The sequence below is a fragment of the Actinokineospora auranticolor genome (genome assembly GCF_002934265.1).
GTDB classification, from domain to species: domain Bacteria; phylum Actinomycetota; class Actinomycetes; order Mycobacteriales; family Pseudonocardiaceae; genus Actinokineospora; species Actinokineospora auranticolor.
In genome coordinates this window covers 115343-172556 of record NZ_PTIX01000014.1, presented here as the reverse complement: position 1 = coordinate 172556, position 57214 = coordinate 115343, and the positions used below count along the sequence as shown (strand labels likewise).

Sequence of the window (57214 nt, the reverse complement as noted above, 5' to 3'; positions counted from 1 at the left end):
CGGCCAGGCGCAGCGCGGCGCGCACGGCGGCGGCGTGGAACCGGGCCGACGGGTGGGCGTCCGCGCCGAGCGCGGCGAGCAGCGGGAGCGCCGCGTCGACCGGCACCCGCCGCCCGGTCACCTTCCGCAGGCCGACCCGGCCGCCCCGGGGCTCGGTGAGCACGGCCACGGCCCGCTCGCCCCACTCCGGCGGGTCGTCCCCGTGGACCAGGAACGTCCCGGCCCGCGCGGGGTCCCCGGGTTCGAAAACCACCGCGCACCGGCCCAGCACCATCTGCCCCCTTCACCCCGGCTGCCCGGGAACGACCCTGTCCAGCACCGCGTGACCGGCGCTGCCGCCCGCGGCCCACGTGGGTGTCGCCCACCCCCAGCGGGCGACGCGTCCGATAGTGCCGCCTCCGCCGCCTCAGTCGCTCAAGGATCGGTATTGCCTCACTGCAAGCGGCAGGAACACCGCCACCAGCGCGAGCGGCCAGACCACCGCCATCAGCGGCGCGTGCCCGGCGATCCACGACTCGCCGCCCCAGCCCGGGTTGCCGAACAGCTCCCGGGTCGCCTGGACCGTCGACGACAGCGGGTTCCACTCGGCGACCGCGCCGAGCCAGGCGGGCATGGTCGCCGGGGCGACGAAGGCCCCGGAGAGGAAGCCGAGCGGGAACTCCAGGATCTGCACGCCCGCCACCGCCTCCTGCCCCCTCAGCACCAGACCCAGGTAGATCCCCACCCACACCAGGGCGAAGCGCAGCCACAGGATCAGCCCGGCGGCACCCAGCGCCGCACCGGGCGACCCGGTCGCGCGCCAGCCGATCGCCAGGCCCAGCAGCATCATCGTGACGAGGGTGACCACGGCGAACAGCAGGTCCGCCACGGCGCGGCCGATCAGCGCGGCGGCCGGGGCCATCGGCATCGAGCGGAACCGGTCGGTGACCCCGCGTTCGAGGTCGGTGGCGACGGCGGTGGTCGTCATGCTGATGCCGAAGACCATGGTCATGGCGAACATGCCGGGCATCAGGAACTCGCGGTAGCCACCGCCGCCGGGCACGACCATGGCGCCGCCGAACAGGAAGCCGAACATCAGCACGATGAGGACGTTGAAGGCCAACGACGTGAGCAGCACGGCCGGGTTCCGGGACCAGTGCGCGAGGTTGCGCCGGGTGAGCGTCCACGCGTCGGTCAGGGTCCAGCGCAGGCCCGCCCGGTTCTCGTGCGGGGCAACGGGAACGGTCATGGTCACGCGGGTACCTCCTGGGACTCGCGGCCGGTCAGCCGCAGGAAGACCTCGTCGAGCGTCGGACGGCGCAGCACCACGTCCTCGGTGGACACGCCGGCCGCGTCCAGGGCGCGCACCACGTCGGCCAGCGCGCCACCGCGGCTGGTGACCGGCGCGGACACGCGGCGGTTGTCCCGGTCGACCTCCGGCTCGCCCGCGGCTACTACGCGCAGAGCGGCGACGGCGGCGGGAAGGTCCTGGTGGTCGTGGACCACCACGTCGATCCGGTCGGCGCCGATCCGGGCCTTCAACTCGGCGGGGGTGCCGTCGGCGACGACCTTCCCGGTGTCGATGACCGAGATCCGGTCGGCCAGCCGGTCGGCCTCGTCGAGGTACTGGGTGGTCAGCAGGACCGTGGTGCCCTGGCGGACCAGGTCGCGCACGGCCGCCCAGACCTCGTCGCGGCCGCGCGGGTCGAGGCCGACCGTGGGCTCGTCGAGGAACAGCACCGCGGGCGCGAGGATCATGCCAGCGGCCAGGTCCAGCCTGCGCCGCATGCCGCCCGAGTAGGTGCGGACGGGTTTGTCGCCGACGTCGGCCAGGCCGAAGCGGGCCAGCAGCTCGTCCGCGCGGCGGCGGGCCGCGCGGGCGCCCAGCCGGTACAGCCTGCCGAACATGACCAGGTTCTGGTGGCCGCCCAGCACCTCGTCGACGGCGGCGCGCTGCCCGACCAGCCCGATGCGGTAGCGGACCCGGTCGGCCTGGGTGGCCACGTCGAAGCCCGCCACCGCCGCCCGGCCGCCGTCGAAGCGCTGGAGCGTGGCCAGCGCGCGGACGGTGGTCGTCTTGCCCGCGCCGTTGGGGCCGAGCAGGCCGCACGCCGTGCCGCTCGGGACCCGCAGGTCGACACCGTCCAGGGCGACCTTGTCGCCGTACCGCTTCCGCAGCCCCTCGACGACGATCGAGAGATCTTCCGAACCCACCCGAGCCCCCTTCTCCAGGCACCGCCACTCGTGGCGTACTTAGCACGGTACGTGTCGTCGTACTAAGTACGCAAGCCGCAGGCGCGGATCGTTCGCGAATGCGACCGGTCGGACCGGCTCAGCCGCCCCTCGGTTGACAAACCGGTCGGTCGGTTCATAATCTGCCGCAGCCCAGCGGCCACCCCCGACGAGGAGCCCCAGTGACCAAGCAGGCGCGCGCCGAGCGGTCCCGGGCCGCGCTGCTGCGCGCCGCCGCCGAACTGCTGCGCCGCGACGGCTACCAGGCCACCGGGATGGTCGCGGTGGCCGGGGCCGTCGGCATGACCAAGGGCGGCCTGTACTTCCACTTCCCCTCCAAGGACGACCTCTGCGACGCGGTGCAGGCGAGCGCCGTCGACACCCTCGCGAACTGGCTGGCCGACCACCCGTCGACCGGCGTCCAGCGGGTCATCGACCTGACCCACGCGCTGAGCCGCTGGCTGGTGGCGGAGCCGGAGGTGGGGGCGAGCTTCCGGATGGCGCACGAGGTGGCCGGGCACCGGTTCCGGGTGTTCCTGGAGGCGTGGGTGGCCGCGGTGCGGGCGGAACTGGCCCGGGCGGGGAACATCGCCGTGCCGGTGGACACGGCGGCGGCGCTGGTGTCCGCGTTGTCCGTGGGCGCCGAGGCGCTGGGGCCCGACACCAGCGGTCGGCTCGGGGACATGTGGGCCGTCGTGCTGCCGGAGTTGGTGCGCGGGACCGTCGACCACCTCCGGGTCGACGGCACCGGCGCGCCGGTCAGCCGGTGATGACGGTCTTGCCGCGGGCGTCCGGGGACTCGGCGTGGTGGATGGCGAGCGCCGTCTCCGCCAGGGGGTAGGCGCGGTCGACCACCGGGGTCAGGCGGTTGGTCTCGACCAGGTCCCGCAGGGCCGTCAGGTTGCGCCTGCTCGGTTTGGCCGCGATGGGCACCAGGCGGTGGCGGACGAAGCCGGAGAGGAACCAGGCGACCGCGTGCGCGCCGAGGTGGCCGAGCAGGCAGCGGCCCCGGTAGCCGCCGCCGACGGCCAGCAGGAGCGTGCCGCCCCGGGTGAGCCGTCTGCGGGCAGCGCGCAGTCCGCGGTCCCCGGCCAGGTCGAACACCACGTCGAAGCGGTCACGGCCCCACTCCTCGTCGACCTCGTCCGCGCCGAGCGCGCGGACCACGGCGAAGTCCGCCGCGGCGCAGACACCGGTCACGCGCGCGCCCAAGGCTTTCGCGACCTGCACCGCGAACGTGCCCACGCCGCCTGCCGCGCCCGTCACCAGCACCCGTTGCCCGGGTCGCACCACGCCCAGGTCGCGCAACCCGACCAGGGCCGTGTTGCCCGCCAGCGGAACGGCCGCCGCCTCCCCGTACGACAGGTTCTCCGGTTTGCGCGCGACGAACTCCTCGTCCACGCAGACGTACTCGGCGAACGCGCCCACGGCCTCGCCGAACACCTTGTCCCCCAACACGAAGCCGGTCACACCCGCGCCAAGGCCCTCGACCTGACCCGCGAAGTCCCGGCCCAGGACCCTGGGGCGCGACAACCGCAGCACATACGGGTGGCCGTGGAAGTCCTGCCAGTCGACCGGGTTGACCGAGGCCGCGCGGACCCGCACCAGCACCTCGCCCGGCGCGGGCTCGGGGCGGGGCACCTCCCGCACGACCACCGACCCGTAGCGCTCCCGCGTGATCGCCTTCATCGGTCTCCATGCCGGATCGGGCCCCAGGTCCGCAACCTTAGGCAGCGGACGCGGGACCCAGCATCGGGGAAGACCCTCGGAAACCGCGCTAGCCCGCGCGGTCGAGCCGCACGGGTTCGGGGGTGAGCAGCAGCGGGTCGGCGGCCAGGACCCGGCGGTGCAGGCCACGCAGGGCGGGCGAGGGGTCGAGGCCGAGCTCGTCGACCAGGCAGGCGCGCAGGCGCTGGTACTCGTGCGCGGCGTCGCCGCGCCTGCCCGCGCGGTAGAGGGCGACCATGAGGTGGGCCGAGAGGTTCTCGTGGGTGCCGTGGCGGGCGACGAGGCCGGTCAGCTCGGCCAGCACCTCGTGGTGGCGACCCAGCCGCAGGTCGGCGTCGACGCGCCGGTCCAGCACGCTGAGCCGGGCCTCGGTCAGGCGCCGGACGTGCGCCGCCAGCACCGCGCCGACCCGCACGTCGACCAGCGGGTCGCCGCGCCAGCGGGCCAGCGCGGCGCGGAAGTGCTCGGCCGCGCCCGCGACGTCGCCCGCCCGGGCCGCGCGGTGCCCGGCCTCGGCGCGGCGCTCGAACTCGCGCAGGTCGAGCTCGCCGGTGACCAGCAGGTAGCCGCCGGGTCGGGTGACCAGGACCCGCTTGGGGTCGCGCGGTTGCCCGGCGCGGGCCGACGCGGCGCCGATCAGGCCGCGCAGCTGCATCACGTAGGTCTGCAGGGTGGTCGTCGCGCTGCGCGGGGCGGCGTCGCCCCAGAGCTCGTCGACGAAGGCGTCGACCGGTACCACCTGGTCGGCGTGCGCGGCGAGCACCGCCAGCACCTTGCGCGGCTTGGTCGCCGTCGGCGTGACCGGCAGACCGGCCACCCGCGCCGCCAGCGGCCCCAGTATCCCAACGTCCACAACGCCTCCCGCGTTCGCCGCACCAGTGCGCCCAGAATAAAACCGACCACCCGGTTTATCAACCCTGCCGAAGATCATACCTACCCCCCGGTTTTCTCTCCCGCAACCCGGCCGGGTGATCGGCTACACTCCCCCGGGGATCGGGTCGCCGGGAGGAGCTCGTCGTGGCAAGGCAGGAACGCGCCGAACACACCCGCAACGCCATCCTCGACGCCGCCGCGGCGAAGTTCGACGAGTACGGCTTCCTCGGCGCGAGCCTGTCGGACATCCTCGCCGAGGCCGGGGTCACCAAGGGCGCGCTGTACTTCCACTTCGCCTCGAAGGAGGAACTGGCCAACGCGCTGATCGCCGAGCAGTTCGCGTCCGACCACGAGCCGCTGGCCGGGGTCGAGCGCCCCGGGCTGCAAACGGCGATCGACATGGGCCACGAACTCGCGGCGAACCTGCGGGCCAACAAGCGGGTGCGGGCCGGGATCCGGCTGGTGATCGAGCAGGGGTCGTTCATCGCGCCCGCCGAGAGCGCCTACCGGATGTGGATCGACATCACCCGGACCTGCCTGCTGGCCGCGCGGGAGAACGGCGACCTGCGCGCGGAGGTCGACCCGGACGACCTGGCGCAGCACCTGGTGGGGGCGTTCACGGGGCTGCAGCTGAGTTCGCAGGTGCTGACCGGCCGCGCGGACCTGACCGAACGCGTCACTTTCATGTGGACACTCCTGCTCACCGCGATCGTCCCCCCGCGCAGGCTGGCGAGGTTCAAGCCCGAGGGCACCGCGTCCATCCGAATCGCGGGAGTCAGCGCCTGACCGTCCTTTGGGGACACCAAAGTCGCGCACCCGGCGTCACCGCGACGAACGATTGGGCGCGACCTCGCTACCTCCGCGTCGTCGGGGTGACCGGGGATGGGGAAACACCGCCTTCGACAGGGCCGTCGGCCGAAGGGGAGAAGACCGGTCCACCCGACGGGAGAACCGTGGACGGGCTCACAATGGCGCAGCGGAGTTGTTCCGTTGTCAATCCACCGACTTCGGCCAGATCGACATCGGCCAGATTGGTGCGCATGAGTTTCGCACCCCCCATGTGGCCGATGTGCACAGTGGCGGAATTGAGGTCGGCGTCGGTCAAGTCGGCGTCGGTCAAATAGACCCACGTCATCTTGGCGCCCGAAAAACGAGCACCTCTCAGGTTGGCGCCCCGAAACCAGGAAGACTTGGGAACTTGTCCGGCCCCGTCTGCCCCAATTGTTCAATGGCTTTCGTGAAGCGCTCGGTAATCTGCCCTTGCCTCGACAGTTCCGGCTGGTCACGAGTCGCCTGCTGCTGAGCGCGATTCGCGCTGTTGACATTGAAGCGCACAACTATTGCCGATCTTGGAGGTTTGGTCGAACCCGGACGCGAGACTCCTGACTCCTTCGCCGTCGCGGTCGGGCAGCGCGTCCGGCTTGGGCACGGAGCACCCCTGCGGTGTGCCGAAATCAGGAACCGCTCTCCGGGGGTAGGCGTACCTGGATGCCGTGATCCAGGTCGTTGCCGCCGGGTGGGCCGCCCTGGGCTTCCTCGTCGCGCATCATGGACATGGAGTCGCGGTGGTCGAGTTCCATGCGCTTGGTGCCGTAGAACATCGCGGTGAACTCGTTGATGTAGGTGGCGGTCACCGGGGTTCCCGATTTGTCGCGCCGTTTCTGCCTGCGCAGTTCGTACACGCCTACCGCGACCACCGTCAGGGTCGACACGGGGATGCTCCACGTGAGCACCGTCTCCAGGGTGTCCATGGTCATCCCAACGCCGTGGCCGCCGCGCGGGTTCCTCAGCCCAGGGTGGCCAAGGGGGCGTCGGTCGGCGAGGTGGTGGCGGCGGGCAGGGTGAACTCGAACCGGGCGCCGCCGTCGGGGGCGTCGGTGGCGGTGATGGTGCCGCCGTGGCGTTCCACGATCCGCTTGCAGATCGCCAGGCCCAGGCCGGTGCCCGCGTAGCCCGCGGCGCGGTGCGCGCGGTGGAAGTTGTCGAAGATGGCGGCGTGGTGGCCGGACGGGATACCGATGCCGTTGTCGGTGATCGTCACCCGGACCAGGTCGTCGACGCGCTCCCCCACGACCGCCACGCACGGGGTCACCCCGGCCGCCGTGTACTTCACCGCGTTGCCGATCAGGTTGTCCAGCAGCTGCCGGACCAGCACCGCGTCGGCGAGCACCGGGTCCAGCCTGCCCACCGCGAACCGCGGCACCGGGTCGCCCTCGGCCACCGCGGCGTCGGCGCGCGCGGCGGCGATGTCGGCGACCACGGTCGCCAGGCTGACCGGCACCGGCGCGACGGTCGCGTCCCGGGCCGTCGTGTACGCCAGCAGGTCGTTGATCAGCACGCGCATCCGGCCCGCGGCCCGGCTGACCCGGGTGAGGCTGTTGCGCGCGTGGTCCACCGCGGCCGACTCGGGCGTCTCCGCGAGGGCCTCGTCGGCCACGCTGGTCCAGCCCTCGACCACGGCCAGCGGGTTGAGCAGGTCGTGGGCGACCACGCCCGCGAAGTTGGCGAGCTCGTCGAGGTGGCGGCGCTCGGCCGTCACGTCCCGGTACAGCACCACCGCGCGGTGGTTGCCGTGCACGTCGGGCAGGGCCGTGGCGTTGACGCGCAGCACCTGCGCCTCGGCCGTCCCCCTCCGGCGGACCACGACCTCCAGGTCGCGCACCTCCTGACCGGCCAGGACGCGGGCGTGCGGCATGTCCCCCGGGGTGAGCGCGGCGCCGTCCAGGGTGTGCACGTCGTAGTCGCCCGGCTCGATGACGGTCTCCCGCAGGTTGCCGCCCAGCAGCCGCACGGCGGCCGGGTTGCGCAGGGTCACGCGGCCGTTGTGGTCGATCACGGACAGGCCGTCGGCCATCGAGTCGATGATCGCCGACATCAGCTCGGCGCGCTGCGCCTGCTGCTCCTTCTCCGCCGCCAGCTCGCGCAGCAGCTCGACCCGCTCGTCGCGGCCCAGCGCCAGCGCCAGGCCGACCACGGCGACGATGGCGATGAACAGCTGGACGACCAGCGCCTTGGCCGAGTTCGAGGCGACCAGGGCGAACGGCCCGTCGCCGTGCAGGGTGAACAGCACCGCGATGGCGCCGACGCCCAGGTCGTGCAGCACGACGAAGGTGGTCGGCAACCGGGTGGCCGCCCACACGGTGAACGCGATCAGGGTGAAGGCCAGCGGCGCGCCGTGCACGACACCGAACCCGAGGACGTACGCGACCACGGAGGCCGCGGTGATCACCGCGTACTCCGCGAGCCGCCACCGCGGGGTCGCGGCGACTTCCGCGGCGGCGACCCGCCACACGCCGGAGCAGCCGCCCGCGCGCCGCCGGTACACCGCGCCCGCGCGGCCGACGCACAACCCGACCGCGCCGACCAGCAGCACGCCCGCGGTGTTGCGGGCCAGCCACACGGCGGTGGCCAGCCAGGAGTAGCGGTCGGTGAGCAGCCACATGCCGGTCGGGCCGATCGCCGCGCCGACCACCGTCGCCGCGAAGGCCGCGCCGAGCACGGCCCACAGGTCGCGCGGCCCGCGCAACCCGCCGCCGTCGGCGAGCGACCACAGCGACGGCCGCAACCGGACGATCAGCCAGAGGAAGACCCAGACCTGCGCGAGGTTGGCCACCACGAACACGGCCGCGAGCGCCGGACCGGCGCCGGTGGCCACGTTGACCGCCATGGTGATCGCCGCCAAGACCACGGCGTCGAGCCAGCGGGCGCGGGAGCGGTGCTGGGCGCAGAACCAGACGACGGCCACGCCCGCGGCGGGCCAGACCAGGCTCAGGTTGGTGTTGTCCATGACCGTCAGCCGACCGGCCCAGGTGGCCAGCACGTACAGGACCGCGAAGACCGCGGTCCTGGCCAGGCTGACGCGCAGCGACAGGTGGCTCACCGGGTCACGTCCCGCGCGGGTCCCCGGTTGTCCGGGGCCAGCCTGCGCACGGCCGCGCACAGGCCCATGCCGGTGAACGGCTTGGGCAGGTAGGCGGCGCCCGCGTCGCGCATGCGGGCCAGGTCGAGGCCGGACCACAGCACGGTGATGAACAGCGCGGGCAGGTACCGGTCGGCGCGGCGCAGCTGCCGGAGCAGGTCCACGCCGTCCATGCCGGGCATGTCGACGTCGAGGACGGCGACCTGCGGCAGGCCGTGCCGCTCGATGGCGGCCAGCGCGAGCGCGCCGCCGTCGACGGCGAGCACGTCGTGGCCGTCGGCGCGCAGCCACCGCGCGACGAGGTCGCGGACGTCCTCGTCGTCGTCGACCACCAGTACCCGTGCCACCGCGCCCTCCCTTTGCCCTGCTGTCGGCCGCCGGGAGGGCGTTTCCAAGATTTTCGCGGATCCGTGTCGAAGCGGGGTCTTCCCGTTCGTGGAGGGGTCGACGGCAGGTCATCACTCGGAGGAGAAGAGCCATGGCGGTGCAAACGCTTGACCAACCCGACCGTGTGGGACCCAAGCGGGTGACGAAGTCGCTGCTTGGTTACGGGGTGTTGGCGGGCCCGGTCTACGTCCTCGTCACGCTCGGCCAAGCGCTCACCCGGGACGGCTTCGACCCGACCCGGCACCAGTGGAGCCTGCTGGCCAACGGACCGGGCGGCTGGGTCCAGGTCGTGAACTTCGTCGTGACCGGGCTGATGGTCGTGGCCTTCGCCGTGGGGCTGCGACGCGCGACGGCCGCGCGGTGGGCGCCCGGGTTGGTGGCGGTCTACGGGGTGAGCCTGGTCGGCGCCGGGCTCTTCCGGGCCGACCCGGCGCTGGGCTTCCCGGCCGGGGCGCCCGAGGGGCTGCCCGCCGAGGTCAGCGGGCACGGGCTGCTGCACCTGGTGTGCGGGGTCGTCGGGTTCGTGGCCGTGGCCGTCGCGTGCTTCGCCGTCGGACGCCGGTGCGCGGCGGAGGGGCGTCGCGGGTGGACGGTGTTCTCCCGGGTCACCGGCGTCGGCCTCCTGGTCGGGTTCGCCATGGCCGCCGCCGGCCAGGGCGGCGCCGCCGCCACCCTCGCATTCACCGCCGCCGTGCTGCTGGTCTGGGCCTGGTGCGCGGCGGTCGCCGTCGACCGCTACCGCGCGGTCGGCCCCACCGCTTGATACACATCACTCGCTCACGAAGAAGGAGAAGACGCCATGCGCTACATCGTCCTGCTCAACGCCGAGCACCCCGACACACCGCCGCCCGCCGAGTTGATGGCCGGGATCGTCGCGCTGGGCGAGGAGGCCACGCGGTCCGGGGTGCTGCTCGACACCGCGGGCCTGGCGCCGAGCGCGGAGGGGTCGCGGCTGACCGTGCGCGCCGGTGAGCTGAGCGCGGTGGACGGGCCGTTCGCCGAGACCCGGGAGCTGATCAGCTACGCGATCTACGAGGTGGCGACCAAGGCCGAGGTCGAGGAGTGGACGAACCGCTTCCTGCGGCTGCACCGGGACCTGTGGCCCGGGTGGCAGGGCGCGGCGTCGATCCACCGCGTGCTGGACTTCGGCCCGCCCGCCTGAGGTGGGGAGCGCGGACGCGGCGGTGGCGGCGGTGTGGCGCGTCGAGTCCGCGCGCTTGGTGGCCGGGCTGGCGCGGCTCACCGGCGACGTCGGCCTGGCCGAGGAGCTGGCGCAGGACGCGCTGGTGGCGGCGCTGGAGCAGTGGCCGGTCGGTGGCGTGCCGCCGAACCCGGCGGGCTGGTTGATGACCACGGCCAAGCGCCGGGCCATCGACCGGCACCGCCGGGACCGGTCCTTCCGGGACAAGCTGGCGGTGCTCGCGGGCGCCGAGGACGAGGACCCGATGACTGCGGTCGACGACCGCCTGGACGACCACATCGGCGACGACCTGCTGCGGCTCGTGTTCACCGCGTGCCACCCGGCGCTGGCGGTGCCCGCGCGGATCGCGCTGGTGCTGCGCGCGGTGGGCGGGTTGACCACGGCGGAGATCGCGCGGGCGTACCAGGTGCCGGAGTCCACTGTGGCGCAACGGATCGTGCGGGCCAAGCGGGCCCTGGCCGGGGTGGGGTTCGAGCTGCCGCTCGCGGCGGAGTTCGACGCCCGGCTCGGTTCCGTGCTCGAGGTGGTCTACCTGGTCTTCAACGAGGGCTACGTGGCGACGTCCGGCCCGGCGTGGGCGCGGCCGGAGCTGTGCCGGGAGGCGATGCGCCTGGGCCGGGTCGTGGCGGGGTTGGCGCCCGCCGCGCCGGAAGCGCACGGTTTGGTGGCCCTGATGGAGTTGCAGGCTTCCCGGCTGGCGGCCCGCGTCGACGCGGCGGGGCGGCCGGTCCTGCTGGCCGACCAGGACCGGCGGCGGTGGGACCGGCTGCTGATCCGCCACGGCCTCGCCGCGCTGGACCGCGCGGTGTCGCTGGGTGTGCCGGTGGGCCCGTACACGGTGCAGGCGGCCATCGCGGCGTGCCACGCGCGTGCGGTGAGCGTCGCGGAGACGAACTGGCCGGAGATCGTCAGCCACTACGACGCCCTGGTGGCGGTGTGGCCGAGCCCGGTGGTGAAACTGAACCGCGCGGTGGCCGTCGGCATGGCCTCGGGCCCGGCGGCGGGTCTAGCCCTGGTGGACGGGTTGGTGGAGCGCGGTGTGCTCGCGGGCAACGCGCAGATCCCGGCCGTCCGAGGGGAATTCCTGGACCGCCTCGGCCGCCGGGAGGAGGCGGCCGCGGAGTTCCACCGCGCCGCCTCCCTCACCACGAACGAAGCCGAGCGCTCGGTCTTCCTCCGCCGCGCCTAGCGGTGTGGACGGGGCCGAGCGCCCGGTCTTCCCGTCCGCGCCCGAGGCCGGCGTTGGGGGGGATGACCGAGCGCTCGGTGCTTTCGCGACGTCCCCGGGAGGAGGATGTCGCGAAGTGTGCGCTGTGGACAGCGAGCGCTCGCGGGCGTGCCGTCCACCACCTGGGTCAGCGGCCTTTCAGGTCTCCCGGGACCGGGGCGTCGTCGCCGGGGACGTCGCAGCAGACCGGGCCTCGGGGGCCTTCCGGGCCCATGGGACCCGTGGGACCCGCCGGGCCTTGGGCTCCTGTGGGGCCCGGTTGTCCGGGAGGACCCGCGGGGCCTGCGGGTCCTGCGGGACCCGCCGGGCCTCGGGCGCCGACGGTGCCGTTCGAGCCCGCGGGACCGTTCGTGCCGTTGGTGCCTGGCCGGCCGTTCACGCCCGCGCGGCCGGATGGGCCCGCGACGCCCGGATCACCGGACTCGCCTTGGAGGCCGGGTTGCCCGGGACTGCCGGGTTCTCCGGGAGCACCGGGAAGACCGGGGGCGCCGGGTCGGGACGGCGATTCGACGATGGGCTTGCGGTCGTTCACCAGGCTCACCACCGTCCCCGCCACGGCGCCGCTGACCAGACCCGTGGTGGCGATGGCCAGCACGACGGCCGTCATCGGGACCATCCGCGCCCGGTTGGTGCCCGCGAGGGCACAGCGGGTGGTGGCCTCGGCGCGGGCGCCCGCCCGCGCGTCCCGGGCGGTGCTCGGCAGGGCGGTGCTCGAGGCCGTCGCGGCTGGGAAGGCGGCGGTCTGGGCAGCGGCGGGAGCGGGGACGGTGGGGATCGCGGGTTCCATAGGTGGATCACCGCCGCTGTCGCCCCGGGAGCTGTCCTCGTCGCCGGTACCGCTGTCGTCGTCCTCCTGCTCCGGGAACACGGTCGGGATGGTGAAGTCGTGGTCGGTCTCGCCGACTTGGCCGCCGATGTCGATGACCTTGAGGGTGATCGTCCCCGCCCGCCCCCGCGGCGGCCACGGCACGCCGCGCACGGTGACCGACGAGCGGTGGCGGGTGAGCGCGTCCTCCTCGCCGACCCGCCACACGTAGTCGTACGGGCCGCGGGAGGCGTCCGCCAGCTCCGCGTCGAGGCTCAGCGTCGCCACGTCGCCGTTCGCCGAGTGCTCGGCGACGATCGTCGGCTCGGGTTCGGCGTCGTCGGGCTCGAACAGGTCGCCCTCGACCGGCGGCAGGCGGTAGAGGGCCGTCAGGTGGTCGCCGTCGACGAACATCTCGACCACGTCGGCGTCCACCGCGACCGAGGTGCCCGGCACCACGAACCGCTGGCCGGGCACCGGTCCGGTGCCCGCGAGGTAGACCTGGCGCAGCAGCGCGGTGACCGCCGCGGCCACCAGCGGGGTGTGCCGGGTCGGCGGGTCGTCCGGGTCGGGCAGCACGCGCAGCGCGGGCGCCGGGCCGGTCACGTCGAACCCGAACTGCACCGAGTGGTCGACCGACACGGTGCCGCCGGGCCGCTCGACCTTCCCGACGACGTGCAGGCCGCGCTCCCCGGTGTAGGCGACCACGGCCCTGGTCCACCGCCACTGGACCTCCTCGAAGGCGAACCGCAGGCCACCCGTGCCGCAGTACCAGGCCAGGACGGTGTTCAACGCCCGCGCCCGCAGCGCGACGGCGACGTTGGCCGACGGCTCGAACAGCAGGTCCGGTGGCCGCGCGGGCGCGGCGCGCTCCGGGGCGGCGAGAGCGAGCATGAGCGTCACGGTCCCGCGCGGCGGGTCGGTGCCCACCACCCGCTCGGCGGGCTCGATGCCGTCCACGGCCGCCGCCGGGGCGCTCCGCAGGCGCAGCGGCAGCGGTTCCGGCAGGAAATCCAAAGGCAACGCGGCCAGCGGCGCCAACAATCTCCGGTGTATACCGGTGCGGAAGATCCGGCGCACCAGCCACTCGTCGAGTCGATTCGGCGGTTTGCCACCACCTTTGTAGTCAATGACGAGTTCGTCGAGGTCGATATCGGATTTACCCGGTTGGACCAATCCGAGTTCGACCAGATCGTCCCGGGCCGCGGCGGTCACCACGGCGCAGTCGACCGACACCGGACCGGCCGCGCTGAAGTTGACCCCCTTGGCCGCGTGCCGGGCCCCACCGACCACCTCGGCCCGCACCCGCAACCGCCCGTCGGCGAACTCGACCGCGGGGTCCGACCAGGTCACCCGCATCCTGAACAGCGGATTCACCCGCGCGATGACCTTGCTCAGCGACCCCGTCGGCCGCGGTGGCCGGGCCAGCGCCTCGCGCACCGCCCTGGCCTGCGCGTCGCGCAGCACGTCCAACCGCCACTGGACCACCACATCGGACCCGCCCGCCCCGGCGTCCGACCCGACCGATTCGGACTCGTTTCTCCCCTGGCGCGCACGCCGTTGTTGATCATGCATGGTTGAGGTTTCGCCCTGTCCTCAAAGCATTGTTCTCCGGTCGCGGGACAGCGTACGACCAGCCCTGGGTGGCGACAAGAGAAAGCGTGAACATCGCACATGTGCGGTTTTACCAGGCTCCATTCCGGAGCGGCCGTGGCAACCGATTGTCCACGCGCGGAATTCATGGGACGATCCGCGCCGTCGGCCATCGGACGTGCGCGTGCCCGCGACCGGACCCGACCCGGTGCGCACCGCCGGTCGGATTGTGCGGGGGCGCCGCCGGGCGCGGGCCGTGTCCAAACGGTTACCCGGGTCACCCGATCACGCGCATGGATGATCGCCGGGTGGGTATCTCCCGCTTGTCCTCGTGCGTGCGTGACCCGCCTGGTCTTGAGCCCCGCGTGTTAAGCAGCAGCACGGGGGCTCATGGTGAAGCCGTCCGTCGGGCCGCCCCGCGAGGAGCGGCCCGACGGGTGGTGCGGGCACGGACACCCCACGGGTGGGTGCGCGCGGGTTCAGTCGAGCGGATCGAGGGTGTGGTGGCGGGCGACCAGGGTCTTGGCCAGCTCCCGCAGCTTCACGTTGATGTTCTGCGACGCCCGGCGCAGCGTGTCGAAGGCCTCGTCGGCCCCGACGCCGCGGCGGGCCATCAGGATCCCCTTGGCCTGCCCGATCACGTCCCGGCTGTCCAGCGCGTCCCGCAGCTGCTCGACCAGCAGCTGGGCCCGGGTGACGCCCTCGGTGGCGGTCAGGGCCAGGGAAGCGTGGGTGGCCAGCAGCATCAGCGCGTCGCGGTCCTGCTGGTCGAAGACGTGCGGTTCCCGCGAGTAGGCGTTGAGCGCGCCGGAGAGCCGGGGCGCGGCGGCGTCGGGCAGCAGCGCGGCGGAGGCCAGCGAGTGGAATCCCCGCTGGGAGGCCCCCGCGCCGAACCGCGGCCAGCGCGGGTCGACGGCCAGGTCGGGGCTGTAGGCCGCGGCGGGACCGGCGGGCCGCGCGCACTCGACGCAGGCGCCCTCGCCGAACTCGTACTGCAGCTGGTCCAGCTCGGCGGCCACGGCGTCGGTCAGCACCGGCGTGTGGAAGGCGCCGTCGGGGCCGCGCAGGGTCACGCTGACCAGGTCGGCGGACCCGACCACGTCCTTGGCCATCACCACGACGCGCTCCAGCACGTCGACCAGCGACCCGGCGGCCAGCAGCTCGGTCGTGAGGGACACCAGCTGCCCCGCCAGCGGCCCGACGGTGGACTCGGGCGGGAGGGCCCCGTCCCGGTCTCGTTCCTCGCTCACCAGTCGTACTCCGCTTCGTCCAACCACGCTGTTCGCTGACGGTCCACCACACCGTCGTGGCGTGGATCGGCGCTGGCTGCTCAACGCGGAGTCGTTCCGGAGCATCCTACGGCTGTCCGCCCGGCCCCCCGCACGCGGCGGGAGGGCCGGGCGGGGGCGGCTAGGCGGCAGCGAGGGTGGTCCGGAACAGCGCGGCCAACTCCTCCGGGCCCGCAGCGGCGCGGATGGCGGGCGGGGTGGTCGACGCCGCCGCGCGGTCGCCGCGCTGGAGGGCGTTGGTGAACCGGGCGACGCGCGCGGGCGACGGGGCGACGGTGTCGCCGCCGAGGTAGCCGACGACGATCAGGTCCTCCCCGGAGTGCGTCTCGACGGCGGCCGACCAGCCGTGCCGCTCGTCCCACAGCAGGGCGACGTCGCGGCCGGGGTGGGAGGGCAGCCGCAGGTCGACGGCCAGGTAACCGGAGACCGGCGTGTCGTCGTCGACCGTGGTCGACTCCGGTCCGATGCCCAGTTCCGCGGCCACGGCGTGCAGGTACGCACGCAGCGCGCGGTGGGCGGGGTGCTGAAATCCGAGCGAGGGCTCCAGGATCGCGGTCACAGCGGACTCACCTTTCCACACACGGACACCGGTGATGGGGACATGCTCCGGCGCGGCGGCGGTCAAACGTGATTTCCCGTCACCGTTGCCACCGCACTACGTGACCTCGGACTCCGCTCTCACCCCATAGGACGAGCGCCGATCCCGTCCAGCACCACGGCCACGACCGACCCGGCGGACGGCCCGCCCGCCGGGGAGCCGAGCACGGCGGAGAGCACCTCGTCGTGGCACACGCCGACGAGCACCGCGGCGGCGGCCCCCACGTCCGCGTCCGGGTGCAGGCGGCCCAGGTCGCGCTCGGCGCGCAGGTAGTCCAGCAGCCGCGCGCGCCAGGGCGGCTCACCCTCCCTTGTGGACACGCGGGCCAGGACGCCGGGCTGCCCGACCAGTCCGGCCAGCACCGGGAGCACGGCCCGGTGCAGGGCGAGGCCGTGGTCGAGGTGCGCGCGGAGGTTGGCGGCCAGGTCGCCGTCGCCGGGGGTCGGCAAGGCGCCCAGCCCGGACACGACGGCCCGCGCGTGCGCCAGCACGGCGTCGGCCAGCAACTCGTCCTTGTCCGCGAAGTGGTTGTAGAGCACCCCGTCCGCGACCCCCGCCTCCCGCGCGATGGCCCGCACGGTGAGCCCCACCGCCCCGCCCGCGGCGATCATCCGGGCGGCGGTGCGCACCAGGTGCTCCCGGAGGTCCCCACCGCGCTCCCGCAGGACCGCCGCCGTCCTCGGTGACACGGCGTCAGATCCCCGCGGACACGAGCCACGCCTCGCCCTTGAGCCGCACGGCACCCCCCACCGCGAACCGCCCGAGCGCCTCGACGAGCGCGGCTTTCGCCCGCTCGGCGGCCTCCGGCGCGACCTGGCCGAGGTGGTGGCGGACGGGTCCCCAGTCGGCCATGAACGCGGCGGCGTCGGGGACGTCGCGCCCCCAGACCTGGTCGGCCTCGACCTTGGCGCAGGCGAAGTCGCGGAAACCGGCCCGGGTCAGCACGTCGCGGGCGCGGTCGGGGTCGGCGAACGAGGTGGGCCCGGTGCCGTCGGCGCCGGTCGGGTTGGGGATGTGCGGGGCCATCGCGTCGAAGACCGAGCCGAGGTCGGTGCCCGCGAACCCGGAGAGGCAGAGGAACCGGAGCCGCCCACCGGGGCCGAGCGCCCGGCCGACGTTGACGAACGCCGCGACCGGGTCCGCGAAGAACATCACCCCGAACCGGCTGACGGCGACGTCGAAGGAGCCGGGCGCGAAGGGGTGGACCTGGGCGTCTGCCCGCAAGAAGTCCACAGTGGACAACCCAGCAGCGAGCCGCTCCGCCGTGCCGAGCATCGGGGCGGAGAGGTCGACGCCGAGCACCGCGCCGGTCCCGGACCGGGCGGCGGCCTGGCGGGTCACCTGGCCGGTGCCGCACCCGATGTCCAGCACCCGGTCCCCGGGCCGGACGGCGTCGAGGAGGTGGGCGTTGAACCCGCCGTTGACGTCGTCGAACCGGTCGGCGTTGTCGGCCCAGTGCCGCCCCTCGTAGCCGTTCCACGCCTCGGCCTGCCCGGTGTTCACCACGTCAGCCATGCCTCACCCCTCGTGAACACGCGTTCATGAACGTGCGTTCATGGTAGCGGGTCGCCGCCCCCGGCGCGCGAACGGGCCCCGGCCGGACCCGTTCGGCGCGGAGCCGTTCCGCGCCCTGTGTACGGGTGTGAACGTTCCGGTCCCGGCGCCGCCCGCGAGTCCGCGAACTGGGCGTTCACAGCGAAACCCTCAACCGGCAACCCGGGCGCCTTGTCCGGCGAACCGGGCGAATTGCACTGTTCTCGGCGGTGGAGCGGGTGTTTGGGACGCGTACCCGCTCCCCACACCCTGCGAAGTGAGGAATCCGACAGCACATGAAGAAACGTTTGTCGCTGAGAACGAAGACGGTCATCGTCTCCGCGGCCGCGCTGGCCGGGGTCGCCGCCATCGTGGCCCCGCCCGCCTTCTCGGCCGAGGAGACCGCGCCCGCGGTGCTGAACGCGGGCGCGCCGGACTCGGTGCCGGACCGGTACATCGTGGTGTTCAAGGCCCAGGGGCAGGGCCTGCACTCGGTCGGCTCGACCGCGGCGGCGCTGACCCACCGGTACGGCGGTCGGGTCCGGCACACCTACGACGCCGGTTTCAACGGCTACTCCGCCACCATGTCCGCGACCGCCGCGGCCGAGGTGGCGAAGGACCCGGCCGTGCGCTACGTCCAGCAGGTCACCACCGTGCGCCTGGCCGACACCCAGAGCAACCCCCCGAACTGGGGGGACGACCGGATCGACCAGCGGGACCTGCCGCTCAACCGCGCGTTCAGCTACCCGGCCAACCCGGGGCAGGGCGCGCGGGTGTACGTCATGGACACCGGCATCAACGCCAACCACCAGGACTTCACGGGTCGGATCGCACCCGGCTACGACTTCGTGGACGACGACAGCACCCCGCAGGACTGCCACGGCCACGGCACGCACGTGGCGGGCACGGCGGCGGGCACCACCTACGGCATCGCCAAGAAGGCGACCGTCGTGGCGGTGCGGGTGCTCAGCTGCGGCGGTTCCGGCGGCAACGACGACATCATCGCGGGCATCAACTGGATCAAGACCAACGCGGTCAAGCCCGCCGTGGTCAACTACAGCATCGGGTGCAGCCAGCGGTGCTCGGACACCACCATGGACAACGCGGTGGCGGCCCTGATCGCCAGTGGCGTGCAGTGGGTCCAGGCGGCGGGCAACTCCAGCGACGACGCCTGCGGCTACAGCCCGCAGAAGCTGCCCGCGGCGATCACCGTCGGCAACACCAACAACACCGACGGCCGCAACTCGACGAGCAACTACGGTCGCTGCCTCGACCTGTTCGCGCCGGGCACCAACATCGTCTCGGCCGCGTACAACAACAACACCGGCTCGGCGACGATGACCGGCACCTCGATGGCGTCCCCGCACGTGGCGGGTTCCGCGGCGGTGTACCTCGGGCAGAACCCGTCGGCCACCCCGCAGCAGGTCCGCGACGCACTGGTCACCAACGGCACCACCGGCAAGGTGACCAGCGCGGGCACGGGCTCGCCGAACGTGCTGCTCCACACCGCCTTCATGAACGGCAGCCAGCCCGGTGAGGTCACCGTGGCCAACCCCGGCGCCCAGAACGCCGTGGTGGGCCAGCCGTACTCGCTGAACAACAGCGCGTCGGGCGGTACCGCGCCCTACACCTGGTCGGCGACCGGCCTGCCCGCGGGCCTGACGATCACCGCGTCCACCGGCGCGATCTCGGGCACCCCAACCGCGGCGGGCACCGCGAACGTCACCGTCACCGCCCGCGACTCCGCGGGGCGCACCGGGACGGTGGCGTTCGCGCTCACCGTGGGCACGACGGGCACCTGCGGCCCCGTCACCAACGGGACCGACTACCCGATCAACGACCTGGCCACCACCGAGAGCCCGGTCGCGGTGTCCGGCTGCACGGGCAACGCCTCCGCGACCGCCACGGTCGCGGTGAACATCGAGCACACGTACATCGCCGACCTCGTCGTGACCCTCGTCGCGCCGGACGGCAGCACGTACGTCCTGCACGACAAGGCGGGCGGGTCCGCGGACAACATCAACCGCTCGTACACGGTCAACCTGTCGTCGGAGGCGAAGAACGGGACCTGGAAGCTGCGCGTCCAGGACACCTACGCCAACGACACCGGCAAGATCGACTCCTGGACCCTGACGGTCTAGGCGGTTCCAGCGAAGCCCCCGGTGCCCCTGCACGCCGGGGGCTTCGCCCTGGTCGCGAGACCCGCGCTTTGTTCCGACGTTCCCGGAAAACGCGCTATGTCCCCATCGGGGACCCCTATCGACACCACGGCCATTCCTCAAGCGACAGCACGGGAAACGGACCTACGCTGGAATCGTTCACGAGGGCGGGAGGGTGGTCATGCAGGCGATCTCGGTCGACGACCTGGAACTGGCGCGGTCCGCCGGTCGGGTGGGGCGCGCGCCCGCGGCGTTCCTCGCGGCCGTGTTCGGTGCCGCGATCGGCAGGCACGGCGGTGCGGACTCGACGGTCGCCGCGCCCGTCGACTGGCGCGTGCCGTTCCGCGACTACCTCTCCACCCTGGACGTCCCGGCCGAGGCACCGGAAGCGGTGTGGTCGGAGGCGAAGATCCGGCTCGTCGCGACCCACGTGGAACCGGTGTGGGTGCTGGAACTCGACCACACCCTGCCCGCCGCCTACGCCGACGGGCTCCTCGATTCCCTGCACGGCGCGCTCGCCCGCGTGGTGGCCGATCCGGACACCCCGCTCGCGGACCTGTTCACCGACGCCTCGGCCGAGCAGTCGCGCGCCGCGGACGAGCTCTGGTTCCGCCCGCCCGTCTGGCACTTGGTCGGCTGGCTGCGCCGCACGGCCGAGCGGCGGGCGGACTCGGTGGCGGTGGAGGAGAACGGGAGCAGGCTCACCTACCGCAACCTGGAGGAAGCCGTCCGGGCCACCACCGCCGTGCTGCGGGCGCGGGGCGCGCGGGCCGACGACGTCGTCGGCCTGGCAACCGACACGCTCACCGACACGGTGACCACCCTGCTGGCGGTGTTGCGGATAGGTGCGCGATACCTGTTGCTCCCGCCCACGAACCACGGCGATCCGTTGCGGCGCACCGGCTGCCGCGTTGTCGTCGGCGCGGCTCCCCCGGACGGCGACGACCACCCGGCGGGCGTCACGCTCCTGTCACCGGACGACCTCATCGGCGCGGCCGGTCCGCTCGCGGAGGGTGAGCGACCACAGCGGGCGGGCGGCTACCTCGCGCCGGTGGACGGCGGCTACGTGGCGATGAGCGCGGAACCGCTGTTCAACCTCACGGCATGGCAACTCGTCTCCTTGAGCATGGACCACGACAGCCGCGTGCTCGCGTCGCCGGGCGTCGACCCCGGGGCGTTGTTCCGCGAGGTGGTGCCGACCCTGGCCGTGGGCGGCACCGTGATCGCGCGCGACCGGACGCCCTTGGCCGCGCAGGTGGTGGCGGACCGCGTCACCCACGTGCACTTGCGTGATGGGGTGGAACTTCCCGGGATCCCCTTGGGACACCTGCGTCACGTCTGCGTGACGGGCGGCGAACCGGGACCGGACGCGCGGGTCGTGCGGCTGTTCGCGCGGCCGGAGACCCAGGTGGCGCTCACCGCGCGCGACGGCGCGGCGCTGGGCCGCCCGATCACCGGCGTCACCGCCCAGGTGGTCGACCGCACCGGACACCTCGCGCCGCCCGGTGTCCCCGGTGACCTGCACCTGGGCGGGCGGTGCGTGGCCGACGGCTACCTCGCCGACCCGGGCCGGACCGACGACCGGTTCACCCCCGACCCGCACGGCCCCGCGGGCGCCCGCCGCTTCCGCACGGGCCTGCGCGTCCGCTGGGACGACCACGGTGACCTGGTCCGCGTTCCCGACTGACCTCCCCCCGGGTCACCGACGTCCACCCCGCGGCGTCGGTGACCCACTTGCGCGCACCGCCGGACAGGGAGGCGGGGTGTGCGCCATCATGGCGGTGATCGGCCAGGGGTGGCCGACCGTCCTCCGCGAACACACCCGGCCACCGCCCGGGAAGCGCGCCCGTCCCGATGTCCGACGTCCAGGCCCGCGCACACCCCGCCCGCCGGGATCGCGCCCGCGATCTCCCCGTGGAGAACCGGAGGTCACCGCCGATGTCCGCACCGCCGCCCACCCCCACCGCCGTGCCGACCGACTGGCGCAGCGTGCTCCCCTACCTCCGCGGCCCCCTGCCGCCGGACCGCTTCTCCGGCAAGGGTTCCGCCGCGCCGCTGCTCCCGGACGAGCTGGCCCGCCAGTGCGCGCAGGAGCGCGAGTACTGGCGGATCCCCGAGGAGGTGCGGGAAGCGTACGCGCGGTACCGGCCGACGCGGCTGTGGCGGGCGACCGCTTTCGAGGACGCGATCGGCGCCCGGGCTCCGGTATACGTGAAGTACGAGGGCGGCAACGTCGCGGGCGGGCACCAGCTGAACACCGCCCTGGCCCAGGCGTACTACCACCGGGAGGCGGGCGCGGTCGAACTCGCCACGGGCACGGTGGGCGCGCGGTGGGGTGTCGCGCTGGCCTCGGCGTGCGCCCTGTTCGGCCTCCGCTGCACGGTCTTCGCCACCCGCGCGCTGCTGGAAACCCAGCGCTACCAAGCGGAAGTGCTGGAGAACCTGGGCGCGAGCGTGCGCCCGTCCGGCGATTCGCTGTCGCGGGTTGTCGGCGACGCGGCGACCTACGCGGCGGACCGGGAGGGAGTCCGGTACTGCGGCGGGTTCGGCGCCACGTACAGCATCCTGCACCAGTCGGTGATCGGGATCGAGAGCAGGCAGCAACTGTCCGATGTGGACGTCGAGGTGGCGGTCGTGATCGGCGCGGCGGGCGCGGGCACCCACTTCGGCGGGCTGGCGCTGCCGTTCCTGACCGAGGCCAGGGCGTTCGGCACCCGCGCGCCCCGGCTGCTGGCGGTGGAGTCGGCGAGCATGCCCGTGCTGACGCGCGGTGTGTACGCCTACGACCGGCTGGAACCGACCGCGCCCTTCCAGGCCGTGTACACGTTGGGCACGCACTCCCCCAAGACGCGCACCCACGCGCCCGGTTTGCGGGTGCCCGCCGTCGGGAAGCTGATCTCGGCCCTGCGCCACACGGGGGCGATCGAGGCGGAAGCGGTCGAAGAGGGCGCGGCGCTGCGCGCGGGACGGCTGTTCACCTTGAGCGAGACGATCGTCCCGTCACCGGAGGCGGCGCACGCGCTCGCCGCGGCCGAGAAGGTGGTGACGGCGGAACACCCGGAGGGCCCTGTCCTGGTTTGCCTCGGTGGGCACGGGTACTCGGACGTGCACGCGTTCCGCGAGGGCGCCGCGGCGGAGGCCGGGGTGCCGACGGACGACGAACTGCGCGCGGCCACCCGCGCACTGCACCCGGTGGACCCCGCGCACCGCCCCACCCCGAGGCACTGCTGACCGGGAGGTCACTCGGCCCCCTGCTCCGCGATGACCTTCGTCGCGGTCTCCACCAGCGCGGTCACCGCCGGGTGCCCGGTGCCCACGCGCCGCCACGCGACCTGGGTGCACACCTCGAAGGGCGGCCGCCAGGGGATCCGGTGGAGTTCGCCCCGCGCCAACTCGTCCGCGACCGCCACCGTCGGGAGCAGCGCCATGCCCAATCCCGCCGCCGCGCTCCGCTTGGCCGCGTCGATCGAGTCCAGCTCGAAGACCCGCGGCCGGTCGACCGCGACGTCGAGCCCGATCAGCCGCTCGAACTCCAGGTGGTAGTCGGCCCCGCTGTCGGCCCGGATCAGGGTCGCGTGCACCAGGTCGTCGACGCCCACCTCGCGGGCGTGGACCAGCGGGTGGTCCTGGTCGGCGACCAGGACCAGCGGTTCCGGGCACAGGATCCGCGTCTCCAGGTCCTCCCGGCCGCCCACGGCGTCCACGAAGAACGCGCAGTCCAGCCGCCCCTCGCGCACCCGGGTGATGGTCTCCCCGCAGGCCGAGGAGTGCAGCGAGATCTGGACCTTCGGGTAGCGCAGGTAGATGTGCTCGATCATCGGCAGCAACCGGTAGCTGGTCAGGCTCTCCACGGTGCCCACGTCGACGTGCCCGTGCGGTTCCCCGCCCGCGGCGACCGCGGCCCTGGCGCGCTCGGTCAGCGCGATGATCTCCCTGGCGTACGGCAGCAGCGCCGCGCCCGCCGCGGTCACCCGGGGGCCGGTCGGCAACCGCTCGAGCAGCTGCGACCCCAGGTGGTGCTCCAGCGCCTTCACCCGGGCGGTCACCGTGGGCTGGGAGATCCGCAGCCGGGCGGCGGCGCGGGTGAAGCTGCCGATGTCGACGACGGCGACGAAGGCCGTCAGGTGCGGTGGTTCCATCAGCACCCGCGCACCGCGGGCAGCCGGACGGTGAAGCGGGTGTCGCCGGGCACGGAGGTGACCTCGATGGTCCCGGAGTGCCGCTGGGTCACCACGTCGCGGCAGACGTGCAGGCCGAGCCCGGTGCCCTTGCCGATGTCCTTGGTGGTGAAGAACGGCTGGAACAACCAGGGCAGCACGTCCTGCGGCACGCCGGGCCCGTTGTCCCGCACCTCCACCACCACGTCCTCGGCCTCGCGCCGGGCGGCCAGCCACAGCTCGCCGACCCCGCCCATGGCGTCCACCGCGTTGTCGATGAGGTTGGTCCACACCTGGTTGAGCTCGCTCGGGTACCCGCGCACCGGCGGCACCTCCGCGTACTCCCGGCGCACCCGCACCCGCCGCAGCTTCGCCGCCTGCATCGCCACGGTCGCCTCGATGCCCTTCACCACGTCCACGTCCTGCTGCGGCGCGCGGTTGAGGTTGCTGTAGGTCTTGGTCGAGGAGACCAGCGACTCGATCCGCCCGCCCGCCTCGGTGATGTCGTTTACCAGCGCGTCGACGTGCAGCGACAGGCACAGCCAGTGCAGCGCGGCGGGCAGCGCCGCCGCCCGCACGCCCTCCGCGACCTCCGCCAGCACCGCCAGCCCCACGCCGTGGTCGGCCAGCGTGGTCGCCAGCTCGGGGTCGGCGTCGACACCCCGCTCGGCGAGCCACTCCTCGGCCAGGTCGGCGGCGTCGGCGGCGGCCAGCGCGTCGACCACCGGGGTGCCGCCGAAGCGGGCGATCACCCCGCCGAGCAGCACCCGTTCGGCGGGGGTCGCCGCCTTCGCCCAGTCCGCGGCGCGGTGCACGAGGTCGGACACGGCCTCCCGGAGGATGCCCGCGGTGCGCATGAGCGCGGCGGTGGGGTTGTTCAGCTCGTGCGCCAGCCCGGCGGCGAGCGTGCCCAGCCCCTCCAGCATCGTGCGCCTGCCCGCGCGTTCCTCGTAGGAGTGGATCCGCCAGGCCAGCACCGGCAGCAGCACCTGGCACACCCGGGGGAAGCGGGCCAGGATCTCGTAGAACCCGTCGCGGTCGTAGGCCAGCAGCGTGGTCTCGCCGACCGCGACCGCCTTGGCGACGTAACCGCCGCCCGCCAGCATCGGCAGCTCGCCGGTGAACTGGTGGGCCGCGCGGGGTTTGCCGTCCGGGTCGGACTCGTCCCGCTCCGGGCGGGCGCGGTGCCTGCCGAACACCTCCTCGCGGCCCTCGACCACCTTGGTGATCAGCAGTTCACCGCCGAGCAGGACGTAGAACCGGTCGCCCGGCTGGCCGTCCTCGAACAGCACGGCCCGGTCGTCGAGCCGCACCACCGACCCCGCCCCGGCCACCCACCGCAGGCCGTCGGCGTCGAGGTCGGCGAACAGCTCGACGTCGCGCAGCCGCGCGAGGACCCCGGGCGGGGGCACGTCATCCGGGCCGGGCACAGTGGACACCCCGGGCGGTCCGCCTCGGGTGCCCGCCGCGGGTGGGGGCGGTTCCACGGCGATCAGGCCCTCGGTCGCAGTTGCACGGTCTCGTCCGCGCGCTCGGCCTCCAGCCTGCGCAGCGTCCGGTAGACGTGCGCGGCCGAGACCAGGGTCACGTGGTGGTGCCAGCCGCGGAAGGACCGGCCCTCGAAGCTCTGCAGGCCGAACTCCTCGCGCATCCTGGTCATCTCCCCGGTGACCCGCGACCGCAGCTTGGTCAGCGCGATCAGGTCCGGCAGCCGGGCGCTGCCCAGGTTGTTGATCCACAGCGCGGTCGGGCGACCGCCGCCGAGCGACCACTCGGCCAGCACGCCGCGGGCCGGTCGGTACGGGCGGCGCGGGTCCAGGCGCACCGGCGCGCCCAGCGGCGGGCCGCCGGGGACCGCGGTGGCGGAGAACCGGGACGTGGTGGACGTGCCGTCCACCCGGTCGCGCCAGTTCACCGTCATCCGGCCCTGCCGCGCCGAGAGCGCCACCAGCTCGCCCACGGTCGGCGCGCGGCGCGCGTCGGCCGGCGTGCGCGGGGTGGCGGGCAGCGCGGGGGTGCGCTCGCCGACCCGCACGAGGTAGCGCAGTCCCCGCTCCTCCAAGCCCTGCAGCAGCGGTTCGGTGTCCGGGTCCTGCTCGGCGTCGACCACGACCGGGGCGGGCGGCAGGTCCCAGCCGTCGAGCAGCTCGTCGATCGCGGCCAGCACCTGCTGCCCGCGCGGCGCGTGCCGCTCGTGGTCGGGCACGTGCGCCCGGCCGCGCCGCACCTCGTCGGCGTCCCACGACTGCGGCAGCATCAGCCGCCAGTTGACCGCGCAGGCGGCGTCGTCACCGGCGAGCATGACCGCCAGGCCCAGCTGGCAGTTGAGCATGCGCTGCGCGGAGGTCGAGTACTGCTTGCACACCCCGACCGAGCGGTCGCCGTTCTTCGGGAAGACGACCTCCTCGACCAACCACGCCCGCGGCCGCAGCCCGGCGCCCAGCTGGTGCGCCAGGCTGCGCCGCACCGGCTGCCACTGCCACGGGCTCTGGTTGACGAACTGCTGCAGGCACTGGTCGGCCCGCCAGCCGACCATGTAGTCCGCGATGCGCCGGATGGATTTGCGGCCCGGCACCGAAATGAGCCCTCTCGTGTAGACCTCCGCCCACCGCCGCTGATCCGAGCGCGGTATGTGCGAGAAAAGCTCCTTGCAGAACTGCGCGAGGTCGTCGACGTTCTCCAGTACGGATGTCCCTGTTCCCCCATAGCCGGTCAACGGTACCCACTCCTCGGTTCTCTGTCGCATGCCACCAACCTGTCGCGATCCGGCGGACGCGGTTTCCCGGTGGTGCCACGGCCGTGAGCGCGGTGGGTTCCGCCACCGCGCTCGCCGACCGGGGAACCGCCCCCCGCCCCGGGTTCAGCCGTCACTGAACGTCCCCTTGCGCCTGAGCAACCTGATCGGCCTGCCGTGCCCCCGGTTGTCCTCGAACTCCACCCGGTCGTGCAGGAGCCGGTGGCCGAGCGCGTCGGCGAACGGCGCGTACCGGCCGCGTTCGCACTGGAAGGCCCACCACGCCTGGTCCGGGTCCCGCTCGGCGGGCAGGCCCGCGTCGACCATCAGCGCCACGGTCTCGCCGAACGCCCGTTCCTCGCGGCCCTGCAGGCTGACCGGGGCCAGCACGGCGGGCAGCGGGGAGCCGAGGTCGCCCGCCAGGTCCTGCAGGCAGGCCCGGCCGCGGTGCAGCAGCGGGGAGGTGTGCGGCGGCGCCCAGGTCGGCGCCACCGCGGCCACCAGCGCCGCCGCGTCCAACATGATCACCGCGGCGCGCACCCAGGTGAGGCCGCAAACCGAGCGGTAGTGCACGAGGGCCGGATATCCGGAATGCGTGGCGTGCACATCGGCGAGCCAATCCAGCCAGTCCTTGAACTGCCGGTCCAATCCGTCGCGGGAACCGCCCCGCGCGTGCGTGGCGAGCAGTTGTTCCGCGTCCAGCGGTTCCCGCGCCCGGGAAGCCAAACTGGTCACCAGCCGTTCTCGTCTGCTGTAGGCGTCGGTGAAGCGCAGGAGATGTACGGTGAAGGCCGCGGAGATCAACAGGGTGGACAGCCAGATCGCGGGCGCCAAGGCCGTGACGGCGTCGTCCCGGGCCCGCAACACGAGCATGCGGGCGTATTCCCCGAGTTCGAGCACCGACCCGTGCACCGCCGTCCCGAGCAGGAAGAACCCGAGCGAGCCGATGACCAGCCAGCACGCGGCCATGGTGAACAGCGCCAGCGGCGCCGCGTACTCCATGACCCGCTCGCCCGCCCGCCGCGGCAGCCGCCTGGCCAGCGCCGTGCACGCGCCGGTGACCAGGCGCGACGACCACTTGGCGGTGCGCGTCGGGGTGAACCGCGGGATGAACACCGTGCGCAGCACGCTGAGCCAGACCAGCACGACCAGCAGCGCACCCGCGACCGCGCAGACCGCGGTCAGCACGACGAAATCCCGCGTGCCGTCACCCGATTTGACCTCATCCGAATTCCCTCGCGCATACCCACTGCCTCCCCGCACCCTGCTCAGGCGTATCCCCAGCATGCCGAGCACTGATAAGACAGAGCAGAGCGAACGTGTGGTGGGACCGGCGGTACCAGGATGGGACGACCCGATGGGGGCATCGGATTCCACTGAACCGGCGCGGTGGGTGTGCCGTTCGCGGGAGATCCGGACAATGCTGGTACCGGGGGGAGCCGCACCGGGGAAACCGGCACCGGCGGAATCGGGATCGAGGTGAGATGTCCACCAACAATAACGCAGGACGGAAAGAGCTTGCCAGATTCCTGCGCAGCAGGCGGGAGCGGGTGAGCCCGTCCGACGTCGGGCTGCCGCTGGGCACCCGCAGGCGGATCAGCGGCCTGCGCCGGGAGGAGGTCGCGGTGCTCGCGGGGGTGAGCACGAGTTGGTACACCTACCTGGAGCAGGGCCGGGAGATCAGCCCGTCGCCGGAGGTGCTCGACAGCCTCGCCCGGGTGCTGCGGATGAGCGAGGACGAGCGGCGCTACATGCACGTGCTGGCGCACGGCCAGGTCACCAAGCCCGGACCGCTCACCCCGGCCCCCGCCGCGCGGGACATGCTGCGCTCGACGATGACCATCTTCGAACACCACCACCTGCCCGTCTACGCCGGCGACCACCGCGGTGACCTGCTGGAATGGAACAAGGCGGCGACCACCTACTACGAGGACTGGTCGGCGTACCCCCCGCGCGAGCGCAACATCGTGCGGTGGATGCTGCTCGCGCCGCAGGCCAAGGCCCGGCTGGCGGACTGGGAGCAGGACGCGCGCGACTCGGTGGCCAGGTGGCGCGCGGAGGCGGCCAAGTGGCCGACCGACCCGCGCACCCGCGACCTGATCGCCGAACTGGCCCGGGTCAGCCCGGAGTTCACCCGGTGGTGGGACAGCCACGACGTGCAGGAGCACCGGGCCAGGGTGCGCCGGTTCCGGCACCCCGAACTCGGGCTGCGCCCGCTGCGGATCCTGCCGCTGTTCTCCCCCGAGTTCCCGGCCACCGCGATCATCGTACACCTCCCGTTGAACTCGGACATAGCGGACACGTGATCGCGAGAACGGCCTAACGCGGGCGTATTTCGTTATTTCCTGGTTGACCGTTTCCGCGCTCAGCAACCAAAGTCTTCGAAGTCTTCGAGTGATTTCCACCATTGAGGGGGCGGCATTACGTCGCATGTGGACTTGCTCGCCACACCTCGAACCAGGATCGACGGCACGTGATCAGTCCGGGATTGGCACGACTTCGACATGTCTTTACGTGTGCGCGTAGACAATCGTCAGGGGGACCTCATGCCATGGAAAATCGTGGGTCGAACAGAGCAGTGGGACCGAATCCGCGCGGTGACCGCCGAACGGGCGTTCGGCCCACTGGTGATCGGCGGCGCGGCCGGGTCCGGCCGCAGCACCGCGCTGACCGGCGTGCTGCGGGAGCTGGACGGGCGGCGGCTGACCACCGTCCGCTTGCGACCGGCGGGCGCGGCGCCCTTCGCCCTGCTGCGCCCGGTGCTCACCACCGCGCCCGCTGACCACGACGCCGCCGTGGCCGCCCTGGCGACCGCGCTGGCCGCGCGGGCCAGGGGCGGGCGCGGCCTGGTCGTCGGCGTCGACGACGCGCACCTGGCCGACCAGGCGAGCCTGCTGGCGCTGCGCGCGCTGAGCAGGCGCGGCGACCTGGCGCTGCTGCTGACCCGGCCGAGCGACCGCGGCCCGGGTCGGGGCCCCGACCCGACCGACTGCCTGCGCTACGAGCCGGGCATGCGGGTCGTGCAGCTCGCGGCGCTGAGCGAGCAGGACGTGGCGGCCGTGCTCGCCGGGCTGGCGGGCGGCCCCACCCACCCGACGACCGCGGCCGCGCTGCACGCGGCCAGCGGCGGGAACCCCCGGCGGTTGCGCGAACTGGTCGTCGACGGCGGGCTGGTGGCGTGCCTCGGCGCGGCGGGCGAGCAGGCGGGCCCGGGCACCGGCACGCGCAGGCTGTGCGAGCCGCCCGGTGACCGGGCCGCGACCCTGGCCGACGCGGACGCCGACGCGCTGGTCGCCGCCGCCCGGCTGGCCTGGCGCGAGCTGGCCCTGGACCGGGTCGAGGAGCTGTGCAGGCTGGCGGGCTGGCACGGCGTCGGCGACCAGGTGTCCACCCTGGCCGCCACCGCGGCGCTGCTGCGCGGGCGACCGGGCGAGTGCGCGCGCGTCCTGGACACCGTCCACCCCGGCCGTGCCGGTGGCGCGCCGCCGGGGCCGCGGGCCGACGCGGCGCAGCGGGCCCTCACCCGGGCCATGTGCGTCGGGCTGGGCAGCCACCGGGTCGGCGACGCGGCGGCCATCCTGGACGCCGAGGCGGCGGCCCCCGGCGTGGACACCGAACTCGTCGAGTCCTACCGGGACTGGTTGCTCGCGGTGACCGCGCGGCCGGTGCGGGTCCCCGACCCGACCGCGGCGGCGAACCGGGAGACGGCGCTGTTCCGGCACGCCGCGCTGGCGGCGCTGGCCACCGCGGCCGGGCACCCCGCCACGGCGGTGGCGCACCTGCGGCGCGGGCTGGTCGCCGCGGCGGGCTGCCTGGACACCGTGCCGTGGATGACCCCGCTGCTGACCGCCTGCCTGATCGACGCGCTGCTGCTGTCCGCGCGGATCAGCGAGGCGACCGAGCTGGCGGGCGAGTTCCACGCCGGGAAACCGGGCTGCGGCTGGGAGGTCGCGGTGGGCATCGCGGCGCTGGTCAACGGGACCCTGGGCACCCCGGCCGGGCGGGAGGTGCGGGCCGCATGAGCGAGCGCACCCCGATCGCCATCGTCGGCGTGGCCTGCCGGTTGCCCGGCGCGTCCACTGTGGACGAGTTCTGGACGCTGCTCGGCGAGGGCCGCGACGAGGTCACCGAGATCCCCCGGGACCGACCCGACCACATCGACATCGACGCGCTGCACGACCCGACGCCCGCGCGGCCGGGCCGGATCGTCTCGCGCTGCGGCGGGTTCCTCACCGGGATCGACCGCTTCGACGCGGCGTTCTTCGGGCTGTCCGCGCACGCGGCGACCCGGCTGGACCCGCAGCAGCGGCTGCTGATGCAGACCACCTGGGAGGCGCTGGAGGACGCGGGCGTCCCGGCCGAGTCGCTGGCCGGGAGCAACACCGCCGTCTACACCAGCTGCCCGCCCGCGGGCTACTGGGACCTGTTGCGCGCCATGGACCAGCGCGACATCCACGCCGCGCTCACCGCGGACTCCGGGGCCGGGGTGGCCGGGCTCATCTCCCACCACCTCGACCTGCGCGGCCCCAACATGAGCGTGACCGCGATGTGCGCGTCGTCCATGCTGGCCACCCACCTGGCCTGCCGGGCGCTGCGCGACGGCGACGCCGACCTCGCCGTCGTCGGCTCGGCGAACCTGCTCATCACCCCCGACATCTACCTGGCGCTGTCGGAGGCGGAGATGCTCTCGCCCACCGGCCGGTGCCGCTTCGGCGACGCCGACGCCGACGGCTACGTGCGCAGCGAGGCCGTGATCGCCATGGTGCTCAAACCGCTGCCGCGGGCCCAGGCCGACGGCGACCGGGTGCTGGCCACCATCCTGGGCACCGCGGTGTCCAGCGACGGCCGCACCGGCGGCACCATGATGGCCACCGGGGTCGGCGGGCACGAGCGGATGCTGCGTGCGGCCTACCGGGACGCGGGCGTCGATCCGTCCGAAGTGGACTACGTGGAGGGGCACGGCTCGGGTACCGCCGCCGGTGACCCGATCGAGCTGACCGCGCTGGCCAACGTGCTCGGCCCGGGCCGACCGGCGGACCGGCCGCTGCTGGTCGGGTCGGTGAAGTCCAACCTCGGCCACACCGAGTTCGCCGCGGGCATGACCGGCCTGCTCAAGGCGGCGCTGGCGGTCCGGCACCGGGAGATCCCCCGCACCCTGCACGTGCGGCGGCGCAACCCGGTGCTCGACGAGCTGCCCGCGGTCGAGCTGGCCACCGCGGCCCGGCCGTGGCCCGCGGGCCACGGCCCGGCCATCGCGGGCGCGAGTTCCTTCGGGCTGACCGGGACGAACGTGCACGTGGTCGTCTCGGCGCCGCCCGCACCGGTGGTCGAGCCCGCGGCCCCGGCGGTGGGCCCGTACGTGATCCCGCTGTCGGCCCAGGGCCCGCAGGCCCTCGCCGACCTCGCGGGCAAGTACGCCGACCTCCTGCTCGAGGACGGCGACACCGCGGGCGACCTGCGGGACATCGCGTTCAGCGCGGGCACCCGGCGCACGCACTTCCCGAGCCGGGCCGCGGTGGTGGGCACGGACCGGCGCCGGATGGCGGGCGCGCTGCGCGCGTTCGCCGCGGGCGGGCACCCCGCCGCGGTGGTCTCGGTGACCGAGCGGGTGTCGGTGCGACCGGACGTGGTGTTCGTCTTCCCCGGCCAGGGCGGTCAGTGGGCGGGCATGGGCGCGGACCTCATGGCGGTCGACGAGACCTTCGCCGCGGCCCTGCGCGAGTGCGACGCGGCCATCCGGGACGAGGCCGGGTGGTCGGTGGTCGACCTGCTCGGCTCCGCCACCGACCTGTCCGAAGTGGACCGGATCCAACCCGCGGTGTGGGCGGTGCAGGTGGCGCTGGCGCGGGTCTGGCTGGCCTGGGGCATCACGCCGGACCTGGTCATCGGGCACAGCATGGGCGAGGTCGCGGCGGCCGTCACCACCGGGGCGCTGAGCGTGCGCGACGGCGCCGCGGTCATCTGCAGGCGCAGCGCCCTGGTCGCCGGGGAAAGTGGCCCCGGCGCGATGTGGCTGGTGCGGATCGGCGAGGAGGAGGCCGCGGCGGCGATCGGCGACCGGGTCGACGAGGTGTCCGTCGGGGTCGTCAACAGCGACACCACGGTCGTGCTGTCCGGCGAGCCCACCGCGGTGGCCGCGGTGGTGGCGCCGCTGCGGGCGGCCGGGGTGTTCTGCCGCCGGGTGCCGGTGGACTACGCCTCGCACAGCCCCCAGGTGGACCCGTTGCTGAGCGGGTTGGTCGCGGAGCTGGCCACGCTGCGCCCGGTGGCCGGGACCGCGCCGATCCACTCCACGGCCTACGACCGCGTGGTGGACGGCTCCGGGTTGGACGCGCACTACTGGGCGGACAACCTGCGGATGCCGGTCCACTTCGCCGCCGCCGTGCGGTCCGCGCTGGCGGGCCGGGGCCGGGTGGTGTTCGTCGAGATCGGCCCGCACCCGCTGCTGGCGGGCGCGATCTCGGAGACCGCCGACATCCTCGGCGCCGACGCGGTCGTGCTGGCCTCGATGGAGCGGGACGGCGTCGGGCAGGAGGAACTCCGCACGAGCCTGGCCACCGCGTACGCCTACGGCCGCGACCCGGACTGGGCGGCGCTGTACCCGGGCGGGCGGTACGTGCCGCTGCCCAGCTACCCGTGGCAGACCCGCGGCTACTGGGTCGAACCCGCGGCCGCGCCGCCGCTGCCGGTGGCCCCGGTGCGGGCGGTGCCGAGGGCCCAGGCACCACCCGCGCTCATCGACCCGCGGCGGGACGCGCGGATCGACCCGGGCCTGGGGGTGCGCATCGACCTGCCGCGCACCCGACCCGCCATCGCGCTCACCCTGGCCAGGCACACCGCCGAGGTGCTGGCCACCGACCCGGACGACCTGGACCACGACCTGCCGCTCCCCCTGGCGGGTATGGACTCCGTGCTGGCGGCGAAGCTGCAGGCCAGGCTGCGCGCCGACCTGGGGCTGCAGATCCCGGTGCACCAGTTCCTCGGTACCCGGTGCCTGCGCGACGTGCTGGCCTACGCGCACGCGGCGCTGGAACCGGCGGCCTAGCCGAACAGCTCCCGGTCGCGCCACGCCATCCGCACCAGCGTGCGGGAGGCGGGCGTGAGGAGGCGCTCGACCCGGCCGATGGCCTCGTCGGTGAACGGGACGCCCACCCGGCCCCGTTCACCGACGATCCAGCCCTCGGCGTTGGTGGTGACCAGACCGGCGAACAGCTCGTCGAAGACCTCCCCGTCCAGCACGGCCACCGTGCGCTGGCTCGCGCCGAGCGTGACCGGGTCCAGGACCAGGCCGTAGTGCCAGACCCGGAACCGACCGTCGCGGCGGGCCCGGTCCATGGCGCGGAAGGGTTCCTCGGTGTGGTAGTCGACCCCACCCGCCCGCTCGGGGTGGCCCAGCAGCTCCTCGGAGTACTCGCGCATGATGTTGCGCCACAGGTCGAAGTCGGCGCGCACGTCGGCCGGGGCGGGCGAGGTCGGCTGGAACTCGCCCGCGGGCACGACGGTGCACAGCGAACCGCCGTCGGCCACCGCCCGGCCGTCGCGCCGGTGGACCAGGAAGCGGTCGCCGTCGGCGTCCCGGCGGATGGTCAGCGTGCCGATGCCGGGCGACATCAGCAGCCCGGCCGGGTCGAACGGGTCCGCGACGGCCGCCCGCAGCGGCAGGTCCGACCAGTCCGGCGTGGACCGGCCCCGGCGCAGCCAGGCCGCCTTCAGCTCGTGCGCCATCGCCTCGCGCAGGGTGAAGACCTCGAAGTACGTGGTCAGGCCGAAGGTGAGCGCCAATCCGTCCTCATGGGACAGATCGAGCAGCCGGTAGCTCGGCCGGTCCTCCAGCAACCGGGGCCGCACCAGCGCGCCGACCGCCGCGCTGAAGTCGGAGAACCGTTCGTGTTCCGTCGCGAGCGGGAGCACGTGGTCGAGCGGGCCCAGCCGCGGCGCGGCGGCGTGCGCGGCGGTGAACGCCAGGCGCGCGTGGTCCAGTTCGACCGGACGCGGCAGGGTCCAGCCCTCCCCCGAGAGCACGCAGTCGCCGAAGACCCACCGGTCGCGCGGGTACAGCCGCATGGCGACCTCGTTCAGCTCCCGCCCGTACCCCTCGGCGGCCCGCCGCACCGCGACCCACTCCCGCTGACTCCGCAGCACGGACTCCGCCTGCGCGGGCCCCTCCTGAACGGGACCCGCTTGACCGGGGTCCACCTGCCCGCGATCCGCCCGAACACGGTCCACCCGGACCTGCCCGTCGAGCTTCCCACCGAGTATCGACACGGTCCGAGGGTAGAAGAAGGCACCGACAAGCGCCGCGCGAACCCTTCCCACACAACGGAGTCCGGTCGTCAAACGTGAAACCGCGCACGCCGGGTGCGCGCGTTCAGCCCACCCGGCGCGCGCGATCGGGGGATACCGGGGAGTACCGGGCGGGTCAGGCCACCGCGGTCGCCTCGGGCGGGGTGCGGACCAGCGCCAGCATCGTGATGTCGTCGAACTGCTCGGCGCCGCCGACGTGGTGGTGCATCCCGCTCTCCACCGACACCAGCAGGTCCTCCGCCGAGGCCGTCGCCGGGGTGCCGAGCGCGTCGAGCACCCGCGGCAGCCCGAACATCGAGCCCCGGGAGTCCCTGGCCTCGACCACCCCGTCGGTGTACACGAACAGCCGGTCGCCGGGCTCCAGGGTGGTGTGCCCCAGCGAGTACACGCTGTTGGGCATCATCCCCACCGCCGGACCGGTCGGCGCCAGCAGCTGGTGCGACCCGTCCGCCCGCAGCAGCACCGGCGGGTTGTGCCCGCCGTTGATGTACACCACCGACCCCGACGCCGGGTCCAGCACGCCGAAGAACATCGTGGCGAAGTAGCCCTGCCGCAGGTGGTTGCGGGCCATGTAGCGGTTCGTGCCGAGCACCGCCTGCAGCAGCGGACCCGCCCCGACCGAGAGCACCGGGGACGGCACGGCCGAGGTGCGCGCGGCCGTGTCGAGCACGGTGTCCTCGTCCGCGTCCAGCAGGTTCCACGCCGCGGTGTGCTCGGCGGTGTGCCGCAGCAGCGTGCGGATCAGCGCCATGAACAGCGCCGCGCCGACGCCCTTGTCGCACACGTCCGCGACGACGAACCCGACGCGCCTGCCGTTGACCAGTTCGAACGCGTCGTAGAAGTCGCCCGCGACCTGCCGGGCGGGCAGGAACCGGGTGGCCAGCTCCCAGCCGCGCCGGACGGGCAGCTCCTCCGGGAGGAACCCGGCCTGGATCTCGTGCGCCACGCTCAGGTCGCGCTCGTACTGGCGCAGGCTCGCCTCGGCCGCCATCTCCTGCACGGCCATGGTCAGCTGCCCCCGCTCCCAGCAGCTGGTCAGCCTGCACCGCAGCAGCGCGGGCAGGAACGGCGGCACCACGTAGTCGAAGCCCGCCCGCACGCACGACTGCAGCGCCTCGAAGTCGTCCTCCGGGAAGACCACCACCGTCGGCCCGCGCTCGGCGGTGGTCAGCCGCCGGGCGATCAGGGCCACCCGGTTCACCCCCAGCGCGGCCGAGGCCAGCACCAGGTCCGGCGGCCCCCAGCCGCGCTCCGCCCACGCACCGTCCACACCGAACACCGCGGCCGGGTCGGCGCGGCGGGTCGAGAAACTCTCGGCGGCCAGCGCCGCCTCCAGCTCCGGCGCGCCGTGCGCGGTCTCAGTGACCACGAGCGCCGTCCGGTCGCGGGGTGTCCCGGTCCGCTGATCCACCATCGGTCCCTCCTTCCTCGACGCGCACCCGCCGCACCCGCAGCGTGTAGTGGTTGCGGCCGCCCGCCCACTCGTAGCCGAACTCGTCCACGCCGGTCAGCACCAGGTGGATGCCGTACCCGCCCTCCCGGGGCGGACCGTCGACCCGCGTGACGTGGCCGCGCGGGTCGAAGGCGGGCGCGGCGTCGGTGATCCGCACCCAGGCCGCGTCCGGCTCGACGCCGCAGGTGATCTCGACCGGGCCGCCCGCGCCGCGGTAGCCGTGCGTCATGGTGTTGGTGGTGATCTCGTCGGCGGCCAGCCGCAGCCGGTACGCCCGCCCCCGGTCCAGCCCGGCGGCCGCGGCCAGGGCGGTGACCACGTCGGCCACCGCCCGGCCCACGTCATCGGCCCGGTCCACCCGCGTCCGGGGCGCCGACATCAGGAATCCACGGGGTCCTGCATGGTCACGCTGCGGTCGAACCCGGTCATGGTGATCGTCTCCGCGACCTCCGGCCGGGTGCCGACCAGCACGATCTCCGTGCCCCGGCCCAGCTTCTGCTGCGCGAACACCAGGCAGCGCAGACCGGCCGAGGAGAGGTAGACCAGCTCGGCCAGGTGCAGCACCAACCGGTTGACCGTGCCGCCGGGCACCGCGCCGATCACCTCGTTGAACCGGTGCGCGGCGCGCGAGTCCAGCTCACCGGTGAGCCGGACGGTGAGCACGCCGTCCTCCGCGTGCGTTGTCACGTCGAATGCCATCTGCCCCTCACTCCTCACTTCTCACGGTTGCCACTGCCGGGGCGGGCCCGCTCAGCCCGCGCCGCCGCTGCCCGCGACCAGCACGAGCACCGACTGCGGGCCGATCCGCGCCCACTCCTGGTCCCCCAGTTCGGGTTCGCGGCCCACCTCGTGGATCCGGTGCCCGGCGTCGGCGAACGTGTCGGCGGCCACCCGCCACGTCCAGCCCTCGGGCAGGGACGGCAGTTCCAGCTCCAGCGGCTCCCAGTAGGCGTTGGCCGCCAGGTAGACGCAGTCGTGCCCGTCCGCGCCGCCGTCGCCGCGGTCGTAGAGCAGCGCGGCGACGAGCCTGCTGTGCTCGGACCAGTCCGGTGTCCAGGCGCGCGTGCCGTGCCAGCTCACGTCCGGGAAGAAGCCCCCGTCGGCGCGGCCGTCGGCGTGCCGGGCCCGGCGCAGCGCCGGGTGCGCGGCGCGCAGGGCCACCGCGAGCCGGGTGAACTCCAGCAGGTCGGCCTCGGTGTCCACCAGCGACCAGTCGAACCAGTTGTCCTCGGTGTCCTGGCAGTAGGTGTTGTTGTTGCCGGACTGGGTGCGGCCGACCTCGTCGCCGGAGAGCAGCATCGGCACGCCCTGGCTGGTCAGCAGGAGCAGCAGCACGTTGCGCGTCTGCCGGGCCCGCAGCCGCAGCACGTCGGGGTCCGCGGTGGGCCCCTCGACGCCGTGGTTCCAGGAGTGGTTGCCGTTGTCGCCGTCGCGGTTGTCCTCGCCGTTGGCCTCGTTGTGCTTGTCGTTGTAGGACACCAGGTCTCGCAGGGTGAAGCCGTCGTGCGCGGTCACGAAGTTGATCGACGCGGCCGGGCCGCGCCTGCCGTAGAGGTCCGGCGAGCCCAGCAGCCGGGTCGCCAGGTCGCCCGCCATCCCCGGGTCGCCCTTGACGAAGCGGCGCACGGTGTCGCGGTAGCGGCCGTTCCACTCCGACCAGCGGCAGTAGTCGGGGAAGCTGCCGACCTGGTAGAGCCCGCCAGCGTCCCACGCCTCGGCGACCAGCTTGCAGTCGCGCAGCACCGGGTCGTGCGCCAGCGCCTCCAGCAGCGGCGGGTTGGCCAGCGGCGCGCCGTGCTGGTCCCGGCCCAGGATCGCGGCCAGGTCGAAGCGGAACCCGTCGATGTGGTACTCGGCGGCCCAGTGCCGCAGGCAGTCCACGATGAAGCCGCGGACCACCGGGTGGTTGCAGTTGAGGGTGTTCCCCGTGCCGCTGAAGTTGTAGTAGTACCCCTCGGGGGTGAGCATGTAGTACGTGCGGTTGTCCAGGCCGCGGAAGGAGATCGTGGGTCCGAGCTCGTTGCCTTCCGCGGTGTGGTTGAAGACCACGTCCAGCATCACCTCGATGCCCGCGCGGTGCAACCGCTTCACCATGTTCTTGAACTCGTCCACCTGCATGCCGTGGCGGCCGGTCACCGCGTAGGACGCCTTGGGCGCGAAGAAGCCCACGGTGTTGTAGCCCCAGTAGTTGACCAGCTGCCTGCCGGTGCGCGGGTCGGTGCGCATGTTGTCGGTCTCGTCGAACTCGAAGACCGGCATCAGCTCGACGCAGTTGACCCCGAGTTCGCGCAGGTACGGGATCTTCTCGACCAGCCCGGCGTAGGTGCCCGGCGCGGCGACGCCGGAGCTGGGGTGGCGGGTGAAGCCGCGCACGTGGGTCTCGTAGATGACCAGGTCCTCGCGGGCCAGCCGGAGCGGGGTGTCGCCCTCCCAGTCGAAGTCGTCCGGGGCGAGCGCGGCGCGGTAGGGGTACGGGTCGTCGGCGGCGGTCCGCGTCCCCCACTCCTCGTGTCCGGCCAGGACGGTCGCGTACGGGTCGGTGAGCACCCGGGTCCGGTCGAACCGGTCCCCCGCCTCGGGGTGGAACTCGCCGTCGGCGCGGTAGCCGTAGCGCAGCCGGTCGGTGTCGAGGCCGAAGACGGTCATGGCGAACACGCCACCGACCCGGAAGTCCGGCGGGAACGGCAGTTCCGCCACCGGGTCGCGCCTGCCGCGCTCGAAGAGCACGAGCGCCATCGCGGTCGCGTTGTTGGAGTACACGGAGAAGTTGACCCCGCCGGGTACCCGGGTGGCGCCGAAGGGCAGCAGCCGACCGGGGCGCGCGGGGTAGCCGGACACGAACTGGGTCGCGCCGTCGTCGAGCCGGTCGGGGAGTTGGTCGAGGGTACCGGTCACCGGGGCACCACCTCGTCGCCGGGAACGGTGTCCAGGACGGTGAAGAAGTCCAGGAAACCGGTCGCCACCATGGCCTCGCGCACCTCCGGGGTGAGCCCGGCCAGCGACAGCGCCACGCCCGTCGCCTGGACCCGCCGGTGCACCAGTAACAGCACCCGCAGGCCCGCGCTGGACATGTAGGACGCGCGGGACAGGTCGAGGACGACCGACCCGTGGTCGGGCAGCAGCTCGTCGAGCCCGGCCTTGGTGCGCGCGGCGGTTCCGCTGTCCAGTTCGCCATCCAAACCGATGATGGTGACCCCGCCTTGAACGTGCTTCGACAGTTGCATAGCCCTTGACTCCTGACCGGTGGTGCGGTGCCGACCCGGCCCGGCGGCCGGGTCGGCGGTTCGGTCCCTACCGGACCGTTCCTCGACGGGACAGCGGGACCAAGTGCGCCTTGACGGTCAGCGAATCCGCCGAGGCGGGGAGCTGGACCGTCAGGTTCGCCGCGTCGAAGGCGGCGTGCGGCTTGCCGTCGACCTCGACCCAGTGCAGGCGCGCGGCGCCCGGGGGCAGCGCGTCCGGCGCCACCCGCAGCACGCGGTCGGCGTCCGGGCGGGGCTTGAACCACAGCGTGAGCGGTTCGCGGCTGACCAGCAGTCTGGTGTAGACGGTGGCCAGGTAGCACAGCTCGGCGGCGTGGTACATGCTCATCGAGTGGCTGCCCTTGAGCCGTTCGGTGCCCAGCAGGTACGGGGTACCGGCGGCCAGGACGTTGAAGTACACGCCGCCCTCGTCGTGGTCGAGGAAGAACGCGTTGTAGAACGACGCCGCTTCCCTGGCTTGCTTGAGGAACCGCTCGCCGAGGTCCGGCGAGCCGGTCTCCCCCGCCAGGATCAGGTACGCCAAGATGGCCTGCTCCTGCTGCCACCACGCCTTGCGGTCGTGCCAGACGAACCGCGGCTTGCCGCCGCCGTCGGGCAGGCCCCGGTCGACCAGGTCGTACCAGCCGCCGCGCCGCTGGTCGCTGCCGAACTCGGGCATCGAGGCACCCAGCCGCTCCGCGAGATCCACATAGGACTGCTTGGGGCGGACGGCGTTCATCCGCATCAGGTTCCAGGCGATCTTCAGGTTGTGCCCGACCACGGCCCGGTCCTGCTGCCAGCCCCAGCCCCGGTCCGGGGACCAGTCGGCGTGGAACCGCTCCTGCACGAACGGGCTGCCCTGGTCCGGGAAGTGCTCGACGATCAGGTCGAAGCACTCCTCGAGCATGTCCACGTGCCGCTGCTCGCCGGTGGCCAGCAGCAGGTTGAACAGGTACGCCGGGGCGTGGTCGCCGACGGAGTTCCAGTTCTTGCGGGACCGGTTGGCGCCGAGCGACTCGTGGTGCGGGCTGAGCAGGATCGGGTCGATGTGCGAGAAGTAGCCGCCGCGCTCCGGGTCGCGGAAGAACGTGCGCAGCAGCCGCAGCGTGCCCTCGATGTCGGCGGCGATGCGCGGGTCGCCGGTGACCCGGTAGGTCTGGGTCAGGCCGACGAGCGCGTAGATCTGCTCGTAGGCCGGGATGGCGTCGTAGTCGTCGCCGAACTCGGAGGTGAACAGCTTGCGCTCGGTGTCGCCGCGCACGTCGACGCCGTGGTACCAGTACACGACGTCGTTGTCGCGGTCGACGAAGCGCATGTGGTCGCGCAGGTACTGCGAGCCCTGCTCGGCCACGCCGAGGAAGTCCTCGTCGCCGGTGAGCATGTACGCCGAGGACATGCCGTAGACCAGCCGGGAGATGGTGTCGGTCTCCTGGACGTGGTGGTCGCTCTTGTCGCCGCCGAGGCGGATGACCGTGCGGTAGTCGTCGAAGTTCACCGGCCGGGTCTCGCCGAACTGGGCGCGGCGGTAGAAGCGGGCGAGTTCGGCGAGCTGGCGCTGCCACCAGCTCGCCTCCTCGAAGTTGTAGTCGCCGACGCCGCGGCCGAGGAAGACCAGCGCGGTGGCCTGCATGGCGTGGCCGCCGCTCTCGGCGTAGAACACGCCGTAGACGTAGAGGTGGCGGCCGGGGGTGAGCAGTTCGTCGACGTGCCCGGTGGCGTCGACGTACGGGTCGCCGAGGTTGCGCAGGAACTGGGCCGAGGTGGTGTCGGTCAGCGTCGCGCGGACCGGGCGGTCATCGCTGGTGCGCAGGTCGAGGACGCGGGTGGCCGGGTCGTAGCCGGTGACGTACCCCGCGACCAGGTCGGAGAAGCTGAACCCCAGCGCGGCGCCGTCCCCGTTCGCCGGGGTCTCCCGCGGGCTCGCCTCGCCGTTGTGGCTGCCGTTCCCATTCCCGTTGCCGTTGCCGTTGCCGTTCTCCGACCCGTTGCCGTTGCCGTTCCCGTTGGTGCCGCGGGCTTCCGGCACGTACCGCTCGCCGGGGATGCTGCGCGCCGGGTTGGCGACGCGGACCGCGACCGAACCGCCGCCGTTCGCGGTGGCCGTGACGACCGCGGTCGCGGTGGCCGGGATGGCGGCGGCCGCGATGGGGACCTGGGCACCGTGTTCCTCGCGCAGGGAGCGGCGCAGGCCGCGGTCGGCGCGCGCGGCGATCAGGTCGATGAGCGTGCGGGCGAACAGGTGGCAGCGGTCGGCCGCCCGGGCGGTGACCAGGTCGCCGTCCACCACTACGTCCTGGTCGGTGTAGACCGCGCCCATGTTGCGCACGTCGCCGAGCAGGTTGTTGTGGCAGGTGACCCGGCGGCCGCGCACCACCTCGGGGATCGGCGAGACCAGCCACATGCCGTGGCAGATGATGCCCTTGAGCACCGACGGCTCGCTGAACGCCCGGCGCAGCAGCCGCACGGCGGGCGCGGGCTCGGCGACGTCGGCGGTGTAGCGCAGCCGGTCCGACACCATGCCGGACGGCACGATCAGCGCGTCGTAGCCCCGCAAGCGCTCGTCGTCCACCGACTCCAGGTCACCGTCCACTGTGAACGGGAGGCGGTACTCGTGCCCGGTGAAGGTCAACCGCTCCTGCCCCCACAGCCGGGTCAGGAACTCCACTTTCGCGCCCTCTTCGGCGAAGCGGCGCTCGTAGTAGTGCAGTTCCGGTTCGACGTAGTCGCCCTCCATCAGGATGGCGATGGCCCGACCGGCCAGCCTGCCGTCGGCTCGCCGGATCAGCTCGGTCATGGCGGTCCTCCCCCTACGCGGTAACGAGGTCGACAAGGAACGGCCCGTCGTGGGCCAACATGGTCCGCACGGCCTCGGCGACGTCACCCGGCCGCGCCACCCGGATGGCCGGCACCCCGAGCCCCTCCGCGATCTTGACGAAGCCGAGCTCCGGGTCGCCGAGGTCGAAGCCGCCGGGGAAGGCGTGGGCGTCGATGCCCCGCTCCCGCCAGTAGGTCTCGATGTTGAGGTCGAGCAGGTGGTAGCGCTGGTTGTCGCAGATGACGAACTTGGCGCCGACCCGGTACCTGGCGGCCGTCCACAGCGCCTGGATGGTGTACATGCTGCCGCCGTCGCCGGTGAACCCGACGACCGGCGCGTCCGGCCGGGCGATCTTCGCGCCGACCGCGCCGGGGATGCCGATGCCCAGCGAGCCGCCGCGGGTCAGGTGGTAGCTGCCCGGCCGGTGCGGCCGGAGCTGGCGCACCAGGCCCGGCGAGGCGGTGAGGGCCTCGTCGAAGACGATCAGCTCATCGCCCGCCCGGTCGACCAGTTCGGCGGCGAACCGCTCGATCATCGGGCTGTCCGGCCCGATCGCGGGCCTCGGGGTCCGCCGGTGGTCGACCGACGCCGCGCGCGCGGCCCGTTCCGGGGCCAGGTCGGTGATGGCGTCGACCAACGCCCGCAGCGTCGGCTTCGGGTCGGCGACCAGGGGCACGTCCACCGGGAAGTTCTTGCCGATCTCGTAGTCGTCGAGGTCGACGTGCACGATCTGGGCGTCCGGGCGGAACGGGCTGGTCAGGTTGGGGAACACCTCGGGGAACAGGTACGTCCCGACGACCAGCACGGCGTCCGCGTCGGCGACCGCGCGGGCGCTGTTGGCGCCGAACATGTGGCCCAGCTGCCCCCGGTGCAGCGGGTGCGCGACGTCCATGTTGACCTCGGAGTCGTCCACCCCCCAGACCGGGGCGCCGAGCAGCTCGGCCAGCGCGACCAGCTCGGCCTGCGCGCCGGACACCGACACACCGTCGCCCACCAGGACGATCGGCTTGCGCGCCTGGGCCAGCACCGCGGCGGCCCGGTCGACGCCCGCCGGGGTCGGCGCGGCGGCCCGGTCGAGCCGCGGGCCCGGCACGGCGGGTTCCTCGGTCAGCTCGTCGAGCACGTCCATCGGCAGCGACACGAACACCGGCCCGCGCGGCGGCGTGGTGGCGATCTTCACCGCCCGGCGCAGCACCCGCAGCACCGAGTCCGGGTGCACGACCCGGGTGGCGTACTTGGTGACCGGCCGCGCCATCGCGACCAGGTCGGCGGCCATCTGGGCGTCCATGGCGTCGTAGGCGACCCCGGACTCCCCCGCGACCACCACCAGCGGCGAGTGCCCCCGCTTGGCCTGGTAGAGCATGCCGATGCCGTTGCCGAGGCCGACGCCGGAGTGCAGCTGCACCAGCGCGGGCCCGGCGGTGGCGCGGGCGTAGCCGTCGGCGATCCCGACGACGACCGCCTCCTGCAGGCCCATCACGTAGTCGAAGCCCGGCACCGTCTCCAGCACGTCGAGGAAACCCTGCTCGACGGTGCCGGGGTTGCCGAACATGTGCCGGATGCCGTCGGCGGCGAACTGCTCGAAGATGGCGACCTTGCCCGGTCGTGCGTCCATCGCTGTGGTCCCCCTCCGGGAAGTGTTACCAGCCGTAGCGGCGCAGGCCGGATTCCAGCACCTCCACGAGCTTGCGGCCCGCGAGGAAGGAGTCCGGTGTGGACCGCGCGGTGATGAACGGGTAGTCCACGATCACCGACACCGGCCTGCCGACGTTGCCGTGGTAGCGGCCGCCGGGGGCGGTGGCGTCGCGCAGGATGTACTCCAGCGGGAACGGCGGCGGGCCCATGTTGAAGTCCACCCCGACGAAGCCGGTGCCGTCCTTGTAGTCGTACTCCTTGCAGTGCCCGGTGACGTGCTTGCCGCGGATGATGCTGGCCCGGTCGTCCCAGTCGCGGGCGAAGGCCAGGCAGGTGACGCCGTAGCACTCGGCCACGATCGGCTTGTCCGCGCGGACGAACGCCAGCACCAGTTCGTGCACGCGCTCGTTGTTGCACAGGTCGACGATCGGGCCGGAGCCACCGACGATGACCATGGCGTCGTAGGCGAGGACGTCCTCGTCGACGCGGTCCACCTCGCGGTAGTAGGCCTCCAGGCCGCGCTGGTGGTTCTCGGAGCTGAAGTACGGGCGCTCCGGCAGCCAGTCGGCGAGGCTGAGCGGGTTGTCCAGGCGCGCGGACTCGTCCAGCGCCCGCGCGGCGACGGCCACCTCCGGCGTGGTGACCGAACGGCCCAGCGGCGGGTCGAGGTAGCCGGGATCCAGGCTCGGCGGCAGCGCCACGGGCCGCTTGCCGGTCGGCGTGGCGAACACGGTCTCGTACCCCCGCGCGTCGCAGGCGTCGACCGGGCCGAGCAGTTCCTCACCCCAGTAGCCGTATTCGGAGAGCACGAACAGGATTTTCTTCGGCATTTGTTCTCCTGCGGACTATTCCGGTGCACCCGACACTGCGCCCGCCCCAAGGGGCGCGGCAACCGGTTTCGCCACCGAGTGAACAGCGGCCGGGCCCGCCGCGACAAGGCGGCGACCGGGGTGGCGGCATCACTTGCCCAAGTCGGGCGGGGAACCGGAGTAGTGGGTGGGCCATTGCGTCAAGTGTTCGCCGCGGCCTGCCGTTTACCGGTGAAATCGCCACCCGAAATCACCCGCGCACTCCGTCAGGTCCACGGAGGCCGTTTCGCGACAACGCGCTTACGCTCGAAACGACCGATTACCGCCCGCGCACCGCCCTGCCCGGAAAACTCTTCCCGGCACCCCGGTCCGGGCGACCCCGACCTCACCCCCGCGGAGACCGCCATGCCTGACGCCGCTCGCCCGGTCCTGCTCGCCGTGGACGACGACCCGCACGTGCTGCGGGCGATCCGCCGCGACCTGACCCGGGCCTACCAGCGCGACTACCGGGTCGTGGCGACCGGTTCGGCGGCGGAGGCCCTGCGGGTGATCGACCGGTTGCGGGAGCGGGACCAGGAGCCCGCGCTGCTGCTGGTCGACCAGCGCATGCCGGACATGACCGGGATCGAGTTCTTCGCCGAGTCGCTGGACCGCTGCCCCGACGCGCGGCGGGTGCTGCTGACCGGGTATGCCGACACGGAGGTCGCGATCGACGCGATCAACCGGGTGCGGCTGCACCACTACCTGGTCAAGCCGTGGGAGCCGCCGACCGAGCGGCTGTACCCGGTGCTCGACGAGCTGCTCGACGACTGGCGGGCGGACTACCAGCCGCCCTACGGCGGGATCACCGTCACCGGTCACCGGTTCGCCCCGGCCACGCACCGGCTGCGGGACTTCCTCACCCGGCTGCACCAGCCGTTCCGGTTCGTCGAGGTGGACGCCCCGGAGCACGCGCCGGTGCGGCCCGTCGTCCGGCTGCCCGACGGCACCGAACTGGCCGACCCGACGCAGACCGACCTGCTGTCCGCGCTCAACCTCACCTGGGACGCGGGCAGGCCGCACTACGACATCGTGATCGTCGGCGCGGGCCCGTCCGGGCTGGCGGCGGCGGTCTACGGGTCGTCGGAGGGACTCTCGACCGTGCTGCTGGAGGCGTACGTGCCGGGCGGGCAGGCCGGGACGTCCAGCCGGATCGAGAACTACCTCGGCTTCCCCGCCGGGATCACCGGCGCGGAGCTGACCAGGCGCGCGGTGGACCAGGCCCGCCGGTTCGGCACCGAGGTGCTGTCGCCGGTGTCGGCGGTGGGTCTGCGGCGCGCGGGCCGGGCGCGGGTGCTGACGCTGTCGGACGGGCGGGAGATCAGCGCGGGCACGGTGCTGCTCTCCAGCGGCCTGTCGTACCAACGACTTGACGCTGTCGACGCCGAGCGGTTCGAGGGCGCGGGGATCTACTACGGCGCGACGGCGTCGGAGACGAGTTCGTGCGCGGACTCGCACGTGTGGATCGTCGGTGGGGCGAACTCGGCGGGCCAGGCGGCACTGCACTTCGCCCGCACGGCGGCGAAGGTGACCATGTTGCTGCGCGCGCACGACCTGGCCAAGAGCATGTCCCGCTACCTGATCGACGAGATCGAGGCGACGCCGAACATCGAGGTCCGGCCGCGCACCGTCATCACGGCGACCGCGGGCGACGAGCGGCTCACCGGGATCACGTTGTCCGATGTGGACACCGGGGCGGCGGAGGAGCACCCGGCCGAGTTCGTGTTCACCTTCATCGGCGCCCAGCCCCGCACGGCGTGGCTGGACGGGGTGGTGCGGCGCGACGACCGCGGGTTCGTGCTGACCGGCCCGGACCTCGATGACCCGCTGCCGGACTGGGACCTGCCCCGGCTGCCGCTGCCGCTGGAGACCAGCATGCCGGGCGTGTTCGCGGCGGGCGACGTCCGCTCCGGGTCGGTGAAGCGCATCGCCTCGGGCGTCGGCGAGGGCGCGATGGCCGTGTCGCTGGTCCACCGGTACCGCGCCGAGAGCTGACGCGCGGGTGCGCCGGGACGACCGCAGGGTGTCGTCCCGGCGCACCACCGGTGCGGCGGACCTACACCGCCACCGCCGCCTCGTCCGGTACCGCGCGCCGCGGCGCGGTGTACCAGCGGGTCGCCAGGGTGAAGGGCAGCGCGACGGCGCAGACGGCGAAGGCGACCAGGAAGACCCGGCTCGGGTCACCGGCGTTCGTGACCACGGATCCGCCGAGCACCGCCCCGATCGCGATACCCGCGTTGACCGCCGAAGCGCCCAGGGTGGCGGCCAGGTCGGCGCCCTCCCCGGCGAGCGTGATCACGCGGAGCTGGAAGGCGGGGACGAGCCCGAAGCCGAACAACCCCCACACCAGCAGCGAGGCGATCGCGACGACCGGGGAGCCGCCGAGGAAGTGCATGAGGAGCAGGACGCCGACGAGGACGACGTTCGCGGTCACCAGGGTGGTGTACGCCTTGGTGTCGGCGAACTTCCCGCCGATGAAGATGCCCGCGGCGCAGGCGATGCCGTAGGCGAAGAGGAAGACGCTCACCCACTCGCCCGTGACGCCGGTGACCCGCCCGAGGTACTGGGCGAGGTAGGTGAAGGCGGAGAACTGGCCGCCCATCAGCAGGAGCCCGACGGCCAGCATGCCGAGCACGCGCGGGGCGAGGGCGTGGCGCACCTGGGAGCGCAGGTCCGCGCTGCCGAGTTCCGGCACCGCCGGGACCAGCCCGATGGTGAGGCAGAGCGCGGCCACCCCGAGTCCCACGATCCCCACGAAAGCGGCCTGCCACCCGAGCGCCTGACCGATGAACGCGCCGAGCGGGACGCCGAGGACCGTCGACACCCCGATCCCGCCGAACACGATCGAGATCGCCCGCCCCCGGTACGCGGCGGGCACCAACGCCGCGGCGACCGAACTCGCCACCCCGATGAACAACCCGTGGATCGTCCCGGTGAGCACCCGCGCCACGAGCATCTGCCCGAAATCACTGGCCACCACCGCCAACCCGTTGCCCACCACGTAAACGGCCAACGAAACCCACAACAAGACCCGCTGCCCCAACCGAATCGTCAACGCGGTGACGATCGGGCCGCCGAGGGAGATCCCGACGGCGTAAGCGGTCACCAGCAGACCGGCGGTACTGACCCGCACCCCGATGTCGAGGGCGATCAGGTCGAGCACCCCCACCACGACCAACTCGGCCGTCCCGACGACGAACGCACCCAGCCCCAAGATCCCCAGCGCCACCTTGCTGCGGGGCGCTATCCCCTGCTCCACCACGGCCATCAGCGCAAGCCTTCCCTTCACGAGAGCCCACGCCACCGTATCCACCCACCAACCCGGCCTTCTCGCCCGCGAACACACTCCGTTCGCTACTCCACGAGCCGGGTTCCCCTCCGTGCACTTGACGAAGTACGACCTATCCCTGAGCCACCCGTTCGCCCCGCCGGCACACAGTGACTTCGCCTGCCCTACCGGCACCGGCGAACGTCATGTCGCGGTGGACCAGCCCGTCATTCGACGACCTCCACCACAAGGCCGCAACCCCCGAACGAGCGACCGCGCCTGCCGGAGTTCTCCGGCAGGCGCGAGCAGGTCGGTAGGTCCGGTCAGCGGGCGTCCGGGCCGATGATCCAGTGCTCCTCCACCACCAGGTCGTGCACGTACCGCGGCCGCGCGATCGTCAGCAGCTGCTCCTCCGCCACCTTGAACTCCGGCGACCGGCGCGCCTCCTCCAACTCCGCCACCGACGAGAACCAGTACTGGTAGGCCACGTCCAGCACCGCCTCGCCCACGCCGTACGCGCCATCCCTGGTGTGGCCCTGCAGGTACCTGCGCAGGCCCGGGATCCGCAGCGCCAGCTCGCCCTGCGCCCCCAGGCTCTGCTCGCGGAAGTCGGCCAGCGGCAGGCCCTCGGCCCGCTTGGCCAGGCGGATCAGCTTGGCGCCGCCGGGTTCGGCCGTGCCGGGGATGTCGCCCTCCAGCAGGACGTGGGCGTCGGTGTCGAGGACGAGGGTCTGCCAGAAGGCGGCCCACTTCGGTTCGTCGAGGCGGGCGCCCTGGAGGAACTCGTCGGTCTGCAGGGAGGCCAGCTGGTCGGTCTCGTTCGCCAGCCAGATCTCGGCGACGCCGTACCACAGGGGTTCCGGGGTGACGCCGGAGACCGTCGTATCGATCTTGTACTTGCGGATCTGCGGGATCTTCGACGCGTACCGGACCGCGTGCACCTCGCGCCAGTAGTTCTGGAAGTCCTCGACCGACAGGCCGGGGCGGGGGGCCGCGAAGATCAGTTGGTGGATCATGCCAGGACTCCTGTCGGGGGTTAGACGCGGTAGCGCTTGCGCACGTCGTCGGCGAAGCCGAGGTAGTCGCGCAGGGGCCACACCTCTTCGAACTCCAGGTACTCGCGCATGGGGAGGCGGCCGAGCGCGGTGCGGTCGAGCTCCTCGGCGTCCGGCGAGTCGATGATGGCCACGATCCGCTTCTGCGCGGCCACCTTCCAGATGCCGACGCAGAAGCCGGAATCGATGGTCTCCTGGGCGTGGTCGGCCTCCTCGGCCTCCATGTCCCACAGCTCGTCGAGGGAGATGCGGCCCTCGTGGTTCCACCTCATCTGCACGTAGAACAGCATCCGCGTCAACCCCTCGCCCGGATCTGGCCGGTGAGGCGGTGGTCGGGACCGAACACCTCGGTGGCCAGGTCCAGCGGGGTCTTGCCGTCGTGCCCCAGCAGCGACACCGACGCGCCCGCCTCCAGCACGGCGCGCGCGCAGTCCTCGTAGCCGTGCCACAGGGCGTCGTGCAGCGGCGTGTAGCCGTTGGTGGCGCCCTGGAAGTCGAGGTCGACACCGGGCCAGGTGGCGATCAGCCGGGTCAGCTCGACGTGGCCGTTGTACACGGCCTTGTGCAGCGGCACGGCGCCGAAGGTCGCTTCGACGGCGTTGACGTCGGCCCCGGCGGCCAGCAGCAACCGCGCGATCTCCGTGTGGCCGTCGCGCGCGGCCACCAGCAGCGGGGTGTGCCAGTCGTTGAAGCCGTTGAGCCTGGGGAAGCGCTCGTCGACCTCGGCGCCCGCCACCAGCAGCGAGCGCACCTCGGCCACGTCGTCGCGGGTGACCGCGGCCATCAGCGCCTGCCGCTCGACGGCCTCGGCGTCGGCGGTCTGCCGCGCGTTGAGGTGCTTCTCCGCCAGGAGCAACAGGTCCTTGCCGGTGGTGTTGACGTTCAGCTCGTACGCGAAGTGCTCGCGCAGCGAGAAACCGTAGTGCGTGTACAGCTTCAGCCCGGCACCCCGGTCGAGCAGGAACGCGGCGATGTCGGGGAACTTGAACCACAGGGCGTCCATCAGCGGTGTGTGCCCGGTGGTCGGCACCACGGCGTCGACGAACGCGCCCGCGCCGACCAGTGCGTGCACGACCTCGAGGCTGCCGCCCTGGCAGGCCTTGTGCAGCGCGGTCGCGCCCGCGCCCGGGTCGGTCGTGTACACGTCGGCACCCGCGTCGAGCAGCAGCCGGACCACGGCCGCGTCGGCCCGGCCCGCGGCGATCATCAGCGGGGTCAGGCCGGACCTCGGGTCCCGGTGGTCGACACCGGCCCCCTCGCGCAGCAGTTCGGCGGCCGCGGCATGGTCCCCGCGCCAAGCGGCCTCGACCAGCCGGACGCCCGTTCCGGTTGGGTCAGTACTCATTGGACGGTCCTCCTCCTCGGGACCCCAACGTCACAGCCGCGAGCCGTGCCGGTCAACGCCCCGGCCCGGTCCAGGCCACCACTAAGTGATGTCACCGGCGAACCGAGCGACTCCGTTATGACCGCGGCGGGTGGATCCGGGACCGTGATCCGCGTACTACGTCAGCTCCACGGGACTTCGGCCGCCCGCTCGTGTAGACCACGGACGTGGAGTGGAAGGAGGACCCGTGCTCATCGTGAAGAAGCACTCGCTGCCGACCGTCCGGCTCAACGGCGAGGTCGGCGCCTACATCTTCGACGGCGGCGACCACGGCGCGGCCGTGTCGGCGTTCATCGTCGACGTGCCCGCCTGCCTGGGCCCGCACCGGCACCGCCACCCCTACGACGAACTGTTCGTGATCACCGAGGGCACCGTGGTGCTGGAGGCCGACGGCGAGATCTTCGAGGCCACCCCGGACGACGTGTGCGTCGTGCCCGCCGGGGTGCCGCACGCCTTCCACGGGTCGCCGCAGGGGCGGGTGAAGATGGTCAACATCCACGCCGCGGCCAAGGTCGTCACGGAGTTCGTCGACGACCCGGCGCCCGCCGCGGCGGAGTACGAGTACGACCACAAGTCCTGACAACCCCTCGGAGGACGACGAGTGACGCTCGGCGGTGCGACGGTGCTGGTGATCGGCGGCAGCAGCGGCATGGGACTCGGGGTCGCGCGCGCGGCCGCGACGAGGGGTGCGACCGTCGTCGTGACGACCCGGGGCGGTGACCCGGCGGCCGTCGCCGACCGGGTCGCCCGCGCGCTGCCGGACCCCGGTCGGGTACGCGCGCTGCCGTGCGACCTCACCGACGCCGCGTCGGTCGCCGCGCTGTTCGAGCGGGTGCGCGCCGTCGACCACCTCGTGATCACCGCGACGCCCGGTTCGTCCGGCGGGGCGTTCGCGGACACCGACGTCGAGGCGGCGCGCGGCGTCGTCGACGGGAAGCTGTGGGGCACCTGGCGGGCGGCCCGGCACGCGGTGGCGGCGGGCGCGAAGTCGTTGCTGTTCACCACCGGCGGCATGGCCGTGCGGCCCGCTCCCGGCCGCGCCGCGGTCTCGGTGGCCTTCGCCGCCGTGGAGGCGTTGGGCCGCGCGCTGGCCGTCGAACTCGCCCCGGTCCGGGTCAACGTGGTCCGGCCGGGTCTGACCGACACGGAGATGTGGGCGTCGGTGCCGGAGGCGGACCGCGCGGAGATCTTCCGCGGCTTCGCCGAGACCGCGCCCGCCCGGCGCGTCGGCACCCCGACCGACATCGGCGAGGCCGCGGTCTACCTGATGACGGCCGGGTTCGTGACCGGCGCGGTGCTCGACGTGGACGGTGGTTCCCTGCTCGTGTGACAGTGCGACGACCTGGAGGACTTTCGGATGAGGATCGGCATCCTCGGCAGCGGCGACATCGGCGGCACGGTCGCGGGCCTGCTCGTGCGCGCGGGCCACGAGGTCGCGGTGGCGAACTCGCGCGGACCGCACACCCTGGCCGGTCTGGTGGCCGGGCTGGGTCCGCGCGGCAACGCGGCGACCATCGAGTCCGCGATCGCGTACGGCGACGTGGTGGTGCTGGCCATCCCGTTCGGCCGCTACCGCGACCTGCCCGCGGACCTGTTCACCGGCAAGATCGTGGTGGACACGATGAACTACGACCGGCCGCGCGACGGCCGCATCGCCGAGCTGGACTCGGGCGAGACCACCTCCAGCGAGCTGCTGGCCGCGCACCTGCCCGGCGCGCGCGTGGTGAAGTCCATCAACACGCTGTACTACCGCGTGCTGGCCGCGCCGCCGGAGGACCGGCTGGCGCTGTTCGTGGCGGGCGACGACCCCGAGGCCAAGCGGGTGGTGTCGGACCTGGTGTCGGACATCGGTTTCGCGCCGCTGGACACCGGTTCGCTGGCCGAAGGCGGTCGGCGGCAGCAGCCGGGCACGGCGGTGTTCAACGTGGCGCTGCGCCCGGCCGACGTGCCGTACTCCCGGTAGCGGCGCGCCCGAGTCGACGCAGTACCGGGCGCGGGCTTGGTGGTCGCGAGTCCGGTTCGGGAGCATCGGAAGTGTTCGTCGGGTAAGGCAATTCCAGGAGTGTGTGCACCGTGACCATCGAAGCGACCGCGCGGACCGTGCGGGAGGCGACCCTCGACCTGCTGCGGGACCTCGGGTTGACGACGATCTTCAGCAACCCCAGCCACACCGAGATGAAGCTCTTCGAGGACTGGCCCTCCGCGGGTTTCCGCTTCATCACCGGCCTGCAGGAGGCCACGGTCGTCGGCATGGCCGACGGTCACGCCCAGGCCACCGACACCCCGTCCCTGGTCGTCATCAACGGCGGCCCCGGCCTGGGCAACGCCATGGGTTCGGTCTACACCGCGGCCAGCTCCCACACGCCGATGGTCATCCTCGGTGGCCAGCAGGCGCGGAAGCTGTTGCAGGGCGAGCCTTTCCTGCACGCGCGGGACGCCACGCAGCTGCCCCAGCCGTACATCAAGTGGGCGGCCGAGGCGGCGCGACCGCAGGACGTGCCCGCGTTGCTGTTGAAGGCGTACAACATCGCCAACCAGGTCCCCAAGGGCCCGGTCTACGTCGCCGTTCCGGAGGACGACTGGGGCAGGCCCGCGAGCACGGTCCCGCTGCCGGCGAGGGCCGTGGTGCCCGCGGTGGTGCCGGACCCGGCCGTGCTGGCCGAGGTGGCGGCGAAACTGAGCGGTGCCAGGAACCTCGGCATCGTCGCGGGGCCGACCATCGATACCCAGGGTGCCCGGCACGACCTGATCAGCCTGGCGGAGAAGCTGAACGCGACCGTGCACGGGAGTCCGGTGTGGCCGCGGAGCAGCTTCCCGGAGAACCACCCGCTGTTCGCGGGCGTGCTGCCGCCGATCCCGGAGATGATCTCGGCGAAGCTGGCCGACCACGACGTGGTGGCGGTCTTCGGCAGTCCGATGTTCACCCTGTTCACCACGGCCGACATCTTCCCCACCACCCCCGTCGAACCGGACCTCACGCCCCAGCCCCAGCTCCCGGAGAACGTCGAGTTCCTGCACTTCACCGACGACCCGGAAGCCGCCTCCTGGGCGATGGCGGGGACCAGCTACGTGCTGCCCCCGGGCCAGACCGTGCGCGACCTGGTCCCGTTGGTACGAGCCCGCGAGCAGGCCCCACCGACGCGGCCGGTGTACGAGGTCCCGCGGGCGTCGTCCCCGCTGACCCAGGCGTACCTGTTCCACCTGCTGGCCCAGGAGCTCCCCGCCGACGCGGCGGTGTTCGAGGAACTACCCATCGCCCGCGCGGACTTCCACGAGCAGTTGCCCCTGGGCGTGGACAACAACTACTTCGCCACCGCCAGCGGCGCCCTCGGCTTCCCCTTCGCGGGCGCCGTCGGCTTCGCCCTGGCCGCCCCGGACCGCCGCGTCGTGGCCGTCACCGGGGAGGGTTCGGCGCAGTACACGATCCACGCCCTGTGGACCGCGGCCCAGCACGACCTGCCGGTCACGTTCGTGATCCCGAACAACGCGGGCTACCTGTCCCTGAAGTACTACCTCCAGGAGCAGGACCGCGAGACCTGGCAGGCGGGCTGGGACCTCAGCGGCGTCGACATGGCAGGCCTGGCCCGCGGCTTCGGCTGCCCGGCGGAGCGGGTGGAGACGCCGGAACAGCTGCAGAAGGCGCTGAAGACGGCCTTCGCGACACCGGGACCGGTGCTGCTGGACGTCGTGGTGGCGGATCCGGGCTTGTTCCGCTTGTAGGAACGAGCCCACGGAACTGGCCGGGTGTGCTCCCCCTCAGCACACCCGGCCGGTTCGTCTGCCCGACCCGAGTCGGCTGTCGAGTTCAGTCGACCATTCGGATCGTGGTGGCGCTGAACCCACCGAGAATGGCTTCGAGCAGCGCGGGCAAGGTCGCGGCGAACCCGGTGGACGACGAACGGAGCAGGCCCGGCGGCTGGTCACGCATCGTAGTGACTAGACGCCCTTGCCGGTCAACGACTCCAGGAACTCGACGCGGAAGTCGGTCAGGTATTGGGCTCGTTCCGCCAGGAACCTCTTGATGTGGGGCTGGTCCCCGTGCGCGTCGAACGCCGTCTTGTCCGCGTACACCTCGTAGAAGACCCGCGACAAGGGGGCGTCCGCCACGTCGTGGACGGCGTAGACCAGGGTTCCCGGTTCGGTGGCGATGATCCTTGGCAGGGTCTCGGCCACGAGTGCGTCGAATCCCTTCGCCGCCTGTTCATCGCGCAGGTTGAACCGCACCACCAGTGCCCACATCACACTCTCCTGTCGTCGATTTCGCGCTTACGGTACGCCAAGCGCTAGTCGTGGAGTGGGCGGGCGTAGGCGATGAAACCGTTGTAGGTGGTGACCTTGTCGTAGAGGGCGCGGGCCCGGGTGTTGTCCTGGGTGGTGTGCCAGTGGAGGCGGGCGGCGCCGTGGGTCTTCGCCTGGTGGGTCAGCCAGTCGACGAGGGCCTGGCCGATGCCTTGACCGCGGACTGTCTCGTCGACGTAGATGTCCTGCAGGTAGCAGTTGCCCGCCGACCAGACGCTCTGGTGGTAGTAGTAGTGGACCAGGCCGACGGGCGTCCCGGTCACTCTCGCGAGCGCGCCGTGGATCTCGGTGCCGTCGAGCAGTCTGCGCCACGTGTGGTCGTACAGGGTGTCGTCGACGTCGGAGTCGAAGTGTCGCTTGTAGGCGCGGACCACGGTGTCCCAGTCCGGGCGGTCCGACGCGGTCAAGGGGTTGATCTCCAGCACGGGTCCATCGTGCCCGAAAGGGGGCCCGGCCACCCGGGGGCACGGGTGGCCGGGCCGTGGGGGGATCACTCGCCCAGGGTCGGGCGCAGGGTGCGCAGCGGGATGCGGACCCAGTCCGGGCGGTTGCGCGTCTCGTACTCCGCTTCGTACAACATCTTCTCCAGTTCGAAGGCGCGCAGCAGGTCGCCGTGCGCCCGGGGGTCGACGCCCGACCCCGACGCGTACCCGGCGCAGAACTCGTCGCGGGCGTCGGCCGCCCACTGGCGTACGCGGGCGCACGCGTGCTCGTGGAAGTGTTCCGCCACGCCGAACTGCAACTCGTGCTCGGCCGCGTAGTCGAACGACCGCAGCATCCCGGCGACGTCCCGCAGGGGCGACTGCGCGGCCGTGCGCACCGGGATCGGGTGCGACGGCTCGCCCTCGAAGTCGATCAGCAGCCACCGCGCCGGTGTGCGCAGCACCTGGCCGAGGTGCAGGTCGCCGTGGATCCGCTGCGCCGTCGCCGCGGGGGCGTCCAGGCCGTCGAACAGCTCCCGCAGGCGGTCCGCGTAGCAGGTCAGCGCGGGCACCACGGGCACCGCGCTGTCCAAAGTGGCCAGTAGCCGACGCCGCACCGCCGCCAGGTCGAGCGGCGCGGTCCCGTAGTGCTGCCCGAGGTCGCGGTGCACGGCGGCGACCGCCGCGCCGATCCCGCGCGCCTCGTCGAGGAAACGTGAGACGTCCTCACCGCGCGCGACCTGGCACGCCTCCGTGACGGCCAGCCGCCACCCGTCGACCGCGTCGGCCACGAACGAGTGCAGGACGCCGAAGGTCACGCCCGGCCCCTCGATGGCCCCCAGCAGCGGCGCGACGTGCCTGCTCTCCGCGCGCCCCAGCGCCCGGTGCACGTCGAGGTCCGGGTTCACCCCGTCCGACAGGCGGCGGAAAAGCTTGAGGATGAACCGGTCCCCGAACACGATCGACGTGTTCGACTGCTCGGCCGTCATCCGGCGGCTGCGCATCCCGTTGCGGTGCGCGAACGCGAGTTCCCCGCCCGGCTCGGCGGTGAACCGCACCTCGCCGAGGTCGTGGTCGCGCCCGATCAGCCGCAGCAGCTCCGAGGTCAGCTCGTGGTCGCCGGTCGCGTCGTACGCGGCCAGGCCGTCCAGCCAGGCGATGACCGGCTCGCCTTCGGGCGGTGTCGGGCTGAAGCCCAGTGGTAGCTGGTAGCGCTCGGTGGCCTTGCCGCCCGCGTAGCGGACCTCGGCGACGGCCAGCACCCCGAACGACTTGCTCGCCTGGTCGGCGAAGCGGGCCGCCGCGGTCAGCTCGACCGCGACCAGCGGCGCGCCCTTCCCGGCGAACCAGCGCCGTTGGGGCAGCCAGGCGGGCAGTGCTCGCGCGACCCGGGGCAGCAGCGCGGGTACCAGGTCGACGGCGGTCAACGACATCGCACACCTCCGGTTTCGGTGACACCAAGGGAGAACCAGAAGAACCCGTAGGCGGGCAGTGTGAGCACGTAGGGCCCGTCGCCGACGCGGGGGAAGGTGAGGCCGCCGGTCAGCTCGACCGGGTGGCGCCCCGCGTGCGCGGCAAGGTCCAGCTCGACCGCCTGGGGTCGACCGGACAGGTTGTTGACGCACAGGACCACATCCGGCGCCGCGTCCTCCGCGACCCGCAGGTACGCGAAAACGCTCGGGTTGCGCGAGACCAGCTCGACGAACCGTCCGACGCCGAAGGCCGGGTGGTCGGCGCGGATGTGCAGCATGCGGCGGTTCCAGTGCAGCAGGGACGACTCCATCGCCAGCTGCGCCTCGACGTTGACCGCCTGGTAGCCGTAGACGGCGTCCGAGACCACCGGCAGCGCCACGCGGTTGGGGTCGCAGCGGGAGAAACCCGCGTTGCGGTCCGGGGTCCACTGCATGGGCGTCCGCACGCCGTCACGGTCACCGAGCCAGATGTTGTCGCCCATGCCGATCTCGTCGCCGTAGTAGAGCACCGGGGAGCCGGGCAGCGACAAGAGCAGAGCGGTGACCAGCTCCTGTCGACGGCGGTCGTTGTCCAGCAGCGGCGCGAGCCGTCGCCGGATGCC

Annotated in this window: 52 protein-coding genes (2 of these 52 cut by a window edge); 16 read left to right on the top strand and 36 right to left on the bottom strand. The window is 73.1% G+C overall.

Features of this window, described 5'->3' with window-relative positions; genetic code table 11:
• The 3 genes from CLV40_RS23955 to CLV40_RS23945 all read right to left on the bottom strand — a co-directional run.
• Positions 1 to 274: the 5' portion of a DEAD/DEAH box helicase gene (locus CLV40_RS23955; protein ID WP_104481229.1), read on the bottom strand. 2480 nt of this gene lie to the left of the window's left edge; the window shows 274 of its 2754 coding nt (coding positions 1-274); its start codon is at positions 272 to 274; its stop codon lies off the left edge, out of view.
• A 132-nt stretch (positions 275 to 406) separates the two neighbouring features.
• The gene (locus CLV40_RS23950; protein WP_104481228.1) at positions 407 to 1228 is read right to left on the bottom strand and encodes an ABC transporter permease; all 822 of its coding nucleotides are present in this window, start codon (positions 1226 to 1228) and stop codon (positions 407 to 409) included.
• A gap of 2 nt (positions 1229 to 1230) precedes the next feature.
• A complete protein-coding gene (locus CLV40_RS23945) occupies positions 1231 to 2193 on the bottom strand; it encodes an ATP-binding cassette domain-containing protein (protein ID WP_104481227.1) in 963 nt (320 codons plus the stop codon).
• Between the two features lie 200 nt (positions 2194 to 2393).
• Between CLV40_RS23945 and CLV40_RS23940 the strand changes: the two genes are divergently transcribed.
• Positions 2394 to 2981 (top strand): TetR/AcrR family transcriptional regulator, encoded by a 588-nt coding sequence (locus CLV40_RS23940; RefSeq protein ID WP_104481226.1) that lies wholly within the window; start codon positions 2394 to 2396, stop codon positions 2979 to 2981.
• On the opposite strand, the gene CLV40_RS23935 is transcribed toward CLV40_RS23940, so the two are convergent.
• Positions 2971 to 3900: an NAD(P)-dependent alcohol dehydrogenase gene (locus CLV40_RS23935; RefSeq protein ID WP_104481225.1), complete on the bottom strand. Its 930-nt coding sequence runs from the start codon at positions 3898 to 3900 to the stop codon at positions 2971 to 2973. The two genes, CLV40_RS23940 and CLV40_RS23935, sit on opposite strands and share 11 nt — an antisense overlap.
• Before the next feature lie 88 nt (positions 3901 to 3988).
• Entirely contained in the window at positions 3989 to 4792 is an 804-nt protein-coding gene (locus CLV40_RS23930) for an AfsR/SARP family transcriptional regulator (protein ID WP_104481224.1), read from the bottom strand.
• Positions 4793 to 4956: 164 nt separating this feature from the next.
• Between CLV40_RS23930 and CLV40_RS23925 the strand changes: the two genes are divergently transcribed.
• A complete protein-coding gene (locus CLV40_RS23925) occupies positions 4957 to 5598 on the top strand; it encodes a ScbR family autoregulator-binding transcription factor (protein ID WP_104481223.1) in 642 nt (213 codons plus the stop codon).
• Positions 5599 to 5665: 67 nt separating this feature from the next.
• On the opposite strand, the gene CLV40_RS23920 is transcribed toward CLV40_RS23925, so the two are convergent.
• The 4 genes from CLV40_RS23920 to CLV40_RS23905 form a co-directional block, all read right to left on the bottom strand.
• A complete protein-coding gene (locus CLV40_RS23920; RefSeq protein WP_104481222.1) occupies positions 5666 to 6034 on the bottom strand; it encodes a pentapeptide repeat-containing protein in 369 nt (122 codons plus the stop codon).
• A 232-nt stretch (positions 6035 to 6266) separates the two neighbouring features.
• The gene (locus tag CLV40_RS23915) at positions 6267 to 6569 is read right to left on the bottom strand and encodes a DUF6191 domain-containing protein (protein ID WP_245931525.1); all 303 of its coding nucleotides are present in this window, start codon (positions 6567 to 6569) and stop codon (positions 6267 to 6269) included.
• A 29-nt stretch (positions 6570 to 6598) separates the two neighbouring features.
• A complete protein-coding gene (locus tag CLV40_RS23910; RefSeq protein ID WP_245931524.1) occupies positions 6599 to 8692 on the bottom strand; it encodes an ATP-binding protein in 2094 nt (697 codons plus the stop codon).
• Entirely contained in the window at positions 8689 to 9078 is a 390-nt protein-coding gene (locus CLV40_RS23905) for a response regulator transcription factor (protein WP_245931519.1), read from the bottom strand. The genes CLV40_RS23910 and CLV40_RS23905 overlap by 4 nt, the downstream gene beginning before the upstream one ends.
• Positions 9079 to 9257: 179 nt before the next feature.
• Between CLV40_RS23905 and CLV40_RS23900 the strand changes: the two genes are divergently transcribed.
• The 3 genes from CLV40_RS23900 to CLV40_RS23890 are packed head-to-tail and all read left to right on the top strand — an operon-like array spanning position 9258 to position 11508.
• Positions 9258 to 9881, top strand: coding sequence for a DUF998 domain-containing protein (locus tag CLV40_RS23900; RefSeq protein WP_245931518.1), 624 nt, complete (start codon positions 9258 to 9260; stop codon positions 9879 to 9881).
• Positions 9882 to 9917: 36 nt separating this feature from the next.
• Positions 9918 to 10280, top strand: coding sequence for a YciI family protein (locus CLV40_RS23895; RefSeq protein WP_104481219.1), 363 nt, complete (start codon positions 9918 to 9920; stop codon positions 10278 to 10280).
• A gap of 1 nt (position 10281) precedes the next feature.
• Positions 10282 to 11508 (top strand): RNA polymerase sigma factor, encoded by a 1227-nt coding sequence (locus tag CLV40_RS23890; RefSeq protein WP_104481218.1) that lies wholly within the window; start codon positions 10282 to 10284, stop codon positions 11506 to 11508.
• Between the two features lie 166 nt (positions 11509 to 11674).
• Here CLV40_RS23890 and CLV40_RS39065 read toward each other — a convergent pair whose 3' ends face one another.
• The 5 genes from CLV40_RS39065 to CLV40_RS23865 form a co-directional block, all read right to left on the bottom strand.
• Entirely contained in the window at positions 11675 to 13840 is a 2166-nt protein-coding gene (locus CLV40_RS39065; protein WP_219824086.1) for a collagen-like protein, read from the bottom strand.
• Positions 13841 to 14424: 584 nt separating this feature from the next.
• A complete protein-coding gene (locus CLV40_RS23880; protein ID WP_245931516.1) occupies positions 14425 to 15195 on the bottom strand; it encodes a GAF and ANTAR domain-containing protein in 771 nt (256 codons plus the stop codon).
• Positions 15196 to 15355: 160 nt separating this feature from the next.
• Positions 15356 to 15793 (bottom strand): DUF6292 family protein, encoded by a 438-nt coding sequence (locus CLV40_RS23875; protein WP_181043696.1) that lies wholly within the window; start codon positions 15791 to 15793, stop codon positions 15356 to 15358.
• Positions 15794 to 15912: 119 nt separating this feature from the next.
• A complete protein-coding gene (locus tag CLV40_RS23870) occupies positions 15913 to 16521 on the bottom strand; it encodes a TetR/AcrR family transcriptional regulator (protein WP_104481215.1) in 609 nt (202 codons plus the stop codon).
• Positions 16522 to 16525: 4 nt separating this feature from the next.
• Complete coding sequence (locus CLV40_RS23865) at positions 16526 to 17347, bottom strand: class I SAM-dependent methyltransferase (RefSeq protein WP_104481214.1); 822 nt, start codon at positions 17345 to 17347, stop codon at positions 16526 to 16528.
• Between the two features lie 314 nt (positions 17348 to 17661).
• On the opposite strand from CLV40_RS23865, the gene CLV40_RS23860 reads away from it, so the two are divergent.
• From CLV40_RS23860 to CLV40_RS23850, 3 genes are all read left to right on the top strand, one after another.
• Positions 17662 to 19506, top strand: a complete 1845-nt coding sequence (locus CLV40_RS23860; protein ID WP_104481213.1) for a S8 family peptidase — start codon at positions 17662 to 17664, stop codon at positions 19504 to 19506.
• A 199-nt stretch (positions 19507 to 19705) separates the two neighbouring features.
• Positions 19706 to 21211, top strand: a complete 1506-nt coding sequence (locus CLV40_RS23855) for an AMP-binding protein (RefSeq protein WP_146108206.1) — start codon at positions 19706 to 19708, stop codon at positions 21209 to 21211.
• A 251-nt stretch (positions 21212 to 21462) separates the two neighbouring features.
• A complete protein-coding gene (locus CLV40_RS23850) occupies positions 21463 to 22755 on the top strand; it encodes a pyridoxal-phosphate dependent enzyme (protein ID WP_181043695.1) in 1293 nt (430 codons plus the stop codon).
• Between the two features lie 8 nt (positions 22756 to 22763).
• Here CLV40_RS23850 and CLV40_RS23845 read toward each other — a convergent pair whose 3' ends face one another.
• The 4 genes from CLV40_RS23845 to CLV40_RS23830 form a co-directional block, all read right to left on the bottom strand.
• Complete coding sequence (locus CLV40_RS23845; protein WP_104481254.1) at positions 22764 to 23663, bottom strand: LysR family transcriptional regulator; 900 nt, start codon at positions 23661 to 23663, stop codon at positions 22764 to 22766.
• Positions 23663 to 25111: a sensor histidine kinase gene (locus tag CLV40_RS23840; protein WP_181043694.1), complete on the bottom strand. Its 1449-nt coding sequence runs from the start codon at positions 25109 to 25111 to the stop codon at positions 23663 to 23665. Before CLV40_RS23840 ends, CLV40_RS23845 begins: the two co-directional genes overlap by 1 nt.
• 62 nt (positions 25112 to 25173) lie before the next feature.
• A complete protein-coding gene (locus CLV40_RS23835; protein ID WP_104481209.1) occupies positions 25174 to 26427 on the bottom strand; it encodes an IS701 family transposase in 1254 nt (417 codons plus the stop codon).
• Positions 26428 to 26541: 114 nt separating this feature from the next.
• Positions 26542 to 27603, bottom strand: a complete 1062-nt coding sequence (locus CLV40_RS23830; protein ID WP_104481208.1) for a hypothetical protein — start codon at positions 27601 to 27603, stop codon at positions 26542 to 26544.
• A 296-nt stretch (positions 27604 to 27899) separates the two neighbouring features.
• On the opposite strand from CLV40_RS23830, the gene CLV40_RS23825 reads away from it, so the two are divergent.
• The 3 genes from CLV40_RS23825 (at position 27900) to CLV40_RS23815 (ending at position 33460) form a co-directional block, all read left to right on the top strand.
• Positions 27900 to 28721 (top strand): helix-turn-helix transcriptional regulator, encoded by an 822-nt coding sequence (locus tag CLV40_RS23825; RefSeq protein ID WP_104481207.1) that lies wholly within the window; start codon positions 27900 to 27902, stop codon positions 28719 to 28721.
• Positions 28722 to 28976: 255 nt separating this feature from the next.
• Entirely contained in the window at positions 28977 to 30437 is a 1461-nt protein-coding gene (locus CLV40_RS23820) for an ATP-binding protein (protein WP_146108205.1), read from the top strand.
• On the top strand, positions 30434 to 33460 hold the full coding sequence (locus tag CLV40_RS23815; RefSeq protein WP_104481205.1) for a type I polyketide synthase: 3027 nt from the start codon (positions 30434 to 30436) through the stop codon (positions 33458 to 33460). Before CLV40_RS23820 ends, CLV40_RS23815 begins: the two co-directional genes overlap by 4 nt.
• Here CLV40_RS23815 and CLV40_RS23810 read toward each other — a convergent pair.
• The 9 genes from CLV40_RS23810 to CLV40_RS23765 all read right to left on the bottom strand — a co-directional run bounded on the left by CLV40_RS23810 (position 33457) and on the right by CLV40_RS23765 (position 44694).
• On the bottom strand, positions 33457 to 34680 hold the full coding sequence (locus tag CLV40_RS23810) for an XRE family transcriptional regulator (protein WP_146108204.1): 1224 nt from the start codon (positions 34678 to 34680) through the stop codon (positions 33457 to 33459). The two genes, CLV40_RS23815 and CLV40_RS23810, sit on opposite strands and share 4 nt — an antisense overlap.
• A 154-nt stretch (positions 34681 to 34834) precedes the next feature.
• Positions 34835 to 36133, bottom strand: coding sequence for a PP2C family protein-serine/threonine phosphatase (locus tag CLV40_RS23805; protein ID WP_104481203.1), 1299 nt, complete (start codon positions 36131 to 36133; stop codon positions 34835 to 34837).
• The gene (locus tag CLV40_RS23800) at positions 36078 to 36551 is read right to left on the bottom strand and encodes an ATP-binding protein (RefSeq protein ID WP_104481202.1); all 474 of its coding nucleotides are present in this window, start codon (positions 36549 to 36551) and stop codon (positions 36078 to 36080) included. Before CLV40_RS23800 ends, CLV40_RS23805 begins: the two co-directional genes overlap by 56 nt.
• Positions 36551 to 36871, bottom strand: coding sequence for an STAS domain-containing protein (locus CLV40_RS23795; RefSeq protein WP_104481201.1), 321 nt, complete (start codon positions 36869 to 36871; stop codon positions 36551 to 36553). Before CLV40_RS23795 ends, CLV40_RS23800 begins: the two co-directional genes overlap by 1 nt.
• A 51-nt stretch (positions 36872 to 36922) precedes the next feature.
• Positions 36923 to 39067 carry a glycogen debranching protein GlgX gene (glgX, locus tag CLV40_RS23790; RefSeq protein WP_219824085.1) on the bottom strand — a complete coding sequence of 715 codons (2145 nt, stop codon included), beginning with the start codon at positions 39065 to 39067 and terminating at the stop codon, positions 36923 to 36925.
• Positions 39064 to 39396 (bottom strand): STAS domain-containing protein, encoded by a 333-nt coding sequence (locus CLV40_RS23785; protein ID WP_104481200.1) that lies wholly within the window; start codon positions 39394 to 39396, stop codon positions 39064 to 39066. The genes glgX and CLV40_RS23785 overlap by 4 nt, the downstream gene beginning before the upstream one ends.
• A gap of 67 nt (positions 39397 to 39463) precedes the next feature.
• Positions 39464 to 42208 carry an AGE family epimerase/isomerase gene (locus tag CLV40_RS39060; protein WP_245931515.1) on the bottom strand — a complete coding sequence of 915 codons (2745 nt, stop codon included), beginning with the start codon at positions 42206 to 42208 and terminating at the stop codon, positions 39464 to 39466.
• A 13-nt stretch (positions 42209 to 42221) separates the two neighbouring features.
• Positions 42222 to 43844, bottom strand: a complete 1623-nt coding sequence (locus CLV40_RS23770; RefSeq protein ID WP_104481199.1) for a thiamine pyrophosphate-binding protein — start codon at positions 43842 to 43844, stop codon at positions 42222 to 42224.
• Between the two features lie 25 nt (positions 43845 to 43869).
• The gene (locus tag CLV40_RS23765) at positions 43870 to 44694 is read right to left on the bottom strand and encodes a type 1 glutamine amidotransferase domain-containing protein (RefSeq protein ID WP_104481198.1); all 825 of its coding nucleotides are present in this window, start codon (positions 44692 to 44694) and stop codon (positions 43870 to 43872) included.
• Between the two features lie 384 nt (positions 44695 to 45078).
• On the opposite strand from CLV40_RS23765, the gene CLV40_RS23760 reads away from it, so the two are divergent.
• The gene (locus tag CLV40_RS23760) at positions 45079 to 46707 is read left to right on the top strand and encodes an NAD(P)/FAD-dependent oxidoreductase (RefSeq protein ID WP_104481197.1); all 1629 of its coding nucleotides are present in this window, start codon (positions 45079 to 45081) and stop codon (positions 46705 to 46707) included.
• Positions 46708 to 46768: 61 nt separating this feature from the next.
• On the opposite strand, the gene CLV40_RS23755 is transcribed toward CLV40_RS23760, so the two are convergent.
• The 4 genes from CLV40_RS23755 to CLV40_RS23740 form a co-directional block, all read right to left on the bottom strand.
• Positions 46769 to 48001: an MFS transporter gene (locus CLV40_RS23755; protein WP_146108203.1), complete on the bottom strand. Its 1233-nt coding sequence runs from the start codon at positions 47999 to 48001 to the stop codon at positions 46769 to 46771.
• Positions 48002 to 48303: 302 nt separating this feature from the next.
• The gene (locus CLV40_RS23750; RefSeq protein ID WP_104481195.1) at positions 48304 to 48996 is read right to left on the bottom strand and encodes an EthD domain-containing protein; all 693 of its coding nucleotides are present in this window, start codon (positions 48994 to 48996) and stop codon (positions 48304 to 48306) included.
• 20 nt (positions 48997 to 49016) lie between these two features.
• Positions 49017 to 49325: a muconolactone Delta-isomerase family protein gene (locus tag CLV40_RS23745; protein ID WP_104481194.1), complete on the bottom strand. Its 309-nt coding sequence runs from the start codon at positions 49323 to 49325 to the stop codon at positions 49017 to 49019.
• Positions 49326 to 49330: 5 nt separating this feature from the next.
• Positions 49331 to 50380 (bottom strand): ankyrin repeat domain-containing protein, encoded by a 1050-nt coding sequence (locus CLV40_RS23740; protein WP_104481193.1) that lies wholly within the window; start codon positions 50378 to 50380, stop codon positions 49331 to 49333.
• A gap of 226 nt (positions 50381 to 50606) precedes the next feature.
• On the opposite strand from CLV40_RS23740, the gene CLV40_RS23735 reads away from it, so the two are divergent.
• The 4 genes from CLV40_RS23735 to mdlC all read left to right on the top strand — a co-directional run bounded on the left by CLV40_RS23735 (position 50607) and on the right by mdlC (position 54139).
• Entirely contained in the window at positions 50607 to 50999 is a 393-nt protein-coding gene (locus CLV40_RS23735; protein WP_181043693.1) for a cupin domain-containing protein, read from the top strand.
• Positions 51000 to 51020: 21 nt separating this feature from the next.
• Complete coding sequence (locus CLV40_RS23730) at positions 51021 to 51749, top strand: SDR family oxidoreductase (RefSeq protein WP_104481191.1); 729 nt, start codon at positions 51021 to 51023, stop codon at positions 51747 to 51749.
• Between the two features lie 27 nt (positions 51750 to 51776).
• Positions 51777 to 52382 (top strand): NADPH-dependent F420 reductase, encoded by a 606-nt coding sequence (locus CLV40_RS23725; protein ID WP_104481190.1) that lies wholly within the window; start codon positions 51777 to 51779, stop codon positions 52380 to 52382.
• A 110-nt stretch (positions 52383 to 52492) separates the two neighbouring features.
• The gene (mdlC, locus tag CLV40_RS23720) at positions 52493 to 54139 is read left to right on the top strand and encodes a benzoylformate decarboxylase (protein ID WP_181043692.1); all 1647 of its coding nucleotides are present in this window, start codon (positions 52493 to 52495) and stop codon (positions 54137 to 54139) included.
• An 85-nt stretch (positions 54140 to 54224) separates the two neighbouring features.
• Here mdlC and CLV40_RS40390 read toward each other — a convergent pair whose 3' ends face one another.
• The 5 genes from CLV40_RS40390 to treS all read right to left on the bottom strand — a co-directional run.
• Entirely contained in the window at positions 54225 to 54347 is a 123-nt protein-coding gene (locus CLV40_RS40390) for a hypothetical protein (RefSeq protein WP_281261687.1), read from the bottom strand.
• 8 nt (positions 54348 to 54355) lie between these two features.
• Positions 54356 to 54658, bottom strand: a complete 303-nt coding sequence (locus tag CLV40_RS23715; RefSeq protein WP_104481188.1) for a putative quinol monooxygenase — start codon at positions 54656 to 54658, stop codon at positions 54356 to 54358.
• A 44-nt stretch (positions 54659 to 54702) separates the two neighbouring features.
• Complete coding sequence (locus tag CLV40_RS38265; RefSeq protein ID WP_181043691.1) at positions 54703 to 55143, bottom strand: GNAT family N-acetyltransferase; 441 nt, start codon at positions 55141 to 55143, stop codon at positions 54703 to 54705.
• Between the two features lie 65 nt (positions 55144 to 55208).
• Positions 55209 to 56573 (bottom strand): maltokinase N-terminal cap-like domain-containing protein, encoded by a 1365-nt coding sequence (locus CLV40_RS38260; protein ID WP_181043690.1) that lies wholly within the window; start codon positions 56571 to 56573, stop codon positions 55209 to 55211.
• A protein-coding gene (gene treS / locus CLV40_RS23705) for a maltose alpha-D-glucosyltransferase (protein ID WP_104481187.1) crosses the window boundary here: on the bottom strand, positions 56564 to 57214 show its final stretch. The gene runs 1041 nt beyond the window's last position; the window shows 651 of its 1692 coding nt (coding positions 1042-1692); its start codon lies beyond the right edge, outside the window — the gene reads right to left on this strand; the stop codon is at positions 56564 to 56566. The genes CLV40_RS38260 and treS overlap by 10 nt, the downstream gene beginning before the upstream one ends.

What these genes read in the sequence shown, in the direction of transcription:
- CLV40_RS23950 (WP_104481228.1), bottom strand. Translation starts at nt 1,228, where the DNA reads ATGACCGTTCCCGTTGCCCCGCACGAGAACCGGGCGGGCCTGCGCTGG.
- CLV40_RS23935 (WP_104481225.1), bottom strand. Translation starts at nt 3,900, where the DNA reads ATGAAGGCGATCACGCGGGAGCGCTACGGGTCGGTGGTCGTGCGGGAG.
- CLV40_RS23915 (WP_245931525.1), bottom strand. Translation starts at nt 6,569, where the DNA reads ATGACCATGGACACCCTGGAGACGGTGCTCACGTGGAGCATCCCCGTG.
- CLV40_RS23895 (WP_104481219.1), top strand. Translation starts at nt 9,918, where the DNA reads ATGCGCTACATCGTCCTGCTCAACGCCGAGCACCCCGACACACCGCCG.
- CLV40_RS23865 (WP_104481214.1), bottom strand. Translation starts at nt 17,347, where the DNA reads ATGGCTGACGTGGTGAACACCGGGCAGGCCGAGGCGTGGAACGGCTAC.
- CLV40_RS23860 (WP_104481213.1), top strand. Translation starts at nt 17,662, where the DNA reads ATGAAGAAACGTTTGTCGCTGAGAACGAAGACGGTCATCGTCTCCGCG.
- CLV40_RS23855 (WP_146108206.1), top strand. Translation starts at nt 19,706, where the DNA reads ATGCAGGCGATCTCGGTCGACGACCTGGAACTGGCGCGGTCCGCCGGT.
- CLV40_RS23850 (WP_181043695.1), top strand. Translation starts at nt 21,463, where the DNA reads ATGTCCGCACCGCCGCCCACCCCCACCGCCGTGCCGACCGACTGGCGC.
- CLV40_RS23845 (WP_104481254.1), bottom strand. Translation starts at nt 23,663, where the DNA reads ATGGAACCACCGCACCTGACGGCCTTCGTCGCCGTCGTCGACATCGGC.
- CLV40_RS23835 (WP_104481209.1), bottom strand. Translation starts at nt 26,427, where the DNA reads ATGCGACAGAGAACCGAGGAGTGGGTACCGTTGACCGGCTATGGGGGA.
- CLV40_RS23825 (WP_104481207.1), top strand. Translation starts at nt 27,900, where the DNA reads ATGTCCACCAACAATAACGCAGGACGGAAAGAGCTTGCCAGATTCCTG.
- CLV40_RS23815 (WP_104481205.1), top strand. Translation starts at nt 30,434, where the DNA reads ATGAGCGAGCGCACCCCGATCGCCATCGTCGGCGTGGCCTGCCGGTTG.
- CLV40_RS23805 (WP_104481203.1), bottom strand. Translation starts at nt 36,133, where the DNA reads ATGGTGGATCAGCGGACCGGGACACCCCGCGACCGGACGGCGCTCGTG.
- CLV40_RS23800 (WP_104481202.1), bottom strand. Translation starts at nt 36,551, where the DNA reads ATGTCGGCGCCCCGGACGCGGGTGGACCGGGCCGATGACGTGGGCCGG.
- CLV40_RS23795 (WP_104481201.1), bottom strand. Translation starts at nt 36,871, where the DNA reads ATGGCATTCGACGTGACAACGCACGCGGAGGACGGCGTGCTCACCGTC.
- CLV40_RS23785 (WP_104481200.1), bottom strand. Translation starts at nt 39,396, where the DNA reads ATGCAACTGTCGAAGCACGTTCAAGGCGGGGTCACCATCATCGGTTTG.
- CLV40_RS39060 (WP_245931515.1), bottom strand. Translation starts at nt 42,208, where the DNA reads ATGACCGAGCTGATCCGGCGAGCCGACGGCAGGCTGGCCGGTCGGGCC.
- CLV40_RS23770 (WP_104481199.1), bottom strand. Translation starts at nt 43,844, where the DNA reads ATGGACGCACGACCGGGCAAGGTCGCCATCTTCGAGCAGTTCGCCGCC.
- CLV40_RS23765 (WP_104481198.1), bottom strand. Translation starts at nt 44,694, where the DNA reads ATGCCGAAGAAAATCCTGTTCGTGCTCTCCGAATACGGCTACTGGGGT.
- CLV40_RS23760 (WP_104481197.1), top strand. Translation starts at nt 45,079, where the DNA reads ATGCCTGACGCCGCTCGCCCGGTCCTGCTCGCCGTGGACGACGACCCG.
- CLV40_RS23750 (WP_104481195.1), bottom strand. Translation starts at nt 48,996, where the DNA reads ATGATCCACCAACTGATCTTCGCGGCCCCCCGCCCCGGCCTGTCGGTC.
- CLV40_RS23745 (WP_104481194.1), bottom strand. Translation starts at nt 49,325, where the DNA reads ATGCTGTTCTACGTGCAGATGAGGTGGAACCACGAGGGCCGCATCTCC.
- CLV40_RS23740 (WP_104481193.1), bottom strand. Translation starts at nt 50,380, where the DNA reads ATGAGTACTGACCCAACCGGAACGGGCGTCCGGCTGGTCGAGGCCGCT.
- CLV40_RS23725 (WP_104481190.1), top strand. Translation starts at nt 51,777, where the DNA reads ATGAGGATCGGCATCCTCGGCAGCGGCGACATCGGCGGCACGGTCGCG.
- CLV40_RS40390 (WP_281261687.1), bottom strand. Translation starts at nt 54,347, where the DNA reads ATGCGTGACCAGCCGCCGGGCCTGCTCCGTTCGTCGTCCACCGGGTTC.
- CLV40_RS23715 (WP_104481188.1), bottom strand. Translation starts at nt 54,658, where the DNA reads ATGTGGGCACTGGTGGTGCGGTTCAACCTGCGCGATGAACAGGCGGCG.
- CLV40_RS38260 (WP_181043690.1), bottom strand. Translation starts at nt 56,573, where the DNA reads ATGTCGTTGACCGCCGTCGACCTGGTACCCGCGCTGCTGCCCCGGGTC.